We start from the raw sequence: 56,929 nt of genomic DNA on the forward strand, positions 1-56,929 counted from the left end.
TTTTTTGAAACATCAGATTTTCGGGAGGTGGGGCTTTTTTTTGCTCGTAACCACCATACCATCCATTATGCAGCATTTATTTTCGTATTAAACATTCATGACGCCGCTCCGTCACGAGCGTGCTCACCCATAGGAATGAATCGTCCCCGTAGGGCCGCCGAACGAGAGGCTGGCGAGCCGCACAAGATCCGGCGTCACGACAGAAGGGTCCTTGCCAATCGCATGCATCTCTGTGCGCAGGCTCCCCGGATTGTACAGATTGACGAGGATACCGTGCTCATGCTCCTCGTCGGCGAGAGACCGGGTGAGCGATTCGAGTCCCGCCTTGGCCGCCGCATAAGCCGCATAGCCGCCGGCGCCGTTACGGGATAAGCTGGATGTAATATTAATAATTCTGCCGTAGCGGTTGTCTCGCATGGAGGGCAGAACGGCCTTCGAAAGCAGGAAGGGACCGGTTAAGTTCGTAGCGATCTGATTGTTCCATACCTCGGCCGTTAATTCGCTTATGGAAGCCGTTTCGAGAACGGCGGCATTATTCAGCAGGACATCGATTCTGCCCCAATGCTTCAGAGCCGCTTCGACGGCGGCGATGGTCTGAGCTTCGTCGGCAACATCCGCTTGCAGGCAAAGCGCCAGTCTTCCCGTCTGATCGGCGATTTCATCTGCGGTTTGCTCCAGTCTGGACAAACGTCTGCCGAGCAAGACGACTTCGGCTCCCTCGGCAGAGAAAGCAAGCGCCGCCGCTCGGCCAAGTCCCGATCCGGCACCGCTGATCATAACGACGCGATGATCCAATGCACCCATTCTCATTCCCCCACTCAATTGGTGATGGGAATATCTTAGCAGAGCCGACTGAGCTTTGGAAGAGAACGAGCTATCAGAATTTTTTGGCTTTCCCGTCAGAAATTCTAATAGCTCCTATTCCCCCTTATTCGACGATAAGCTTTGCTTTCATGGTTGAATGTCCGCCTCCGCAAGGAACGTTGCAAATCATGTCATAGCTGCCCGGTTCGTCGAATTTTACTGGAATCGTGCCTTTCCCGGTAAGCTTGTAATCAGTGCCCACGATGCCAACGCCATGTACGCCGCCGACCGATTTCAACGTCAAGTTAACGGTCTCGCCGGCTTTGATCCGATATTCCTTCTTGTCGAATTCCCACGAGGACGCTTTCACGACCAACTCCGAATCGGCCGCAGCGGCGTCCAGGCTGGCTTCGCCGCTCGTTGCCTCGCTAGTGTTGTTCGCGTTAGCGCCGCATGCCGCCAGGGCGAAGGCGAAGCATGCGACGACAGCCAGCAGAATCCATTTTTTCATAAAAAGTTCCCCTTTCGATTTCGAATGCTTTTTCTTCCATATTGTAACGCAAATCAATAAAAAATGATGATGAGTTATGGACAACATCATGGCAAAGTGATGACAATCTGGAGAACGTGAATAGCCCTTACGGCCGGTGAAGGCAAGCAAGGGCTATCCGTCCGAAGAGAAGGGCGATTCACCGCGCTTCGCTAAGCTCAGTCGTCATGACGTCTTCCGGCTTCGTACGGCGTGCTGACCGGGATGAACAGGTCAATAATCCCGATAACAAGCGCAGCAAGAATGGCGCCGAGCCAAGTCACCTCGACATTGCCAACGACGAATTGGGCAACCCAGATGACCGCGGCGCTGGCGATGAAACCGACGATGCCGCGCCCGAACGGCGTAACCTTCTTGCCGAACACGCCTTCAACGATCCAGCCCAGCACGGCTATGACAAGGGCCAGGAACAATGCGCTCCAGAAGCCGCCGACGCTGAATTGCGGCACGATCCAGCCTACAACCATTAATACCAAAGCAGATACGATAAATCGAACGACATGGCCTAGAAAATTCATATGGCAGTCCTCCTTAAGATATGGTGGAACTTGTGTTGAAGCTTGATCATGGGAAGTGTAGCTTGATTCATATCTAGAATTGCCATATTGAAAAGCAATTATGTATGGGGCGACTTTGTTTAAAGTGGTCTTTTCGTGCATCGCGCCTGAAGCTAATGTTATAATATAAAATCGAGAGGGGTGCAGAGCGTTGGACGCCAAAATATTAACCACACTTGAATTTCCGAAAATTATACATAGATTGTCGCAGCATGCGGCGACGATAATGGGCAAGGCGCTTGTCGAGGAGCTGCGGCCGCATTCCGGACTGGAGGAAGTCAAGTCGCTGCTGCAAATTACGGACGAAGCTTATTCTGCTGATCGCTTGAAGGGAAGCGCGCCTTTCGCGGGCATCGCGGACATATCAGCCGCGATGCATCGCGCCAGAATCGGCGGCACGCTGAATCCGGCCGAGCTGCTCGAAATCGCGCTTTCTTCCAGAGGGGGCAGGCGCGTGAAGAAGCATATCGCCGATATCCACGACGAGCATCCGCTTCCCGCCTTGCATCGTCAGGCCGAGCTCATCAGCGAGCATAAATCGCTTGAGGACGCGATCTTCGCCTGCATCGACGATCAGGCTGAGGTACTCGACAGCGCGAGTCCCGAGCTAGCGGCGATACGCAGGGAGCTTCGCTCAGGCGAAGGCCGCATCCGGGAGAAGCTGGAGGGGATGATTCGTTCTTCCTCCGTTCAGAAGATGCTGCAGGACGCGATTATTACGCTGCGCAACGATCGCTACGTCATTCCCGTGAAGCAGGAGTACCGTTCGAGCTTCGGCGGCATCGTGCATGATCAATCCGGGTCGGGCGCCACGCTGTTCATCGAGCCCGAGGCGATCGTGGCGATGAACAATCGGCTGCGTGAGACGAAGGCGGCGGAGCAGCGCGAGATTGAGCGAATTTTGCAAAAGCTGACAGCAGCGGCCGCGGAGTTCGTTGAAGAGCTTCTATCGAATCAGGATATTCTCGGCGCGCTCGATTTCGCCTTTGCGAAAGCAAGGCTGGCCCATGAGATGAAGGCGACGCAGCCGAAGATGAACGATCGGGGCTTTCTGAAGCTGAAGCGGGGCAGGCATCCGCTCATTGCCCGTGATCAGGTCGTGCCGCTGGATGTAGAGCTGGGCAATTCGTTTACGGCCATTATCGTAACGGGGCCGAATACCGGCGGCAAGACGGTGTCGCTCAAGACGATCGGCTTGCTCAGTCTGATGGCGATGTCGGGGCTGTTCGTACCTGCAGAGGAAGGCAGCCAGTTATGCGTCTTCGACGCGCTCTATGCGGATATCGGCGATGAGCAGAGCATTGAACAGAGCCTCAGCACGTTCTCCAGCCATCTGACGAATATTATCCGCATACTCGGCACGATGACGGCGAAGAGTCTTGTCCTGCTCGACGAGCTTGGAGCGGGTACCGATCCCGCCGAGGGCTCCGCGCTTGCAATCGCCATTCTCGAGCATATGCATGCGAGAGGCTGCCGGATCGTGGCGACGACGCACTATAGCGAGCTCAAGGCTTATGCTTATAATCGCAAAGGCGTAATCAACGCAAGCATGGAATTCGACGTGGCAACGCTAAGTCCGACTTACCGCTTGCTGGTCGGCGTGCCGGGACGGAGCAACGCGTTCGCCATAGCGGAGCGTCTTGGCCTGGAACGGGCTATTATCGAGCATGCTCGCGGCGAGGTCAGCGCGGAGGATCTTCGCGTGGAGAATATGATCGCGTCTCTGGAAGAGAATCGGATCAGCGCGGAATCGGAGAGACAGACCGCCGAGACGCTGCGCAAGCAGATCGAGCAGCAACGCTTGAAATATGATGCGGATCGGGAACGGTTCGAAGAGCAGAAGGAGAAGCTGTTGAACAAGGCAAGAGAAGAAGCGAGGGAGACGGTCGCGAAGGCGAAGCGCGAAGCGGAGCAGATCATCGCCGATCTCAGAAAGCTGGCTTTGGAGGAAGGCGCCTCCGTGAAGGAGCATAAGCTTATTGAGGCGAAACGCAAGCTTGAGGAAGCTTCTCCCCAGCAGCAGCAAGCGAAAAGAAGTCGGACTGGAGCGGCGAAGAAGCCGGAAAAAATCGAACCCGGCGACGAGGTTATGGTGTACAGCCTGAATCAGAAAGGCTTGGTTGTGGAGCTGCACGGCTCCGATGCGACGGTTCAGTTAGGTATTATGAAGATGAAAGTCGCGCTTGCCGACTTGGAGCTGATCAAGGCGAATACGCCGTTGCCGAAGCAGCCGAAGCAAGCGGCTACCGTACAGCGCACGCGGGACGACAGCGTGCGGATGGAGCTGGATTTGCGCGGAGAGAGCCTGGAGGAAGCCATCATGGAGGTCGATCGCTTCCTCGACGAATCGTTCCTGTCCGGATTTGGCCAAGTTTATATCATTCACGGCAAGGGAACGGGTGTGCTTCGCACGGGCATTCAGCAATATTTGCGCAAGCATTCGCATGTGAAGAGCTATCGCAACGGCAATTACGGCGAAGGCGGCATCGGCGTAACGGTCGCCGAATTGAATTAAGAAGGGGAGGTGCGCGGCATGGATTCCGAAATTGACAAGCTGCTCGACAACGCCTATGCGTCTTCGCTCGTTTTCGTGTCGGTTACGGTATTGTCGCTGGTTGTATTCCTGTCGATCTTCGAGCTGGTTACGAAGTATCGTTGCTGGGATGAGATCAAGAAGGGGAATTTGGCGGTTGCGATGGCGACATGCGGCAAAATATTCGGAATATGCAACATATTCCGGTTTTCGGTGGAAGCGCATGATTCCATCTATCAAAGTCTTCTTTGGGGCGCATTCGGGTTCGTCGTGCTGCTGATCGCTTATTTTCTGTTTGAATTTCTTACGCCCGTCTTTCGAATTGATGATGAAATTGCGAAAGACAATCGTGCCGTCGGCATGATCGCGATGATTATTTCGGTATCCTTGTCTTATGTGATAGGCGCAACTGTAATAATGTAAGGCAGGAGGCAGAAGAGATGAAATATCTATGGAGTACGCTGCTCGTTATCGCGATTCTATTCATCGCAGTAGGCGTTGTCTATGTCATGAACACTTAATTTATAAATAAAAGGAGGAGCCTTCATGGAGGAAAGTCAAATTTGTCAATGGTGCTTCAATGAAATTATATGGGATGCAGAGATCGGACCGGAATCCCGTTGTCCGCATTGCGAGAATGAGCTTGGCGGCTATCGTACGCTGGAGATTGGACTGGATTCAGAGGATCAGAATGCGAAAACCGCTTCCACTGAGATCGGCAAAGCGCCTGCATGGGCTGAAGACAATGAGCAAGACAACTGGGACGAAGCAGAGGAAGAGGAGGAGGAAGAGGATCTGGGTTTTCGAGGCGCGAATCTAAGCATGCTTGCGGCCGAAAGCGTCATTCAGCGCATGATTGACAGTCAGGAGGAGGCTCCGGAATGTCCTTCATGCCGCGAATATATGCTCGAAGCCGGCTCGCAGAATGCTGTGGGAGAAAGCTTTCAAGCAAAAATTCACTCGGCAATAGGGAAGCCTCTCGTCGACCTTCCCGTTCGAACAACGCTGTACATCTGTCCTTCCTGCTTCCAAACCTCGTCCATCCTGAGCGCCAACGATCGCAAGGCGTTGATAGACCGGCTTGCATCCCAGGCTGAATAGAGAGCTTTTCCAATAATGGGCGGGCATGGGCTTCCGTATTTCTGGGTATGTTACAAAACATGTTTCTATGCTCCCTCGCGGAGCTTGATTGGGGGAATTGTTTTGGAACAGAAATCGGACAAGCTGGACAAGCAATCCATTCTACTCTTAATTGTTCAGGCTTTATTCGGCGTAGCCAATGCGCTGTCGGGCACCTTTCTGCCCGTTTATCTATGGAAGGCAAGCGGCTCTTACATGGTGATCGGCTGGTTTACGTTGTCTCAATACTTGCTTAGCGGTCTTACTTTCTGGATCGCGGGCAAGTGGGTCAAGGAACGCAACAAAATGAACGCCCTAAGAATCGGAATCGGGTTATCGGGCGTTTTCTATTGCTTTGTGCTGGCTCTCGGCGAGAATGCGCAAAGCTTTGCTGTGCCTCTGGGCATCCTGAACGGGATCGCCGGAGGCTTTTTCTGGATCGCCTTCAATGTGGTTTATTTCGAAATTACGGAACCGGAAACACGCGACAAATACAATGGCTGGGCAGGCTTGCTCGGGTCGGCGGCGGGAATATTCGCGCCGTGGATATCGGGCATACTCATTACGACGCTGAAGGGGCAGCACGGTTATCGATTGATTTTCACGCTCTCGCTTATCATCTTCGGAATCAGCGTCATTCTGAGCTTCTGGCTCAAGAAACGCAAGGGTCACGGCCATTACAACTGGAGTCATACGATATCTCAGCTTCGCAAGAAGCATGATCCCTGGCGCAGAATGTTCGGGGCGATTGTCGCTCAAGGCGTCAGGGAAGGCGTTTTTATGTTTCTTGTCGGATTGACGGTCTATATTGCGACCAGGGATGAGAATAAACTCGGCATGTTCTCGCTGATTACCTCGCTTGTCGCGCTAATCAGTTTCTGGGCGGCGGGCAAATGGATGAAGAAGAGCTTTCGCGGACCCGCCATGCTCATCGGGACCGTGATGATAGCTATTGTCATCTTGCCATTGTTCTGGGGCATTCATTACTCGACCTTGGTCATGTTCGGTATCGGAACTTCGTTGTTTCTGCCGCTCTACATCATTCCGATGACCTCCAGAGTATTCGATCTCATCGGACAGTCGAAGGAGAGCGCGGAGAAACGAGAAGAGTTCGTCGTCATGCGGGAGCTCGCCTTGACGACGGGTCGAACGATAGGCTTGGCTTCTTATCTCATCGTACTGCCCCGGCATGATTCTGCTCTTGCAATTACCTGGCTAATGCTCGTCGTAGGCGCAGTGCCGATCACGGGCTGGTGGCTCATGCGGCCATTTCTGGCCAAACAAGCATAAAATTCCTGTAAATCATGAATTTGGACAATCACTTCTGGGCAACCTTTGGTTGTGAGGAAGTGATTGTCTATGAAAATAAAGCCGTTTGGCATTTTTCCGGCTCTTGCAATGATGATTTTATCCGTCGGCTTGATTAATCATGTATTAATTGTGCCGATCGTTCTGGAATATGCGCATCGCGATGCATGGATTGCGGTTCTTGCCGCGTTAATCGTCGCTCTTCCCTGGACGGCAATTCCCTTATTCCAGCTCTTGAAGAAGCTCAATCACAAGAGGCTGGATCATTGGCTGAAGGAAAGAATTCATCCGTTGATCGTCAATGTAGTTATGTTCATTTTAATTACGATAACGCTGTTAATCGGTTCGGAAACGTTGATCATCACAACTTCCTGGACGGGCACGACTTATTTGCCGAACACTCCTGCTTTGCCCATTATAATCGTCTTCCTTGGTCTATGCGTATTTGCCGCCAGCAAAGGCTTGCGAACCATTGCCTATGTCAGCTGCCTCATTCTGCCGCCTGTTGTGCTGATGGGCGATTTTGTGCTTTCGGCGAATATGCCGCACAAGGATTACCGCTATTTGCTTCCTGTAATGGAGCACGGCTTATCGCCTGTCTTCACAGCGGTTACCAGCGCATTGACAGCCTTCAGCGAGCTCTTTGCGCTGTTGCTCATTCAACATCATCTGAAAAAGAGCTTCAAACGTTGGCATTTGATTGCGCTTGTATTATTCCTTGCGTTGCTTGCCATTAGTCCGATTATTGGAGCGATAACGCAGTTCGGAGTCGAAGAATCGGAGAAGATGGTTTATCCGGCTTTTGCGCAATGGAGGCTGGTCAACATCGGACGATATTTCGAGCATGTAGATTTTTTCGCCATCTATCAATGGTTATCCGGCGCGCTTATCCGATTGTCTCTGTCACTCTATATTGTAGTGGAATACACGCCCATACATCGACTGAAGCGCAAATGGATCGGCTACAGCATCCTCTCCGTCTTATTGGCGGCGCATGCGAATTACTTCAACCACGACATGTTCCATTACGGCAAAATATTGAAATACAGCTTTCAATATACGGGCGTCATCATGATGTTCATTATCGTTTTGCTGTACGGATCCAGCTTCTTGAAGAGGAGGGATGGAGGTGTCGGGTAATACGATCAAGCTGGATCAGGAGGTGCAGTCTGATAATTCGGACGCGTTGCATGAACGCCTGACTTTAGAGACATTCAAGGAGCGAATTCGCCATTGCGGCGATGTGCTGGAGCGCCATGTTGTCTTGGGCAACGAATCGGAGCAAGGGAAGGTCGCGCTATACTATTGCGACGGTCTTGTCGACAGCTCCATGTTTCATATGAATCTGATTCCCATGCTGGAGAACTGGACGATTGAACATCAGTCTCGCATCAGAGATCAAGAGGAAGGGGGGACGAATCGGGAAGAGAATCATGCGGACTCGCAGCTTGGCAACAGCTTTCTTCATTTAGACGCGGATAAGAGCGAACATATCTTCGCAAGGCTGTTCTCGGGAAGCGTTATTCTCGTATTCTCTAACGTTCAAGGATTCTATGAGTACAATATCGCCAATCAACCCGCAAGGAAACCCGAAGAGTCGACGATGGAGCTGTCGCTCAAAGGTCCCCGCGACGGCTTTATCGAGCAGTTGTCCGTCAATGTCGCGTTGGTCCGAAGAAGAATGCGATCCCCCAATCTGCATGTGGAATATTACAAGCTGGGCACCGACACGCAGACAGAGGTCGTGCTTATGCATATGCATGATCAGGCAAGGCCGGAGCTTGTGGAGGAAGCAAGAAGAAGGCTGCGCGGCATCCATGTTCCGTCATTGAACGGAGCGGGGGAGCTTGAGGAGCGATTGGCGGACCAGCCTGCGGCTTTATTTCCGTTAATTGATTATGTCGGCAGACCGGATTATGTGGTGCAATCGGTCATGAAAGGCAGGATCGCGATTTTGGTGGACGGCTCTCCAGCGGCGTTGATCGCTCCGGGAAACTTGTCGCTGCTCGTCAAATCGCCCGAGGATGCGCATTTGCCTTATTATTTTGTTACGCTGGAGAGAATTTTGCGCATACTGGGTCTCATGCTCGCCTTGTTTCTCCCGGGCTTCTGGATCGCGTTATGCTCCTATAACACGGATCAGATTCCATTCAATTTGCTTGCGACGATTACGATTTCCAGGATTGGACTGCCTCTGTCTGCGACGATGGAGATGATGATGATGATGGTTCTGTTCGAGGTGTTCCGCGAAGCGGGCGTTCGTCTGCCCAGACCGGTCGGTCAAACCGTATCCGTGGTTGGGGGTCTGATTATCGGAGAAGCTGCAATTGAGGCGGGCTTAACATCTCCGACCATGCTTGTGGTTGCGGCGGTTGCGGCTGTCGCTACCTTCACGCTGGTCAATCAATCTCTGGTGGGAGCCGTCAGCTTATTTCGGTTTGTCATTTTGCTTTGCTCGTCCATATTCGGAATGTACGGCTTCTTCGTCAGCATGTTCGGCTTGCTGATCTATCTCTGCTCGCTTGAATCGTTCGGCATGTCCTATATGGAGCCGCTCGCGCCGCTTCGGCCCAAGGATATCGTTGCCGCTCTCATGCAGAAGCCATGGATCAAGCACACGAGCAGGAGGAGAAAGCCATGAGGGAAGGGAGCAGAAGACGCCGAGGATTGTTTCTTCCGAGGCTGCGGGCCGGAAGATGGATCAGAGGAATTCTCTCTGTGGCATTATGCGCGGCACTCTCGGCTTGCTGGGATGAAGTGATCTTGCAGGATGTCGGCTATATCTCCGCGCTCGGCATTGATTTCAAGGACGACAAGTATGTGCTCTATGCCCAAATGATCAATTTCACGGAAATCGCGAAGACGGATTCGCCCTCCAAGCCGCAAGAGCTGTGGATCGGCAAGGGCGAGGGCAACTCGGTGCTTCTTGCTTACAGCGATTTGGGCAGAGCTTCTTATTCAACGTTGAATTTGGAGCATCTGAAGACTATCGTGATTCATAAAAGAGCGTTATCGAAAATCGGCGACGTATTGGATGGCTTGAATCGGCACCGGGCGTCGCGCTATACTGCGATGTTCTTTGGCACGACGGTGCCTATTGAGGAGTTGTTCACCACGGACAACTTCTTCGATCAATCGCCGCTTAACAGCGTTCTCTATCTTCCGTCTTCTCAGGAACGTCATAATTCGTTCGTGAAGTCGCTAAAGATGCAATCGGCCGTTCAATTGCTGAAGGAGCCGGCCATGACCACATTGCTGCCCGTAATCGGCATTACTTCGTCTTATTGGAAGAAAGTGAAGAAAACGATGAATACGGAAATCGTAAAAGGTTCATTTGTATTCAAGGATTTTCGTTTTCTGGGTCAGCTTCAATACGACGAAATCATCGGTCTTAGATGGTTAAATCGAGATTTTAAAGCAGCGATGATTGAGGCGTCGGAGGAAGGCAATAGCGCTACCGTTTCCATTACGAATGCCGATTATAAACTGCACGCATTACTGGAGGGAGAGGAATGCCGTTTTCGCTTGAAAGTGAAGGTTACCGGCCATATTATCGAGATGGGCAGCGCGATGGGGAAGGATAGGATCGTTGCGATCGTCGAGCGGAAGATTGCGGAAGAGATCATGTCGGCTTATGGGCTAGGCGTGGAGAAGGGGCTTGATTTGCTTAATCTGGAGCATCATATCTATCGCTACCATAACGGCTATTGGGGATCTAATATGTTGGATCGGAATTGGAAGCCAGAGGAAGGCATGCTTAAGGTCGAGACGAAATTGGATCTGACGAATTCCGGAAAATTGGAATTGAAGAATAATACATAATTTCAAATGAAATGCTCATAATAGAGGAGGCGTCACATCTATTGGTTGGAAGGAGAGATAGAAATGCAGCCTATGACAGCGAAGGAATTGGAGTATATCGTGGACTCGATGTCCAACGAGGATCTATTAATGAAGCAATGCGCTTCCCTGATTGCGATGTCAACGCATCCCGAAATCAAGAACTGCTGCAACAGCATGCTTCAAATGCATCAACAGCATTATGATTCACTCATGCATGCGGTAACGCATCATCAACAATTAGCGCCGATGCAGCCTCAGCAATAAGTCTGTTCACGAACCGTACGCAAGACAAAAGGCAAAACCATATTATTTTTTGGAGGGAATACGATGTATCAGCAGCAATCACAATCAATCCTTAGCGAGGAAGATTGGGCCACAACGGTTCTATGCGATCTGAAGCGCGTTGTGCGCGAATACGCTACGGCGGCAACGGAGTCGACTTGTCCGGATATCCGTCAGCTGTTCACGAAGCTTCTGAACAATTCGCTTGCGATGCAAGGTCAGTTGTTCCAAGCGATGCAGCAATGCAATATGTACCAGCCGGCTTCGCCGGCCTTGAAGCAAGAGCTGGAGAAGCAAGCGAAGCAGAATAAGCAGACGCAGCAGAAAACACAGCAAATGCTCCAGCAGAAGCTTGGTGGACAGCCGCAAACGATGTATACGCCGATGCATCAGCAACCGCAGCATGCACAGCCGAATCATCAGCCTTATTACATGTAAAGACCCTTCAAGGGTCTTTTTCTTTTTTTCTTTGCAGGAACGCCGTATATCTTGTAAAATATGCTTTATAACTGCAGGCGAGCTGGAAGGAGTCATAAGATGAGCGATTTGCAATGGAAGGTATTGGAGCTTCTGAAGGAAGACGCCCGGAGAGATGCCGAGCTGATTGCGACGATGCTTGGAGAAGACGTAGAGAAAGTCAAAGCAGCAATTGCCGAGCTGGAGCAAGAGCATATTATTGTGAAATACGCGACAGTCGTGAACTGGAGCAAGGTGGATGACGAGAAGGTTACCGCGCTTATCGAAGTTCAGATTACGCCGGAACGCGGCAGGGGCTTCGACGGCATTGCCGAACGAATCTATTTGTATCCCGAAGTGAAATCGGTCTATCTCATGTCCGGCGCTTACGATTTGCTTGTCGAGGTCGAAGGGAAAACCTTGAAGGAGGTCGCCTCCTTTGTGTCCAACCGTCTTTCCCCGATTGACGCGGTATTGTCGACGAAGACCTTTTTTATATTGAAAAAATACAAACAGGACGGCAACATCTTCGAGGAGCATGAAGGTGATCATCGCTTGATGGTATCGCCGTAAAACAAAGGGTGACGGTGATGATTAAAGAAACATCGAAAGAAATATCGACAGATTCGAAGCAGGTTTCGATGGCTGATTATTTGTCTCCGCTTGCCAGAGGCATCAAACCGTCGGGTATCCGTCGGTTTTTTGATTTGGTAAGCTCGCGCAAGGATGTTATTACGCTAGGCGTCGGCGAGCCGGATTTCGTGACGCCTTGGCATGTACGCGAGGCTGCGGTGTATGCTCTGGAGATGGGCAAGACGCAGTATACATCCAATTCGGGCATGCCGGAGCTGCGGGAAGCGATCGGCCAATATCTGAATGATTCGTTCCGTACCGAATATAATCCTGCGAATGAAATTCTTGTAACGGTAGGCGGCAGCGAAGCGATCGATCTGGCGCTGCGGGCGCTGATTATGCCGGGAGACGAGATTATGATCCCGGAGCCTTGTTATATCTCCTACTCGCCGATCACCTCGCTCAGCGGAGGCGTGGCCGTGGGCATCGAGACATTCGCAGCGGATCAATTCAAGCTGCGGGCGGATGCGCTGCAGGCGGCCATTACGCCGAAATCGAAGGTCCTCATTCTTTGTTATCCAAGCAATCCAACCGGAGGCATCATGACCTACGAGGATTGGCTGCCGATCGCGAAGGTCGTGGAAGAGAACGATCTCATCGTCATCTCCGACGAAATCTATGCCGAGCTGTCCTACGGCGGCAAGCATGTCAGCTTCGCGGCTATGCCGGGCATGAAGGACCGGACCATTCTTGTCAGCGGCTTCTCCAAGGCGTTCGCGATGACGGGCTGGCGCATGGGGTACGCATGCGGTCATTCGGATATTATCGGAGCGATGCTCAAAATTCATCAATACACGGTGATGTGCGCTCCGATCATGTCGCAGTACGCCGCTCTTGAAGCGCTGCAGAACGGCCTTGAAGAGAAGGATCGCATGGTCGAGTCTTATAACCAGCGACGCAGGCTGGTCGTGAAGGGCTTTCGCGATATCGGACTAGAATGCCATGAGCCGCAAGGCGCGTTCTATGCGTTCCCGTCCGTGGCTTCCACGGGGCTGAGCAGCGAAGAGTTCGCGCAGAGATTGCTCGAGGAGGCTGGCGTGGCGGCCGTGCCCGGCAATGTGTTCGGGCGTGGAGGCGAAGGCTACCTTCGCTGCTCCTACGCCACCTCGGTGACACAGCTTACGGAGGCGCTTGATCGAATTGGGGAGTTTGTTCATAAGGTGAAGATCGCGGAATAATATGCAGGGTGACAAAGGCACGGGAAATAATGTATGAAGCGCTCAGCAGGTCAGAAGAGATGATCTTCGGGCCTGCTGATTTTTGGTCTGGAAAGGAGAATAAGAATGCGATTATATACGAAATCAGGAGACAAGGGGCAAACGTCGCTGATTGGCGGCAGAGTCCGAAAGGATGATTCGCGGGTTGAGGCGTATGGAACGCTGGATGAGCTGAACAGCTTTGTCGGCCTTGCCGCTGCGGAGGCTGCCAAGCATGAGGCGCTTTCCGCGCTTGCTGAACAATTGATCGAGATTCAGCAGGAGCTGTTCGATTGCGGCTCCGATCTTGCCTATTCGCAGGAGGGAGCGCCGCTCAAGATTAATGCGGAACCCGCCCTGAGACTGGAGCGTTCCATGGATGAGTACACGAATGAAGCGCCTGAAATCACGAAATTTATTTTGCCGGGTGGAAGCTCCGTCTCGTCCATGCTTCATGTATGCCGTACGGTATGCCGGAGAGCGGAGAGAGCGATCGTGACCATGATGGATGAGCATGACAAAAATCCGGAGGTGCTCGTCTATGTGAACCGCTTGTCGGATTTCTTCTTCGCGGCGGCCAGATTGGCGAATGCCAGATTGAATGTTCCGGATACGGAATATATTCGAAGCGCGGAGGTGTTCCGGAAGCGGGACAAAGGATGATGATCGATGAGCATTATTATAAGCCCCTTGAAATAGTGGTGACGGAAGAGGATCATGGCAAAGAGACGAGAAAGGTGCTGCAGAAGCATTTGGGCGTATCGCGCAAGCTGCTCTCGCAGGTGAAGCTGACCGAGCATGGCTTAACGGTGAACGAGCGACGCGTCTACACGACTGCACCTGTCGCGACTGGCGACGTCATTCGATTGCGTATGCTGCGAGAAGAATCAGAGGATATTCTGCCGCAGCCAATGGAGCTTGAAATCATGTTCGAGGATGACGATCTCCTTATTGTGAATAAACCCGCCGGGATGATCGTGCATCCAACGCATGGGCATTACACGGGAACGCTCGCGAACGGGGTCGTGCGCCATTGGCAGGAGCGGGGAGAGCGCGTCCGGTTCAGGCCGATTCACCGGCTTGATGAGGAGACCTCGGGATTGGTGGCAATCGCGAAGACGAGCTATGTGCATCAACAGCTCTCCGAGCAACTGCAAGCGGGCGAGGTGACGAAGCTTTATCGGGCTTACGTGTACGAGAGGCCGGAGCCTGAGGCGGGTACAATTGACGCGAATATCGATCGGGACGAAATCAATCGCCATCTGCGCGTGGTGACGCCTGCAGGGTATCCGTCGGTTACGCATTATGAGACGTTATACTCACGCAAGGATGGAGCGGCGTCGATTGTCAAGCTGAAGCTGGAGACCGGCCGAACACATCAGATACGCGTTCATATGAGGCATATCGGTTGTCCGTTAATCGGTGACAAGCTGTACGGCAAGGAGGAAATTGCGCGCGCGGATTGGGAGCATGCGGCAGGCAGGCATGCGCTGCATGCGGAAACGCTCGGCTTCAGGCATCCCATAACGGGGAAGTCCGTTCAATGGCATGCGCCGCTGCCGCCCGAATTGCTCGAGCTCGAAAATGTCATTAGAGAAGAAAGCTGAGGAAGGGAAAGGAAGCGAAAAGCATGGCTAGACGAATAACGATCTACGAATATCCGAAATGCAGCACCTGCAAGGCGGCTGTGAAGTCGCTCAAGGCAAAAGGAAACGAGGTGACGCCGATTCACATCGTGGAGCAAACGCCAAGCGCGGAGACGTTGAAATCGCTGCTTCAGCGTGGGAACCTGGATATCAAGAAACTTTTCAACACCTCCGGCGAGGTATACCGCGAGCTTGGATTGAAGGACAAGCTGGCTTCAATGACGGAGGCGGAGAAGCTGGAATTGCTTTCAGCCCACGGCATGCTGATCAAGCGTCCGATTGCGACAGACGGGGAGAATGTCACGGTCGGGTATAAGGAAGAGCAGTATGAGCAAGTATGGGGCGGAGATCGATAGATGAATAAATCGAACAAGCCTTGGCGATCGAAGAGACTGGAATTGCTCGGATCATCGATTTTCTCCGAGGTTGCCGCATGGAAGCATGCGGCAATTTCCGAAGGAATCGACGTAATCGATCTTGGCATCGGAAGCCCCGATCAGCCTCCTTCTGAGCGGGTGCGCCATGTCTTGGCTGATGCTGCGCTGCGATCGGACAGCTACGCCTATCCGGCGATAAAGAGCGGACAGCCCTTCCGCGAGTCAGCGGCGGCTTGGATGCTGCATCGCTTCGGTGTGAAGGCGGATTCCGCAAGCGAGATTACGCCATTATTAGGCTCGCAGGATGGTCTGGCGCATCTGGCTCTTGCTTTATGCGATGAGGGAGATGTCGTGCTTCTGCCGAATCCAGGCTATCCCATCTATGCCGCTTCGCTTGCCTTGGCGGGGATCCAGCCGGTGCTTATGCCGCTTCGTGAAGAGAAGGGATACATGCCCGATCTGGAAGCCATACCGGAAGAAAGCTGGCAGAAGGCAAAGTTCATCTTGTTAAACTATCCCAACAACCCGTTATCCGCCGTTGCGGATTTGTCTTTCTTCGAGAGCTTGCTGGAGAAGGCGCGTCAATATCAGGTGCTCGTTGTTCATGATCTCGCTTATTCGGAAATGGGCTTCGACGGCTGCGAGCCTCCCAGCATCCTGCAAGTAAGCGGCGCTTTCGAGCAAGCTGTCGAATTTCATTCCCTGTCGAAGAGCTTTAATATGGCGGGTTGCCGAATCGGCTTCATGGTCGGCAATCGGAAAGCGGTCGGCGCAATGCGCGAGCTTAAGGCCAACATTGATTACGGCATTTTCGAACCGGTGCAGGAAGCCGGCATAGCTGCGCTGGAGGAAGCGATGAACGATGCCCGTTATGCGCGCGCGGGAGAGTTGTATGAGAGACGAAGAGATCGCTTCGTAGAAGCATTGCGAGGAGAAGGCTGGCAGGTCGAGCTTCCTCGTGCGACGATGTTCCTATGGGCCAAGCTCCCGACTATGACTTGGGACAGGGGGATGCCTTGGACATCAAGGCTTATTTCCCAGGAAATGTTGAAGGAGACTGGAGTCGCAGTGGTGCCAGGCGAGGCCTTTGGTTCAGAGGGCGAAGGCTATGTCCGCATCGCGCTGGTAGAATCCGAGGAGAGGCTTCTGGAAGCTGCGGCAAGAATCGGTAGGTTCATTCGCGGCGAGACTATGATAGGATAGAGAAAGATGACAATGAGATTGGAGCTGTTGATCAAATGAGTCAACCAAGGCTGTTGTTAGTAGATGGTATGGCCATTCTGTTCCGGGCGTATTTCGCTACCTCGTTCACGGGCTCGATACGACGGACAAGCACAGGCGTGCCGGTGAATGCGGTTCATGGCTTTGTCCGTTATTTCATGGATGCTGTCTCACGCTTTAATCCCACGCATGTGATTTGCTGCTGGGATATGGGGAGCAAAACCTTCCGCACCGAGCAATATGACGGCTACAAATCGAACAGACCGGAGGCGCCGCAGGATCTTATTCCGCAATTCGATCTGGTGAAGGAGGTTGTCGCCAGCTTCAATGTGCCGAATATCGGAATCGAAGGCTTCGAAGCCGATGATTGCATCGGCACCTTGGCTTCGATGTACAAGTCCGAAGCGGAAGTAGTTATCGTTACGGGCGATCATGATATGCTGCAGCTCGTTGATGATCGCGTTTCCGTCGCGATTATGAAGAAGGGAATCGGCAACTACATGGTGTATACTCCCGCAAGCCTGCTTCAAGAGAAGCAGCTGACGCCGCAGCAGATCATCGACATGAAGGGACTAATGGGCGACACGAGCGACAATTATCCCGGCGTAAAAGGCATTGGCGAGAAGACGGCGCTTAAGCTTATACTGGAGCATGGATCAATTGACGGACTATTAGCTAATTTGGAGCTTGTATCGAAGACGATTCGCGCGAAGATCGAAGCGGATCTGGATATGCTTCACCTGTCGCGCGAGCTGGCCACGATTCGCTGCGACGCGCCGCTTGAAATTGAAATCGAGAGCTGCAGCTGGTGTTATGATCGTCATAGCGTGCTTGGCAAATTCGAGGAATTGGAGTTTAGAAGCCTGATTGCTTTAATTGGATAAATAGCTGAGACTTCAAGGCCTAATTACGCTTGTCAATCGCGTAGTTAGGCCTTTTTTTGTCGGGCAGAAGAAGGAAGCTGGCGTTTAATTGTTCAATATAACGAATAAATGAGTGTTTTTTCATCGAACAAGACGGGGATCGGCCCTTGACCTGTTCTCTTTAAAGAACTAAAATAAAGATATTGTACGTTATAATGTTATGAGACGGGTTTTGGTTATCCTATTCACTCGCTGATAGATCTAAATTGACCGAAGGAGAATACTATGATCGGGGACCGGATAAAATCGCTAAGGGAAAAGAAAGGCTATTCGATTACGAAGCTTGCCGATTTGGCCGGCGTATCGAAATCTTATTTGAGCTACATTGAAAGAAATGTGCAGAATAATCCCTCTCTTCAAGTTCTCGCCAAAATCGCTTATCATTTGGATACGAATATCGAATTCTTGCTCGGCGAGGAACTGGCGCCAAAGACGAATATGGATGAAATTCTCGATGAGGAGTGGCATGCTATTATTCGCGATGCTGTCGATGAGGGAATGAGCAAGGGAGATTTCCGCGCGCTCAAGGAACTTGTGCGATCCAACAGGTGGAAGGCGGATCATAGAGATAAGACCATTACCCAGGATGGCAAGAATAAAACATCGAATATTATCATTCTGCATATTGATCATTAGCGTAAAAGAGAAAAAGATGGTCGAATTGTATTGACATGTTCTATATAAAGAACTAAACTTATGTTATTGTTCTTTATAACAAACAACGTTAGTAGGTGCGAAATGGAAAACAAACGATTCGGCGAAAGTGGAGAAAAACGGTTTAACGAAAAGTTAACGGTCATGGGCGAGAAAGAAATTAATGTGAAGGCCATCTTCCAAATTATTAAAAAGCGGCTATGGCTAATCCTGCTCATTACGGTGATCTTGACGATACTCGGAGATTTGTACAACTCCAGGCCGGAGCCGCAGGTCTACGCGGCATCAACGCGTATTATGATCGCCGTTAACAATGACATGATGGTAACCGCCAAAGCGATGGTCAGGGAGCCAATCGTCATTAATCAGGTTATCGACAATTTGAAGCTTAATTTATCCGTCGGACAGGTAAGAAGCATGATGCGGGTGGACAGCGTGGATACGTCTCTCATTACGGTCATCACGGTTATCGATTCTAATCCGAATCGAGCGGCGGATATCGCGAACGAGACGGTTAATGTGTATCGCAATGTGGCGGCGGATATGCTTAATATTCAAGGCATTCGGCTGTTGACCGCGGCGACGCCGGATCCGAATTCGATCAATACGACAAGCAATACGATCGTATATATCGCATTCGTGCTCGGTCTTATTATTGGCATTAGTCTCACTTTCCTGTTGGAGTCGCTGGACGATTCCATTCGCAACGAGCATGACGTGGAGCAGCTGCTGGGCATGAACATGCTCGGAGCTGTATCCAGAATGAAGAGAAGGCATATTACGCCGAAATTGAAAAAATCCAAAGCTGCAGTCATTAGGGGTGAATCCATTGGTTCGTGAACGAGCAAAAATCTCCAAGACAATCGTCAATAGAAGTCTTGTGTCTTATATGAATCCGTCTAATCCTATCGCGGAGCAATATCGAACCATTCGCAACAATATTCAATTCGCTGCCGATGGTCGAACGCTTCGTTCGCTCATCGTTACTTCTCCCGCGGAAGGAGACGGAAAATCTACGGCGGCAATCAATCTGGCGGTGAGCATGGCGCAGAGAGGAGAGAAGGTGCTTCTCATCGATATCAATATCCGCAATCCGATGCTTCACAAGATTTTCAATTCGCAAACTTCCCCGGGCTTGTCCAATGTGCTGGCGAACCAGCTCAGTCTGGTTGAAGCGATACAGCTTACCGAGGTTGAAGGTCTGGAGCTGCTGACGAGCGGACTGAGACAACAAAACACGACCGACTTGCTCGATTCCAAGGTTATGAAGGAATTAATCGAGCTTGCCGAGAGCCGATACGATCGCGTTGTGATGGATTGCCCGCCCGTGCTGACCGCGCCCGACACGAATGTGTTAGCTAACAAATGCGATGGCGTTGTACTCGTACTCAGCAGCGGCAAATCCACTCATGTTGAGGCGCTTGAAGCCAAGCAAGCACTTGCCTTCGCTGGAGCGAACATCATCGGCGCCTTGCTGAATAAGAAGAAACGTTAAATACGAGAATCTCACAGAAGAAACGATGGCGGCAATGCATCATGCGCTGAAGTCGTTTCTTCTCAATGAGTTGCCGTTCTTTATAAAGAACGTGTAAATCAACCTACAGAAGGGATGGTCTTAGAATGACGTTCAGACAGAGACTGTTCGTCCTCATCATGCTTGATTCCGTGATCGTATGCACGGCAGTCGGCGTGAGCGGATGGCTGTTGTCCGGCAATACCCCCATGTCGAATTCGCTTCTGTATGGAACCGCCTTACTATGGCTGATTCTGCATCATGCACTCTTCGTTCATTACAAGCTGTATAAAAAGGCGTGGGAATACGCGAGCATTGGCGAATTAACGATCATAGCCAAAGCAATCTTCTTAACGGCTGCAGCAACGGCTGCTTTGCAGCTTCTTTTCGCCCAGTCGGCGCCGATCAAGCTGCTGACGATTACGTTAATGCTGCATCTCTTATTAATCGGTGGATCAAGGCTAAGCTGGAGAATCATTCGCGGAGGCTTCAACAAACAAAGCGGCAAACGAAAGAGAACGTTAATCGTCGGAGCGGGTTCGGCAGGAACGATGCTCGCCAGACAACTGATGAGCAACTCCGATACGGAATTGCTGCCGGTGGCGTTCATTGACGATGATGCCTATAAGCAAATGCTTGACATTATGGGGCTACCTGTCGTTGGCAGCGTGTCGAATATTGTAACTAAAGTGCAAGAGCTGCAGATTGATTGCATCGTTATCGCGATCCCCTCATTGAGCAAACGACAATTGTACAAAATCTATACCGAATGCGCAAAGTCGACCGCAAGAACGCAAACGATTCCGATGCTTGAGGATTTGGCGACAGGGCGCATATCCGTTACGCAATTTCGGGACGTCAGGGTTGAAGATTTGCTTGGAAGAGAGCCTGTTGAGCTTAATATTGAGAGCATCTCCGAGTATGTGACCAAGAAGGTGGTTCTGGTGACGGGGGCAGGAGGCTCCATCGGCTCGGAGGTATGCCGTCAGATTGCTCGTTTTTTGCCGGATAAGCTGGTGTTGCTCGGTCATGGAGAGAACAGTATCTATGCCATCGAGATGGAGCTGAAGGAGCTGTTCAAGGACACCAGCATGACGTTCTATACGGAAATTGCCGACCTTCAGGATGCGGAGAAGATGCAGGCGATCATGCAGAAGCATAGGCCGAATGTCGTCTATCATGCGGCTGCGCATAAGCATGTTCCGCTCATGGAGCGGAACCCGGAAGAAGCGTTCAAGAACAATGTGCTCGGCACATTGAACGCGGCGAGGGCCGCAAGCAAAAGCAAAGTCGATACCTTTGTCATGATCTCCACCGACAAAGCGGTGAATCCGACGAGCGTCATGGGCGCGACGAAACGAATAGCAGAGATGATTATCCAGCATATGGATCAGCTCCACCCAACCCGGTTTGTCGCCGTCAGATTCGGCAACGTGCTCGGAAGCAGGGGCAGCGTCATTCCGCTGTTCCAGAAGCAGATTGCCAAGGGAGGCCCGGTCACTGTTACGCATCCGGAGATGGTTCGTTATTTCATGACCATTCCGGAGGCATCGCGACTGGTCATCCAGGCAGGGGCGCTCGCCAGAGGGGGAGAAATCTTCGTGCTGGATATGGGCGAGCCGGTAAAAATTATTGATCTTGCGCAGAACGTAATTCGCATGTCGGGTTATGCTGTCGAAGAAATCGGCATAGAATTTACAGGAATCAGACCGGGCGAGAAGCTGTTCGAGGAGATGCTCAAGGACAGCGAAATGATGGAGAAGCAGGTCTATCCGAAGATCTACATCGGCAAGGCCGGCCAAATTTATTACGAGGAAATCGAAAAGCTCATTCGCGAGTTCCCGGCCATGAATCATGCGGAGCTGAAAATCCGGTTGCTCGATCTTGCGAACCATGCTTGGCCTAGCGAGCAGTCCGACTATGTGACGGTAACGGGATAACGGAGAGGAGATGAATGGATGAAGGTAAGAAAGGCGATTATTCCAGCAGCCGGGCTCGGCACAAGATTTCTTCCTGCCACGAAAGCAATGCCGAAGGAAATGCTTCCCATCGTGGATAAACCAACTATTCAATATATTGTCGAAGAAGCGATCGAATCAGGAATCGAGGATATTATCATCGTGACAGGCAAGGGGAAACGGGCGATCGAGGATCATTTCGACAATTCCATGGAGCTGGAGCATAATCTTGCTTCCAAGCAGAAATACGAGCTGCTGCAAGAAGTTCGGAAATCGTCGGAAATGGTCGACATCCATTATATTCGCCAGAAGGACCCACGAGGCTTGGGACACGCAATCTGGTGCGCAAGAAAATTTATCGGGGATGAGCCGTTCGCCGTTCTGTTAGGCGATGATATTATCTCCGCATCCAAGCCGTGCCTGAAGCAAATGATGGAGAAATACGATCAATACGGTTCCTCCATTATCGGCGTTCAGCGCGTCGCCGAAGAGAATGTCTCACGATACGGCATTGTCGACGGCATGATGATGGAGCCTGGCTTCCATCGGATCAACCATTTGGTCGAGAAGCCGGCAAGAGAAGAAGCGCCGTCTACGATGGCCATTATGGGAAGATACATTCTGACACCGGAAATTTTCGATATTCTCGGTAACCAGGCGCCGGGCTCCGGCGGAGAGATTCAATTGACGGATGCAATCGCGTCTCTCAATCGCTCAAGAGCCGTATTCGCCTACGAATTCGACGGCAAACGCTATGATGTCGGAGAGAAGCTGGGGTTTATTCAGACAACAATCGAGTTTGCCATGCAGCGGGAGGATTTGCGCTTCGAGCTGCTGGATTATTTGTCCCGAATGGTGGAGAGAGAGGCCGCTGCGAAGTAAAGCGGGAAGGGGTCAAAGGAGGGAGCTGCCATGAAGAAAAAAATTTTGTTCTGCGCAACGGTCGACTATCACTTTCGCGCCTTTCATCTGCCCGTCATGCAATGGTTTCAAAGCCAGGGCTGGGAGGTTCACGTAGCGGCAAGAGGAGATCTTGAGCTTCCATACACCGACCGGAAATTCGATCTCCCGCTTGAACGCTCTCCTTTCAAAACCGGGAATATAGTGGCTTATCGAAAGCTTAAGGCATTGATTGATAACGAGCGGTATTCCATCATTCATTGCCATACGCCGGTAGGGGGGCTGCTCGCCCGCTTGGCGGCAAGAAAAGCAAGGATCGAAGGGACGAAGGTGATCTATACGGCGCATGGCTTTCACTTCTGCAAAGGGGCTCCGCTAAAAAATTGGCTGCTTTATTATCCCGTGGAGAAGCGGCTTGCCGCATTGACCGATTGCTTGATCACGATCAACCGCGAGGACTACGAACGGGCTTTGAAACGGCAATTCCGCGCCGGCTCGGTGTCGCATATTCATGGCGTGGGTCTTGCGATGGACCGGTATCATCCGATCAGCGTCTTGGAGAAAGAGCAGCGAAGGGAGCAATATGGCTATCGGAGGAATCAGCTTCTTATGATCTGCACGGCGGAGTTCAACGCGAATAAGAATCATCAGCTGCTGCTTCACGTTATGGAGAATTTGAAGGAAAAGCTGCCGGAGGCTAAGCTGCTGCTCGCCGGTCAAGGCGAGCTGCAGGAGGCATGCAAAGCGCAGGCTGAACAACTGGGTATCTCCCATATGGTGGATTTCCTGGGGTATCGGGATGATCTGGCGGAGCTGTTGCCGATATGCGATCTGGCTGTCTCGGCAAGTCTGAGGGAAGGACTGCCGGTTAATATTATGGAGGCCATGGCATCCGGTCTCCCGATTGTCGCGACGGAGAATCGGGGGCATTGCGAGCTCATTCGGGAAGGAAAGAACGGCTTCTTGCTTTCCCCCAGGGATATAGACGGCTTCGCGGTCAGAATTCAGCTGCTAGGCGCTTTTCAGGATTCGAGAGCGCATATGGGCCAAAGCAGCGTCGAGCTTGTGAAGCTGTATGCGCTGGATAAGGTTCTGGAGGAGTTGGAAGAGCTGTACAAGCCCTATATGGATGAGAGATTGAAAGGATTGGAGCAATTACAATGGCAAGCCCTTTAAGAGTACTGCATGCAGTCGTCAATATGAACAGAGGCGGCGCTGAGACGCTGCTCATGAATCTCTACCGGCATGTTGATCGAAAGCAGCTGCAGTTCGACTTTCTTACGAACAAGGAGGGCGTCTTCGATTCGGAAATCCTCTCGATGGGGGGACGCATTCATCGCATTCCCTATATCGACCAAGCCGGACATTTCGGATACAGACGGGAGCTTCGAGAGTTTTTCAAGGCAAATTCCAATTATCGCGTTATTCATTCGCATATGGATCGCATGAGCGGATTCGTTCTTCACGCGGCGAAGAAGGTTCGTACTCCGGTTCGGATCGCCCATAGTCACAATACGGAAAGCGAAGGCGGGATTGCGGGCAAGCTGTACAAACGGTATGCGGGCTCAAAGATTTTGTCCTCTGCTACGCATCAATTCGCTTGCTCGGAAGCGGCGGGCCATTGGTTGTTCCGCGGGGGAAGAAGAGGGACGGAGATTCTGAAGAACGGCGTGGATATTAAGAGATTCGCTTATTCGGAGCAGAGACGCTCCGAGATGCGAGACGAGCTTGGAATCTCGGGGAACACGTTAATAATGGGTCATGTCGGGAGATTCGCTCCTCAGAAGAATCATTCGATGCTGCTGGATATTTTCAAGCGATTGAATGAAGAGATGCCGGACAGCCGGCTCATGCTTGCCGGCGACGGCCCTTTAAGGAAGGAAATGGAGGAAAAGGCGGAGCGGCTGGGCATATCCCGTCATGTGAAATTTCTCGGAGTAAGATCCGATGTGGAGCATCTCCTGCTCGCTTTCGATGTGTTCGTGTTTCCTTCGCATCATGAAGGGCTGCCCGTAACGCTAATCGAAGCGCAGGCAAACGGACTTCCATGCGTAGTATCCGATGCGATTACGTATGAGGCGGATTTGCGCATGGGGCTTATGGGCTTTGCGTCGAACGCCAGAGTGGACGAATACGTCGAACTTATCCTGAATGCCGCGCGAACGCAAATCAAGCGGCGCACGGATGAAGAGGGAATACGAACCGCAGGTTACGACATCAGAGAAACGGCCGGTTGGCTGCAACGCTTCTATCAATCGGAATGCGAGGTAAAGGAGGCTCAGAATGAGGACATTAACCGTATTTACGCCAACCTATAATCGAAGCTACTGTCTGGGGCAACTCTATGAGAGCTTGAAGCGGCAAAAAAACGATGATTTCGAATGGCTCATTATCGATGACGGATCGACGGACAACACGGAGGAACTGGTGCAGGGCTGGTTAGCGGAAGCTCAGATTAGCATGACATACATAAAGCAAGAAAACCAGGGCATGCACGGCGCCCATAATACAGCTTACGAGAATATCCGGACCGAGCTTAATGTATGTATGGATTCCGATGATTATATGCCCCATGACGCCATAGACAAAATCATATCCTTCTGGAAAACGCACGGAAGCAACAAAGTAAGCGGATTTGTCGCGCTGGATGCCTATACGGACGGCCGGATCATCGGAACGAGGCTGCCCGATAAGCTTGAAGCCTCAACCTTATTCGATTTGTATGCCAAGCATGGCGTTACGGGCGACAAAAAGCTGGTGTATCGAACCGAGCTTGCCAAGCTGTACCCCTATCCGCTGTTTCAAGGCGAACGTTATGTCGGCTTGGCTTACAAATACTATAAGCTGGATGAGCATTATCCGTTGCTGCTTTGCAACGAGGTGTTATGCATTGTGGAATATATGGAGGATGGCTCTTCTCGCAATATGCTGAGGCAATACAGAATCAATCCAAGAGGCTTTGCCTTTTATCGGAAATCACTCATGGAATTATCGCTTGCCAGCGCAGGATTCAAGTACCGTCAAGCCGTTCATTATATCTCTAGCAGCTTATTCTCCCGCAACAGGAACTGGTTCAAGGAATCGCCGAAAAAAGGGTTGACCCTATTAGCCATTGTGCCGGGGCTGCTGCTCCACCTGTTCATCGTAAGCCGAATGAATCGGCTTAATAAACAGAGAGGAACTGCCAATGACTATTCTGTGGGTTAGCCTGGTTGCGGTAACGTACTTCGGATTCATGGCCAGATATTTCGCCGTCCCGGCGCGAGCAGGCGCGATGCCGATTCAGCCTAACAAGATTATGGCCGGCGCAGTTGCTGTCACGCTCGTTCTGGTGTCGGGCTTGCGCAATAATATCGGCGATACGTTCCTGTATATACACGCATACAATGTGACCGATTTCAACTGGAGCACCGTATGGCAAGGCAAAGACAAAGGCTTCTCGATTCTGCAAATGCTGCTGCAGCAGATTACGCAGGACCCGCAGCTGCTTCTATTCATAACGGCGTTCGTAACAAATGTTCTCATTGTGTGCGTTTTGTACAATTACGCGAGATTGTTTGAAATCAGCATCTACGTCTACATCACCTCGGGAGCGTTTATTGTCTCGATGAACGGCTTGAGGCAATACCTGGCGGCAGCCATCGTTTTCGCTGGAACAAAGTTTCTGCTTGAAGGGCGCTGGAAGCCCTATATGGCTCTTGTGTTGATCGCTTCCCTGTTTCATCAGAGCGCTCTAATCATGGTTCCTATTTATTTCCTCGCCAGACGAAAGGCCTGGACAACAACAACGACTCTGATGTTGACCTCCGCCATACTCATCGTTATCGGCTACAACTATGTATCGCAATGGCTGTTCTCGGCCATTTCAGGCACGCAATACGGCGAATATGAAAGCTTCAAAGAAGGCGGAGCCAATATTCTCCGGGTCATCGTAAATATCATACCGCTCGTTATCGCTTTTATGGGAAGAGAGAAGTTCAGAAGGCTGTTCCCTTCGGGAGATGTCATTATCAATCTTGCTATTATCGGATCCATTCTAATGATTATCGCCACCCAGAATTGGATATTCGCGAGGCTTAGCATTTATTTCAATCTCTATCAAATTCTTGTCATTGGGTGGATTATCAAGCTTTTTAGAGAGAAGGATCAGAGATTTATCTATATTTTGCTGGTCAGCTTCTATTTCCTTTATTTCTTCTACGAGAACGTCGTCATTCTGGATATTCGTTATGGAAGCGATTATATTAGCTGGCCATTCTAGAAAGGAGAGAAAGATGTGTCAGTGGATGAACAAATTCCCCGTATAATCCACTACTGCTGGTTCGGGAGAGGAGATAAGCCCAAAAAAATCGTGAAATGCATGCGGAGCTGGGCGAAGCAGTTGAACGGCTATCGGTTCGTGGAATGGAATGAGGACAACTTCGACGTCAATGCGGTGCCTTATGTCAAAGAAGCCTATGAGGCAAGGAAATTCGCGTTCGTGAGCGACTATGTAAGACTGCATGCGCTCTATCAGGTAGGCGGTATCTATTTGGACACCGATGTTGAAGTTATTCGACCGTTGGATGCATTTTTGGAAAATTCCGCTTTTTCCGGCTTCGAAGATGAGCATTTTCTGCAATCTGGCACGATGGGAGCCATACCAGGTCATCCATGGATTCAGAGGCTGCTTGACGATTACCAACAACGCTCCTTCCTGTTAGAGGATGAAACGTACGATATGACGACAAATACGGCGGTAATCTCCAGAATCTGCAAAGAAGAAGGACTGCAGCTGAATGGACAGCTTCAGGCCTTGCCTAATGGCGTCGTCTTCTATCCTAGAACCTATTTCAGTCCTTACGATTATATCAATGGCGGCAGCTACCTGACAGAGGACAGTCACACGATTCATCATTTTGCACAATCCTGGCTGCCGGCTCGAGTCAGAGCAAGAAGCAGCCTGAAAAGGATGTTGAGCAAGGTTGCAGGGCCGAGAATGGTTTCCATAGTGCGGAAAATGTTCACCGTTTAATTTTTTTCTAAATATAGAAATAGGAGAGAAACTGAAATGATGAAACGAAGCTTTGATTTGTTGACATCATGTATACTGGCGCTGCTCCTTATGCCTGTCGTTGTCCTTATCGCTTTTCTTGTTCGCGTGAAACTTGGCTCGCCGATTCTATTCAAGCAGCAAAGGCCGGGTCTGCACGGCAAACCGTTCTATCTCTACAAATTTCGAACGATGACCGGGGAAAGAGATTCTTACGGCAAGCTGCTGCCCGATCACCTCAGATTGACTCCATTCGGGCTGCTTCTCCGAAAGCTGAGCCTCGATGAACTGCCGCAGCTCTTCAATGTCATTCGCGGCGAGCTAAGCCTGGTTGGTCCCCGTCCGCTTCTCATGAATTATCTGACTCTGTATTCTGAAGAACAATCGAGACGCCATTTGGTGAGACCGGGTATCACGGGCTGGGCGCAAGTGAATGGGAGAAACGAATTGTCCTGGGAGCAGAAATTCAAGCTGGATGTGTGGTATGTGGAGAATGCAGGCTTGCGGCTGGATCTGAAAATCCTGCTGCTCACCTTGAAGAAGGTTATTCAGTCGGATGGAATCAGCAACGGCGCGCATGTCACGATGCCCGCATTCGAAGGTACGACTCAAAATCAGGAAGGATGAGAATATTGCCCGGCACAGCGATGGATAGAATCTATCTTTCTCCGCCCCATATGAGCGGCAAGGAGCAGCATTATATCGATGAAGCTTTTCGCAGCAATTGGATCGCTCCGGCTGGTCCTCATATTGCGGCTTTCGAGGAAGAATTGGCAAGATATATTCATATTGAAGGAGCCGCCGCGGTAAGCTCCGGGACAGCGGCCATTCATTTGGCGCTGAGGCTGCTCGGCGTGGAGCGGGGCGATATCGTGCTTTGCTCCAGCTTTACGTTCGTAGCGAGCGCCAATCCCATTCGGTATCTTGGAGCGGAGCCGGTCTTCATCGACTCAGAGCCCGATACCTGGAATATGTCGCCTATTGCGCTTGAACGTGCACTGGAGGCAAGCTTGCGGGAAGGCAAGCTGCCGAAGGCGGTTGTTGTGGTGCATCTCTACGGCGGGCTGGCCAAGATGGCAGAAATTATGGGCATATGCAATCGTTACGGAGTGCCAGTAATCGAGGATGCCGCGGAGTCGCTCGGTTCTACTTATTGCGAAAGACAGAGCGGAACGTTTGGTCATTTTGGTGTTTTCTCATTCAACGGGAACAAAATTATAACAACCTCCGGCGGAGGTATGCTCATCTCACATGATTCTGACGCATTAAATCGCGCGCGATTCCTCGCTACCCAAGCCAGAGACGAGGCGGCTCATTACGAGCATAGCTGCGCCGGCTACAATTATCGAATGAGCAATGTGCTTGCTGGTATTGGAAGAGCGCAGCTAGAGGCGCTGGATGAGCGGGTCGAAGCGCGCAGAGCTGTGTATCTTCGCTATTATGAAGCCTTCGGTCATCTCGAAGAGATAAGCTTTATGCCGGAATGGCGGGGAACAAGGTCCAATCGTTGGTTGACGGCGCTCACAATCGACGGCATGGGCTATGAGGGAGCGGCGTCGGCGATATTGACGGAGTTAGGCAAGAACAATATTGAGGCTCGTCCGTTGTGGAAGCCGCTGCATATGCAGCCGCTATTCCATGGAGTCGGGTTCTTCTCCCACTATGAATCGAATGAATGGTCTTATTGCGAGCAGCTTTTCCGTTCCGGCATCTGTTTGCCTTCGGGCTCGAATCTGGCTCCCGAGGATCAGTCGCGAGTCGTTGGCGTGGTTCATGATGTTCTGAATCGATACGGCATGGCAAGGAGCAGAGCGCTCTGAAGTCGATTCACAAATACTTCTCACCGGCTTCTCGCGTTCGAATGAGCTTGGCGGGAAGTCCATAGGCCAAGGCACGGTCGGGCAGCGAACGAACGAGAGTCGAGCCGGCTCCAATGACGCAGTGCTCGCCAATGGTGATATTATGAATAATATTCGCGCCTAATCCAATCGCCGTATAGGAGCCGATGCGAACGCTTCCGCCCGTTGCCGCTTTGGGGGCCAGGCTGACGAAGCTTCCTGCTTCCGAATCATGATCGATAGAAGCGCCGGGGTATAGAACGCAGTGCTCGCCGATTCGGGCGTCGCTGTTCATGATTGCTCCAGCCATAATGACGGAGCCTGCTCCTATGCAGGCTCCTCTTGCTATGTGAGCGGAAGGATGCACAGCGGTAATGAACGGAGGCAGAGGGTCGCAATTCGCCTTCAATCTAGCCGCAATTTCCGCTCTCACCCAATTGTCTCCGACAGCAATGAACAGGCCGTCGACGGATTGTCCATATTGTCTCAGCCAGTCTTCGTTGCCAAGCACCTTGTATCCATAGACGATATCTCCAATGGATCGTCCAGAGTCGATCAAGCCGATAATATGATATTTCGCAGTGGATTCAATGACATGAATGGCCGCTTTGGCATGACCGCCCGCCCCGATTACAACAATATTGATCATAATAGACACTCCCTTGATTGTCCGGAATAAGAGTAGTTTAACATAATCGAAACCATTTCTGACCGAAAAAAACAAGAATGGGACGAGGGGGCAATTGACAGATAAGCAAGAGGGTGATAATCTTATCTTGTGTTCGTTTTATAGAACAAAATCATGTCATTTGTTCGTTGATAGCTAAAATGGCTCGAAGGAGAAATTCATGATTAATGCAGTCGATATTTCAATGAATCAATTTTCCCAGGAGCTCCGATTAATTCTCGCGCTTCTGGAGGTGGATAAAAACAGTGAGCTCGATTTTTTTCAGCAGGAGCTCTTGCAAAACACGGATTGGCATGCGTTCATCTCGCTTGCGAGACATCATCGGGTGTTTCCGACAATAAGCAGGAAGCTTCAAGAGTGGAATACGGAGGACATTCCGGCATTCGTAACGCAATTGTTTCAACGCGATTATTATCGTAATACCATTCAGATGCTTGCTCTGAGCGGAGAAATGGAGATGCTGTCCGGCATATTTTCGGAGCTGGACATCAGGGCGTTATTTCTGAAGGGGCCTGTCATAGCAGCGGATTTGTATGGCGATGTATCGCTGCGCACCTCCTGCGATTTGGATATATTGGTACCGATTCATGAACTCGAGAGAACGGAGAAGCTTTTGAAGGCGCAGGGCTATGAGAAGGATGATTATATTCATTCCGTGCTTGGCGACTGGAAGTGGAGGCATCACCATCATACCTTCCATCATCCCGGTAAGAAAATCAAGGTTGAAGTTCACTGGCGGCTTAATCCTTCGCCCTCCAGCGAGCCTGACTTTGATGAATTATGGAGCAGGAAGAGGCAAAGCTCGCTCATTAATCGGCCGATCTATTATTTGGGCAGAGAGGATCTGTTCCTCTTTCTCGCATCGCATGGAGCCAGACATGGTTGGTCGAGACTGCGCTGGCTGCTCGATATTAAGCAATTGATGGCGCAGCGGCTTGACTGGTCGAAATTAACGATGCTGCTGAAGAAATACCACTATACGCATATCGGAGGCCAAGCGCTGACTCTGGCGGCAAGACTGCTGGCAGCGCCGCTTCGCGAAGAGATGCGCCCGCTGCTTTCGTCCAGAAAGGCGGGATGGCTGGCCGAGGATACGATGTTCTATATTGAAAGAGAGGTGAATTTGCACACGCCTCCCGTTCCGAAGGATGTGGAGAAATATCATCAACGCTATCTGTTCTCTCTTATGAGCAACCGACAGAAGCTGATTTATATGGCAAGCATTATGCTTCCAATTCCGGAGGATGCGGAAACGCTGCCTTTGCCGAAAAAATGGCATTTCATGTATATTCCATTGAGGCCGATATTGTGGGCGTGGAGAAAGGCTAAGGATCGGGAGGAGGTTCGGAGATGATTGTCGTCAAGATTGCACGCGAAATGAGGAAGCAGGCTCGAAGCAGAGGGCTGCTCATCACGATAATCATGAATATGGCCCATTTGATCGCTTGCCTGCGAGCGCTTCGATATCGAGTGCTTTATCCGAGTAATCTGAAGGCCTCCCTATTTGCCATGCAAGCGGGGAGTTCAATAGAAATCAACAACCGAAATGCCCGAATGGCAATAGGTCGATTCGTGTTTATTCGCAAGAATACAAGCATAAGACTTGATGACGAAGCAAGGCTGACGCTCGGAGACAAGGTGTTCATCAATGATAATTGCACGATTAATTGCGCCAATGACATTCAGATTGGAGCCTATACGAAGATTGCGCCCAATGTGTGCATGAATGATCATGATCATAATTTCAAGCATGAGGAGGAAGGGCATCTCTTGAAGGGCAAGGTAAGCATTGGCGAGCATGTGTGGATTGGAGCGAATTGCGTCATTCTGCGCGATACGATCATTGGCGATCATGCTGTCATTGGAGCGGGCTCCGTCGTGAAGGGCGTAGTTCCCGCTTATACCTTATTTGTAAACAAGAGAGAGAAGAGTTACTCCAGCTTGAAGGAGCACCAATCCCAAATTGCAGTTGGGAGAGCGAGGGAGACGGTATGAAGAAGAGCCTGTTAATAGTCTTGTACGATATGGAGATAGGCGGCGTAGAGAGAAGCCTGGTCAATATGCTGAACAGCTTCGATTACGAGCGTTTCGAGGTCGATTTGCTTGTATTCAGGCATACGGGTGAATTCCTGAAGCTGATACCGAAGGAGGTTCGCTTGTTGCCGGAGGTCGGAAGGCTCACCGTATTTCGCAAATCGCTGAAGCAATGCGCGAAGGAAGGCTACTATTTCGCTGTTCTCCAGCGCATTCGATCCAAGGCCGTCGCATATGTGGCGGCGAAAAGAATGAAAGCTTCAGAAGGTCCGGGGTACATTCAGATGCAGCTTGATTCCAAATATTTCACAGCGGCAATGCCCAGGCCCGATAAGCAATATGATGTATCGATCAGCTACGCATGGCCGCATGATTATACAGCCGGCAGAGTAACTGCGAAACAGAAGTTAGCCTGGATACACACCGACTTCAGCAAGCTTGAAGTCGATCATGCATTGGATCGAAAAATGTGGGAGCAATACGACGAGATCATCGCGGTTTCGGAAACCTGTAAAGCTTCCTTCCTGGAGAAGTATGCGAGTCTGCACGAAAGGGTGTTCGTTATTGAGAATATCACTTCTCCGGCAACCATTCGCAGTCTCGCTGAGGAGATTCCGGAGGAGAAGGCCATGCTTGAGGACAATCGTTTCAAGCTCCTCACCGTTGCCAGGCTTTCCCATGCCAAAGGAATAGATAACGCGGTAAAAGCGCTAAAAAAGCTCATTCAAGGGGGGCATCGCGAGTTCGTCTGGTTTATTGTCGGTTATGGCGGCGACGAGGAGCAAATCCGGACATTAATCGCCCAAGAAGGCATGCAAGAGCATTTCATTCTGTTAGGCAAGCAGACGAATCCTTATCCCTATATGAAGGCATGCAATCTCTATGTGCAGCCTTCGCGATACGAAGGCAAGGCGGTTACGGTTACCGAAGCGCAAATCCTGGGCAAGCCTGTCTTGATTACGAATTATGCCACCGCGCCGAGCCAGGTGAGGCACATGGAGAACGGCTATATTGCGGAGCTTTCGGTGGATGGCATTGCGGAAGGGATACTGAAGCTGTACGAGAATTGCTCTTTGCGGGAGCAATTGGCCGACACATGCCGGCGAACGGATTTCGGCAATCGAGAGGAATTGGAGAAGCTTTACGAGCTCCTCCGCGCAGAGAGGAGGGCGCCTGTTTGCGTATAAAGGTGAGTGTCATCGTCCCGGTCTATAATGCCGAGCTTTATTTGCCCAGATGCATAGAATCCTTACTCAATCAGACACTTCGGGAATGCGAGTTTATCTTCGTGAACGACGGTTCTGCGGATGGAAGCGCGGCTATGATTGCCGGCTATGCGGTAAGGGACAAGCGCATTCGCCTGCTCGAGCAGCAAAATGGCGGCGTCAGCGCTGCCAGAAACAGTGGATTGGATGCGGCAGGCGGAGAGTATATCGGCTTTGTAGACGCGGATGATTATGTGGCCAAAGCGATGTTCGAATCGCTGTACGATGCGGCAGTCAAAGATCATTGCGATATTGTCGTCTCGAACATCGAGAGCGAGCAGGATGGCGGCTTAGTGGTCAGCAAGCATCCGTTTCCCACCAATATCGTTCTTGACGATCGCTTTATCAGGGAGCGGGTACTGCCCTTGTATGTAAAAAGCGAGGAAATGAATGCCGTCTGGAACAAGCTTTATCGCAAGTCGATTTTAGAAAACGGCAAGATACGCTTCCCGCATAAGGTAGCGTTGGGCGAGGATGGCCAATTTAATATGCATGCGTTCGGAGCGGCTTGTACGATGAAATATTTGGATTATGCAGGCTATCGCTATTGCGAGACCGCGGGCAGCGCGACTAGAGATTTAATGGGCAAGGACTATTTTGGAAGAGCGGTGGAGGTCTATCATTCGGCACTTCCTCCGCTTTATTCGGAGTTAATGGATAAGGAAGAGATGATGAGATTGAAATCCATTAAGCTCATTCAGAGCTTATTGTCATATATCCATGTCTACTTTGATTCCAAGACATTGACCCTGCATGACAAACGCCAATCTGTCAAGAGAATGCTGGAGAAGCGTGAAGTAGCGGCGGCTTTACCGCTATACGAGCAGGAACGCCAGTTAACCGCAGGGCCGTATCAAAAAATGATTATGCGGCTTATTCATCGAAGATCCTTGTGGGGATTATATGTTCTAACAAGTTATAGCAGATTGCGAAACTCGAAAAAACGGGGGAATAGAGCATGAAGATATTAATGTTCGCGCACAGCGGAAGCTTGAACAGAGGCTGCGAAGCCATTGTAAGGTCTTCTACCGCAATGTTGAAGGAAGGATTGGAAGGCATAGAAGTTTATCTGGCATCCGACCAGCCGGAAACGGATCGCATTATTTCGCAATTGGACGGCATTTATGACGGCGCAGCCGTTCCTATCAAACGTTATTCCTATGATTGGCTCATGTCTTCGATCCGATACAAGCTGTTTCAAGACGAAACTTACGCTTTAGGGAAGATTCACAAAAAAATTATTCATCGAATCAAGGACATCGACGTGCTTCTGTCGATTGGCGGGGATAATTATTGCTACGGCGAACAGCCCGGCTGGTATGAAATTGATCGCATTGCCAAGGCGCAGGGGAAAAAGCTTGTCTTATGGGGCTGCTCCATTGGCGAGGAGGACTTGTCGGAGCGCAAGCTTGCGGATTTGTCGCTTTTCGATCTTATTTTAACCCGCGAAACCCTATCGTTTAATCTCCTGCGCAACAAAGGACTCCATAATGTTCGTTTGGTGGCAGACCCTGCCTTCACGATGGAGAAGGAAGAGCTTCAGTTGCCCCAAGGCTGGCAAGATGGCAATACAATCGGATTTAATTACAGCCCGTTGGTCAACAAGCGCAATCCGGAATCAAAAACGGCTGCGAGTCGCCTCATTCAGCATATATTGGATACAACCGACATGACAATTGCTATGACGCCGCATGTTATCGCTGCCGGAAATAATGATTATGAGGTGCTGAACGAATTTTATCAACAATTTAAAGCAACCGGAAGAGTTATTCTGCTGCCGGAGCATTTGTCTGCGATTCAATATAAAGGATATATCGCCAGAATGCGTTTCTTCATCGGCGCGAGAACGCATGCGACAATCGCGGCTTATTCCAATTGCGTACCGACGATGGTGCTTGGCTACAGTGTGAAGTCGAAGGGCATCGCCAAGGATTTGTTCGGTGAGGAGAAGCTGGTGCTCGGCATAGACGAGCTGTCCGATCTGACAAAGCTGAAGGCCGGCTTCGAGACGCTTCTTCGCGAGGAAGAGAGCCTCAGAACGAAGCTCATGTCGGTCGTTCCCCATATCCAGTCCAGATCCCGTCACGCAGTGGATTATCTGCAAGAGATCATTTGAGGCGGCTATGAAGAAAAATCTATTATTCGTTATGCCCAGCTTATCCGCCGGAGGAGGAGAGCGAAGTCTCATTAATCTGCTCTCCCAACTGGATTATCGGCAATATAATGTCGATTTGTATTTGCTCAGCCATGAGGGATTATTCATGGAGTTGATTCCTGAGGGAGTAACGCTTCTTCCCTTGCCGGAATCCTATCACCGTTTCTCGCTGCAGATGAAATCGTCGCTTGTTCAATTGCTTAGAAGGCGCAAGCTCAAGCAAGCGTTCAATCGCCTTATGTATACGGTGACCAACCAGACGATTGCGAATGTTGGCGTAAGAGAACAGACGAGCTGGAAATATCTTTCGCCCTCGCTAGGGAAGCTTTCGAAATCCTATCATGCCGCGATAGGTTTTCTCGAGAAGACGGCAATCTACTTTTGCGTGGACAAAGTGAATGCTCCCATTAAACTGGGCTGGATTCACAATGATTACGACAAGCTCGGGATGGATCCTACTTTCGACCGTTCTTATTTCGATAAACTGAATCATATTGTGACGGTTTCCGAAGAATGTGCGAATGTGCTGCGTGAGCGATTTCCGGAGCAGCGGGAGAAGGTTCACATTATTTATAATATCGTCTCTCCCCTGTTAATCAGAAGAATGGCAGAGCTTGACGCCAATGATTTGTATGGGCGCGACCAGAATGAATTCGTCATTCTATCCATCGGCAGGCTTCATGAGCAGAAAGGTTTTGAGCTTGCGATCCTGGCATGCAGAGCATTAATCGATAGAGGGTATAAGGTGCGGTGGCATGTCATCGGCGAAGGCGACGAGAGGGAACGATTAAGGGATATGATCGCCAAGAACAGACTCGAGCGGCATTTCAAATTGCTAGGCTTGAAATCCAATCCCTATCCTTATTTGCAGCAAGCCGACATCTATGTGCAAACCTCCAGGTTTGAAGGCAAGTCGATCGCTATCGATGAGGCAAAAATTTTGAACAAACCTATCGTCATTACGAACTTCAGTACGGCCAAGGATCAGATTGACCATGGTCTTGAAGGGTATATCGTAGATATGACAGCGGATGCGATCGCTTCGGCGATCGGGGAGTTGCTGGAAAGTCAGTCATTAAGAGAGCGGCTCAGTCGATATCTCTCGTCATTGGAGCTAGGCACGGAGACGGAAATCAATAAGCTCTATCAGCTATTGGATTAGGCGGTGTTAGGGTGAAGAAGCTATTATTTGTCATGAATCATCTGCATTGCGGAGGTGCGGAGAAGGCGTTGATCTCGCTGCTGCAAACGATTGATTATTCAAGCTTTGAGGTTGATCTCCTGCTGTTCAAGAAGGAGGGCATGTTCATGAATCAGCTTCCATCGCAGGTTCGATTGCTCGAATCGCCGTCCGATTACCTGATTTTCGATATGCCTATCCGCCAAGCCATTACGAGTTGCTTGAAGAGGGGGAAGCTGAAGCTTGCATGGGCAAGAATACGCGCAGGCTTGATCTTCAAATCCGAGAAAAACCCGGCTAGATGCGAGCAGCTCGTTTGGAAGCATCTTTCGAGGGCGATGCCGGCTCTTCCTGTAAGGTATGATGCCGCCATCGGTTATTTGGAGAAAAATCCGGTCTATTACTGCATTGAAAAAGTAAAGGCGGAAAAGAAGCTTGGTTTTATCCATACCGAATATTCAAAGCTGGGCATGGATCCGGCTCTGGATCAAAAGCATTTCGCGCAGCTTGATTATATAGTGACAGTATCAAAATCATGCGGGGATGTATTGAAGCGGTCGTTTCCAGCCTTTGAAAAAAAGATTGAAATTATGCATAATATTGTTTCTCCCTCGCTTGTTCTTCAATTATCGCAAAAAGGAAATCCCTATTCTCATCCTTATGCCGGATGCCGAATTGTATCAATGGGGCGTCTGCACAGCTTGAAGGGCTTCGATATGGCGATTGAAGCTTGCCGAATGATGATCGACAAGGGCATACCTGTACAATGGTACATCATTGGCGAGGGCGAGGAGCGGGAACGGTTGAAGCGCAGCATTGAACAGCACAAGCTGCAAGAGCATTTCCATCTGCTCGGCTTACAGGAGAATCCCTATCCCTTCATCAAGCATGCGGATATTTATGTGCAGCCTTCCCGTTTCGAGGGGAAATCGATTGCCGTCGATGAAGCGAAAATATTGGCAAAGCCAATCGTGGTCACCAACTTCTCTACGGCAAACGACGCCGTTGCTTCCATGGTCAACGGACTTATTGTGGATATGAATGCAGCAGCAATAGCGGCTGGAATTGAACGGTTATGGAATGATCCTGCTCTTCGCGACAGGTTGATTAAGCGATTGGAATTAGAAGAACCGGGAACGGAAGCGGAAATTTCTGCTTTGTATCGATTCATTTCATAGGCTTTGCATTTTTGATTGAAGAAAGGAGCAGTGCTTTGCATGTTAGTCCTCCCATTATGCATGGTGCTCATGATCGTTGTCGTTATTGCGTTATTCGATATTATCCCTATCGCGAAGGAATGGTTCGGGCGCATTCATATCGGCAGATACAGCAGCCGGGAACAATGGAGAGACGCGATTTCCCGTGTCGGCTTCAAATGGTTGAATGCTGCGCCAAAGCTGAAGATAACGGATAATACAAGATTGATCGCCCTGGATGTTGTGCGAGGGAAGTATTCGAAAAGCACGATACAGCAGTGGCAGGAAGCGGCCATTCTGCTTGGTTTGTCGGAGATGGCGAAAAACGGATTGAAACCCGCGATCAAGAAGCAAGTTGATATTTATTTGCATGCCAGACTGGATGAAGACGGAGGCTGGCGGGAGCCTCCCCGACATGTCGACATTGGTATATTGGCATATGGTCTAATGAAGCTGCCGGGAGGCGCCGATCGCAGATGCAAATTAGCGCTGGACCAGGTTTGGGAGCTTATACAAGCTCATATCGGTTCAGATGGAACTGTACAGTATCGGACGTTCATGCCGAATTACCGTTACGTTGATACGATTGGCTTTATCTGTCCTTTTCTAATCGCTTACGGGCTGCGTTATGACAAACAAGAATGCATAGAACTCGCCGTCAAGCAATTGGAGCATTATGATCGTTTCGGCATGCTGAACAAAAGCTATATTCCCAGCCACGCCTATCATATCGAGTCGGGGCTGCCGGCAGGGCTGTATGGGTGGGGCAGAGGTCTTGGATGGTTTGCGATAGGCTTGATTGACGCTTGGCTGGAGCTGCCGAATACGCATGCTTACAAACAAACGCTTGAGGGAATGGTCAGAAAGTTTGCCGTCTCTTCCCTATCCTTCCAGAACGAGAACGGAAGCTGGAGCTGGTCTGTGAATCGAAGCGAAGCCAGAGCCGATTCGTCTACGACCGCAGCCTTGGGATGGTTTCTCAAGCAAGCCTCAGCACTTCCGAGTCTCCAGGAGTCCTGCTCGGAAGGGGCAAGCAAAGCGCAGAGCTACTTGATGAAGGTGACCCGAAGGAATGGCGCCATAGATTTTTCGCAAGGCGATACGAAGGATATTGGCGTATATTCCATGTTGTTTTCCATAATGCCTTTCACGCAAGGATTTTCCATGCGAATGTCGCATGCAAATCTTCCTTTGGAGGAGTTGGCATGATGATCACGAAAATCTTTCGTTTTGCAGCAGCAAGAATAAGAAAGATTTTATTGCAGCAAATTTGGCTGGATGATTATATCAAAAAAGGAATGGTCGTAGGGAAAAATTGCTCCATTCAGGGAGGCGTCGTGTTCGACTATTCGCATTGCTGGCTGATTGCCATCGGCGACCGGGTAACCATCGCGCCGGAAGCGTATATTCTTGCTCATGACGCAAGCAGCAAAGCACTAATAGGTTATACAAAAATTGCGCGTGTAGTCATTGAAGATGATTGCTTTATCGGAGCAAGGGCGATTATCATGCCTGGTGTACGCGTAGGAAAAGGATCGATCGTTGCGGCCGGAAGCGTAGTCACGCAATCCGTTCCTCCCTATACGGTAGTCGGGGGAAATCCTGCGCGTGTAATCAGCACATTGGATGACTATGAGAAGAAGGTAAAGGCTTTATTTGAAATCAATCCCCGTTTTGACTCGACATACACAATCAGGGGAAATATTGATTATGATCAAAAAGAAACGATGCTGCAAAGCTTAAACGGAAATGTCGGATTTGTCAGATAGGAGAGCAAGATGAGAATAAAGAGCTCGTTGTTAAATATAGCAGCAGGAATTGGCAATCAATTGATTATTGCTGTGCTGAGTTTTATATCGAGGACGGTATTCATTCAAAGTCTCGGCATTGACTATTTGGGGATTAACGCTTTGTTCACAAGCATCCTTGCCATGCTCTCTTTGGCGGAAGCAGGTATTGGCTCCAGCATTGTTTACAATCTGTACAAGCCTGTCGCCGACAAGGATGAGCCTCGAATACTGGCGTGGATGAGGCTCTATCGAACGGCGTATCTCTATATTGCCGGAGTCATCATGCTTGTCGGTCTTGCGGTGCTTCCTTTCCTGACTCATTTTATTAAAGACACGAACGTTCAGCATCTTCATCTGATCTATTTGTTGTTTCTTCTGAATACAGCGGTTCCCTATTTGTTCGTATACAAGCAATCCTTCCTTAACGTGAACCAGAAAAATTACATCATCACCGTTGTCTACTCCGTCACCTTTATTGTTTCCTCAATCCTGAAAATAGCGATTCTTCATTATACGCAAAACTACCTTTTGTTCTTGTTGCTCGACAGTTCGTTGACAATAATGGCATCTCTGCTGTTAACCATAGTTGTCAATCGCAAATATCCGTTCTTGAAGAAAAAAGCGTCATACAAGCTGGAGCCGCATTTGAAGCGGAGTTTCGTGAAGAATATGAAGGCAATCATGCTCCAAAATGTTGGGAATTATTTCATCTTCGGCGTTGACAGCATTCTTATTTCTTCCTTTATCAGCATTGCCGCAGTAGGGCTGTATTCCAATTACAAAATGCTTATTGATCTCTGCAGGACCTTCGTTAATCAGGTGTTTACGAATTTATATCACAGCGTTGGGAATTTAATTGCCGAAGAGAGCAAAGAGAAGGTATACAGCATTTATAAGGTGACCACTTTGTTGAATTTTTGGCTGTACGCCTTCCTCTCCATCGAATTGTATATTCTGCTCGATCCCTTTATTCGCATATGGCTGGGCGAGCCGTTCTTAATGGGCAAAGCTGCCGTTATTCTACTCGTTCTGACCTTCTTTGAACGCGGCATGCGCAATACGATTACAACGGTCAAAACAACGTCGGGCATCTTCCATCAGGACCGCTACGTTCCAATCGCGCAAGCCGCCATAAATCTGGGAGTGTCTCTGCTGCTGGTTCATGCCATGGGCATTGCGGGCATCTTCGCAGGCACGCTCATTAGCTCTGTGGCGATGCCCTTCTGGACAACTCCGTTGCTTGTATACAAAAACGTATTTCATTTGCCGATTCGTCATTATTTCTTTCGATATTTGTATTTCCTGGGGCTTGGTGTCATTGCGTATCTGTTAAGCGCTGCGGCGATGCTCTATTTGCCATCCAATCATTTATCGGGCATTGTCATCCAAGGCAGTATCGCGGCTGTCGTTATCAACCTGGTGTTTGTATGCGCCTTTTGGAGAACGGCAGAATTTCGCTATCTGATGCGAATTGCGAACGGGCTGTTCGCGAAGTTGCCGACGCTCAAAAGAGTGGGCCGCAAATCGACTTCGGCCTGATCTCGCTTATGCATCGACGATGAGCCCATAGGGCTTGAATACGGCAATAACGCCAAGCTCCTTCCATGTTACACTGCCGTCCAATACGGTTGATCCATAGGTTAATGGCCAATCGGGTTCAGAGCCTCCGCTTATGCCGCCGGATATGGCTTCATAGACATGGCCGTTCGCCTGTATTTGCTGGTTCAGGGAATAGGAAGCGGAGGGAGCCCAGTCTAAGCCGTTCGCAATGCCGGATTGCACGCAGACCCAGCCAACATAATCTCCTGCCGCGGGAGCGGCGTTCTTGAATATATTCCCAGCAAACCAGGTGCCGGATTGCGGGGGGAGTATCCCTTCCTCGTCTGGATCATAGTCCAGATAAATGCCAGAGTCCCCTGCTGGAAAGATGATGCCATGGAGCGTATTTCTAATATTAGCGAAGCTTTGAACGGCGTTCTTGCTCGAGCTTTCATAATAAGGCACGGTAAGAGCTCCGGTCCCTGTATAGATTAGGCGCGACTCTTTCAGAAGCACATTTGTCGTGCGAGGGACAACCGTATAGGTTGCTTTCATTAAATATTGAAAACTTTCATTGTTAATTGTGATATCGCTGTTTATGACCTCGATTTTTCCCGTCCCCGTGTTCAACTCGCTTTGAATGAGATAACTGATGGAGTCGGCTTCAATCATGCAGTCTGTTAATAGGGTGATGGGAGATTCGCTTGGCGTATTGATATTGCCAATCTTGATAATCGTATCCTCGAGTTCGCAGCTATCGAATTTTGCAGTCCGCTGCTTGACTGAGGTAATAGTGTTGGCTAAAATGCAGTCTGCAAAAACGCAGTTCACAAACTCGGCGGCCTCGGCCTTCGTCTGTTGATTTCTTGTTTCAATCCGCAGATTCACATTCGACATATCGGTGGATTCTATCCTGTAAACGCGGAATTGAATTTCACGTTGTACGACGACGCCTTCAAATGTGCAATGCTCGAGTACATTTGCCGTAATGGAAGGGTTTCCGTCGAAGGCATCCGTCCAAACGAACCGATTTTCCTGGCAGCTTACCGTCCGATCATCCGGCAAGAAGAAATTTACGGAATTGATGAGCGTATTTCGCAAATACGACAGATGATAACCGGAACCGCTTGCGCCGGTGTTATTGGAATAGACAATAGTATTATTTTCAAAGAATACATGCGCGCCGGTCGTATAGGAAGTCATAAGTCCGAATGCCGTCTGACAGCGATAAAAGTAATTTTCTTTCACACTGGCGGCATGCAGTGCGTATAGATTCACGCCTATTCCGCTAAGGTTGTACATATGATTATTATGGATCTCCAAGGTCCAGCAGCCTGCCAATATTCCGTGAAACAGATTGTAGAACTGATTGTTGCGGACGATGTTATTATCTCCGTAGCTGTCCTCTTGATTAATGCCATAACGCGTAGGGTCGCTGAAAAAAGGCTTTCCGTCCAGCTTGCCCGTTCCGTCATGAATCATGTTATCCGCAATAATATTATAATTGCCTCCAAGCTGGATTCCGCCTCGATGAATATTGTATATCTCACAATTTTCGATGCGGTTATGATGGGGCGTCAATCCGTATTTCAACGTAATTTGCATATTTTTGGATGTAGAGGATTCATTGTAGAACAAGAGACGGAATTTCGCGGCATTAGCAATGATTCCAATAGGGATATATATTTTTTTATGATCGTAATAGCCAAGAAAATGGCCTGAGCTGTCGTAGTAGTAGACGCCAATCTCTTTCACATTCATTGCGGTTAGACGGGTATAGCCCGCGCCGGACAGCAAGAAACAATTATAATTCTTTTCAGGAAGATTTATGAATTGCGAAACGAGTGTTTGCTTGGTCGACGAGATTAAGGTTCCGCTTACCGTGTCAATGTCGTTAACGGTCAATCCAAGCGCGAACTCTGCGTAATCATAGTCGGAGCTGTTCACAACTGCAATTCCGTCGGCCATAAAGCTGCTGATTGTGCAGTTCTGCAGCGTGCAATAAGAGGAGCTTTTCGTTATTTTTACACCGTAGGTGTATTCAACGGCGGCTTCGGCGGCGTTATGAAAGCTGCGTTCGGCTTTATCACCGATCAGAATCAGGTTCTTGATATGGGAATTGAATGCCCCTCGCATTTCGATGCAAACCCCATTGGCGGCCTGCGTTGGAAAGTTATAATAATCTTCCGCATCGGGCCGGGTGTCGAAGGGAGATTTATTGTCCGAATCGTACATCACCTTCAAGATGGAATTATTGAAATCTATTGTAATATTGCTTTGCGAGATGATAATACTGTCAGGGTAGCATATGGAGTAGGAATCGCCTGGTAAGATGATTGAGCTGAAATTTCGGCTTGCCGCCCATCTTATCGCATCGTTCAAACCTTTCACGTTAGCGGCTGCCCGGATGTAATCCTCCTCCGTATACGGTTTTGAAGGCAAGGAAGCTTTAATGCCCCATTGTTCTATATCTACGAAATAAGCGTTTCCCGCACTGGCAACGCCTTCATCCGTCAAGTCGGTCCACTCCGCCTTGTCAGAATATTGATTGTTGATTGAGAACATGCTGATCCTCCCGACTGTCATTATACCTATTTCAACTAGTATATGAAGGTATACTCTATTCGGAAGTGCTATTGTCCATTTCCGGAAGGCTGCATCTGCTTTTATTTCGTAGATTCACATTGCGTCAAGAATTGGTGCGGCTTTGACCCGCATAAAAGGGAGAGGGATTTTCTGCGTGAGTTCGCAGCTTATGCCAAATATATTGCAAATTTCGCTTGCGACGCCATCCCTTTCTTCTGACTCCGCCGCAAGGAATGCTCCAATGCCCGATTCTCAGAATGGGAATCGGGATTCGGCAATCCATCCCAGGATGAAGAAGGTGCCTTTGGCTCCATGCTCGTCCATCATATCGAGCAGTCTGTGCGTAGGCGCCTCCATTCTTATGGAATGCCGCGTCCATTCAGAAAGCGAGTGATTAGGGTTGCAAAACCAGTCTTCCAAATCGACGGTAAAAAGCATCTAGTAGACACCTCCATTTGAAATCAAAGAACAAAATCGTTCTTAATAAGAAATGATATATCATCAATATCGTTCTTTGTATAGTATAAACAATCATACTCGGGAACTAATGGGAGAGTCTGATTTTGACAGCGAATTCGTTCTGTAAAATTGTTCGTTATTACAGACAATGTGGATGTTATATGATACAATGTTCTTTATAAAGAACTTTAATGTTCTCGTTAAAGGTATTGGAGGAGGCGAACTCATGGCAATTCTAGTTACTGGAGGAGCGGGCTACATTGGAAGCCATACATGCGTGGAGCTGATTCAGGCAGGTTATGATATCGTAGTCGTGGATAATTTGTGCAACAGCCACAAGGAGGCGATTCATCGGGTATCCGAGCTTACGAATCAATCGTTCACAACCTATCATATTGATTTGATGGATCGGGAGCTGCTCGAGCTTGTCTTCGCGAAGCATGATATTGAGGCCGTCATTCATTTTGCGGGATTGAAGGCGGTCGGAGAGTCGGTGGAGCGACCGATGAAGTATTATCGTCAGAATCTGTACAGCACGATCGTTCTCTGCGAGGTGATGGAGAAGTTCGGCGTCTATCAGCTCATCTTCAGCTCATCTGCGACGGTATACGGCATACCGAAGCAGATGCCGATCGACGAAGACGCTCCGCTCGGGGCGATTAATCCGTATGGACGCACGAAGCAAATGATCGAGCAGATGCTGCAGGATCTGGCCCATGCCAATCCGCATTGGCGCATTTCGCTGCTGCGCTATTTCAACCCGGTGGGAGCGCATGAGAGCGGACGCATCGGAGAGGATCCCGGGGGTGTGCCCAATAATCTACTTCCATTCATTGCGCAGGTTGCTATAGGAAGGCGGAAGGAAGTTGCCGTGTTCGGCAATGATTATGACACAATCGACGGCACCGGGGTCAGGGATTATATCCATGTCGTGGATTTGGCGTTAGGGCATCTGAAGGCGCTCAGCAAGCTGAGTGAATCGTCGAATTTGCAAGTTTACAACCTGGGAACCGGCCGAGGTTACAGCGTGCTGGAGATGATAGCCGCTTACGAGAAGGCTTCGGGAAGGAAGATTCCGTATCGCATTGCGAGCAGACGTCCTGGAGATATCGGCTTATGCTACGCGAATACCGCAAAAGCGAATGCGGAGCTGGGATGGCGAACCGAGAGAGGCATCGACGAGATGTGCCGGGATTCGTGGCGCTGGCAATCGATGAATCCGAACGGCTATAAGCAAGAGGAAGTTTTCGCAGAGCAAGTCTAACTTACATAGATCATCTCGGATGAGGTGAAAGGGATGTCACAGGTAGCCATTATTGTTCCGATCTATAATGCCGGGGAAAAGCTGCATACATGTATCGCTTCGATTCGAGGGCAGACCTTCGCGGATTGGACGCTCATTCTCGTCAATGACGGATCGACGGATCACAGCCTTGAAGTGGCACGTTCCTATGAGCTTCTGGATGCGCGCATACAGCTTGTCAGCCAGGATAATAAGGGCAGCATAGGCGCGAGGATGAGAGGACTGGCGCTTGCGTCATCTCCTTATGTCATGTTCGTGGATGCGGATGATTGGCTGGAGAGAAGCGCCGTTGAGACGCTGCTGCGGGCCGCCTTGAGCCGCAATGCAGATATTGCGGTCGGACGCTCCTATCGCGTGTGGAGCGATGCGGCCTTGCTCCGGAGCAGTCGCAAGAGTCATTATTTTAGAGAAGAGCGCCTCTATCATAATGATGAAGTCAGGAAGCAGCTTGTACCGGCTTTCCTGCACGGTCATCCTTTTCCCGCATCGCTGCACGGGAAGCTTTACAGGAAGGAACTGCTGGAGGGGAGCGGCTCGTTTTTGCAGCATATCGTCTTTTTCGGGGATGATCTGTATTTCAATTTGGAGCTGTTCCTGAAGGCCGGGAGGGTGATGGTCATTCCCGCTGCTCTGTATTATTATCGGGCTGGCGGCATGACCAGCCGCTATATGCCGAATCTGTTCCAGGATATGATTAACGGCTATCGCATCCAGAAGGAGGTTATCGGCCGCTATTATGAATCGGAGCGGGAGCTGCATGATGCTGGCATTGCCGTTATGCTGCTCAATACGCTCAGAACATGCTTGAAGAATATTCTGCTATCGGATCTCGGCAGAGCAGAGTTGCTTGAGCGAATATCGGCGTATTGCAGGCATGCCGAAGTGTTGGAAAGCGCGTATCATCCATCTGCGCTTCGCCATTGCTCTCCCCGATTCGTACAAGCGGTCCGTACAGGCGACGCAGCATATCTGTACAAATCCGGCAAATTCGGCGTTCGAATCGGCTTGCCAAGATCCATGTTGCTCGGAGCGATCGGGAAATTTCCCGGAGCGTGGTTAAATCGACAAATCTAATTCAAATACTTGCATGTGACCGGACATGAACCGACAGCAATTGTATAGCTTGACCCCTATAATAAGGATATCGGAAGATGATCCAAAATGGAGGATAAGAGGGATGGAGCGAATCGTATCGGACAACCTGAGGGAGCTTGATGCTGAATGGGTAACTATTATGGCGGATGTGCGTTCAAGAGGGCATTCCATCGAGGAAGTCGGCAGAGCGCTGCGTCTTCTTCGTGAAAAAAATGCGATGACTGATCTTAAAACGTTATCCTTCGAGAAGAGAAAGAAATAGCGAATTGAAACGTGAAACGGTATCCTTCATGCATTTAGTATGAAGGATACCGTTTTTTATTGGAGAAATATCGCACGACGGCAGCGTGCTATGCTCCGATTACGCCTTGCTTCTGAAGCAGCTGTCCGAACTTGCTGCCAGGATCGGCGGCAAGACGGCTAAATTCGCCTTGCTCGGCCACGCGGCCTTGATCAAGTACGATAACCTTATCCGCATTGCGAATGGTCGATAAGCGATGGGCCACTACAATAATCGTCATGTGTCCTTTCAATCGGTCAATCGCTTCCTGAATGTTGGTTTCATTCTCCGAGTCAAGGGAGCTCGTAGCCTCATCAAGCACCAGGATAGACGGCTTTCTAATGACCGCTCTTGCGAGCACAAGACGCTGCCGCTCGCCGCCGGAAAGCTTCACACCGCGATCTCCGATTACCGTGTCCAAGCCTTCAGGGAGCTTTCTGACGAAGTCGGAGGAAGAAGCGAATTCCAACGCCTCCCAGATCTGCTCGTCAGACGCATCGGGTCGGAGCATCTGGATATTCTCTCGAATGCTCGCGTGGAAGAGGAAGGGCTCCTGCGGCACATAGCTGATCGATTGTCGGTACGCGAACAGATTGGCTCTGGTTATCGGCACTCCGTCTACTTTGATTTGACCTTCATCCGGCTGCAGCAAGCCCATAACGAGATCGATGAGCGTGCTTTTGCCCGCGCCGGAAGCTCCTGCAATGGCAGTCATGCCGTTAGCTGGAATGCGAATATGAACCTGTTGCAGCGTATCGCGATTTGCATCCTTGTGATAGCGGAAGCTCAAGTTGCTGCATTCAATGCCGTGCTCAATGCGTATCGGCTCGCTTGCCGCCGATTCGACGGTAAGCTCCTCTGCAGCTTGCCGACTCGCATTCTGCAGCTCGAGGATGGCTTTGCATGCCGGAATGAAGGAAGCGAGCTGCTCCAGATTGGATTGAATACTCGTGAATCGCGGCCATAATCTCGCGAAGATGACTGTTATCGCAAGCAATTGAACGCCCTGTGTTTGGAACAGGGCGAAGCATGCCAGAATGAACCCCGAGATGAGAATGGCCGATGCCGATTTATAGAGGAGCTGCGAATTCATGCGAAGTCTGATATAAGAGAGCTGCTCTTGCATCATTTTGTCGGTTAATCGGTCCAGCCAGCGCAATCTCGATTGCTCAAGCGTATTGCTCTTGATATCCTTCATTCCGTTAATTTGATCGGTTATGCCGGCCATATAGTCCTTGGCGTGAAGGGAGGTTTGCTCGCCAAGCTTTTTGGATTTGCGAATGAATTTGCCCGAGAATATGGCGAGCAGAACGCCGCATAGAAGCACGAACAGCGTCAAGGCGGGAGAGAGACAGATGGCGATAGCAATCTGAATCATCGTGAAGATGACAGAAGCGAGCAATTGCAGGAACAGGCTCAGTGCGCCGATGACGCGGGCTTGCTCGGTGGACAACAAGTGAATGAGATCAGAGCTTCTTCTATTCAGGAAGAACATCCAGTTCGCATGCAAGAGATCATGGTAAGTATCGACTCGCAGCCTTTTTGAGAATTTCTGCTGAAAGGCTACATTATTGATCATTACTTTCCGGTTAATGAGATTCTGTACAATGGAAGTCGAGATATAGATGGAGAGAACCAGGGACAAGGCAACGATTGGCGAGAATTCATGGAGAAGAGAGGCAGTCCAGGAGAAGAATCCGCCTCCAAGCTCCAGGTTAATGATGCCAATCAATCCCAGAAGCGGCACCAACAAGAGCATGCTTACGCTCTCCAGAAAGCTGTTGGCTGCCATGGCGGCAATGTTCACGTAGAAGGAAATGCCCGAATAGGTCCGCATTTTTTTGACAAAATGGAAAATGTAATTCATCACGTTCTCCTCTCAGCAGAGCCTATGGCTCTAGTACGCAGAGATCTTCGAGCTTCTTAAGTCCCGCGGCTTCCGTTACGAATTCTGTAAGCTGTTGAACGGTTGAGCCTTTGGCTGGACGTTGCAATCGATACAGCTCGATTTGATTAACAAACGAAGTCAGCATGCGGAAATGCCAGTCGAGCAAACCAAGCGGTCTTAACAAGAAGCCGCGAAATGTATGTTGAAGCAGCAGTTGTAATCGGTCAAGGCCGACTACAGGCATAATCGCTGCGTTTTCTTCCGATTTAACAAGCTCGAATACGCCGGCAAGCGGCAGCGGCTGATGGCAGAATTGCTCCTGCACGCCGACCGCGAATTTTGTCTCCCGGTCGAATAACGGGGACAAACCGGCGGAGCTTCTCCCGAGCATGTCCAATGTTTCTTGCCATATTTTCTGCTGGGGGTAGGCGGGCATGACTTGAGGAACGCCATGGGCATTGACGGCAACCGCAATGAGATCATCGCTTAACAACGAATGGCCTTGCCGCAGCAGGAAGGAGGACAAGGTCGATTTGCCCGCGCCGGAATCTCCCACGATTGCATAGCACGCGCCGTCTATTTCCAGGGCGCTTCCATGAAGCGGCAAAATCTTCCTTTGCATTAGAACGACAGCCATGCAGGTACCCAGAATATAGAGTCTGATTTTATCGAGCTCTGTTGCGCCGTTGGGAGAATAATAGATTCTTTCTCCAGCCTGCATGCCGAATAATCCGGTTTTCGGAATATGCAAGAGCAGCATATCTTTGTGCATGGCAATGTGGCTTTGAACAGGAGAGGCTTCCAGCCAAAACGCGGATAAATCCATCTCTTGTACGGTTACCGGAGAGGTAAGCGCTTCTTCCCGATGCAAATCCAGCAGGGGCAGCTCGGGCAGCGGCATGTCGCTTTCAATACACAATCCGAAGGACCGATAGAGATAGCTTTGATTACGAATGTGCATGTGAAATCACTCCAAATCTTCATTGCTTTAGAATGGGGCGATGCCCTTATACTTTTATATAAGGGCATCCGTCTCTGATCAAGGAGATTATTCCGCATAGAACTAGCTGTAGTTAACAACATCATGCTCGTTCGCATCCGGGTCCGGTTGAACATCATCCGGATGAGCGATACCAGGGCCGGCCATTGTCAAATTCACGTTCAGAACTTCTAAAGCTGGTTGCTGCCATGCTTTTTTCATTTGCGTATTCATGCAATCACCTCCCTTCAAGCGTATTTTTGGATAAAACGATGGAAAATCAAGCTCCTCATCAGCATTCTGAACTCGGTCTGAAAGATAAGATTCGGCTCGGGAGCTTTCTTTATCACGGTCAGCGCAGATTTCAATTGCTGCATATTGAGAAATTCGGACAGTGCCGAATCGCCGACAACCGTTTCAAGCTCTTCAATCAGTTGATTCCAAGCGGGCAGCATCCGATGCAAACCGTCCGCGCCTTGGATGCCCCGGTACTTCTGGTTCAGCCGAATCGCATCCGGCAAATAATGCTCGGTTGCGCGTCTAATCAAGGAACGGCCATAGCCGTTCTGAACGAATTGTTCCTCAGGCAGAGACAGACAGAAGCGTATCACTCTCAGATCATTCGTAGCGTCTCTCTCCCATAGGGAGTGGCGCAGCGACTGTTTGCAGCCGGCCGTCCCCGTCACCGACCAATAATAGAGCTTCTCGAATTGCTTGTCGCGCACCTCGTACACATTCTGATTGGAATTGCCCCAGAAATCATAGCCGTGCTGCTCCAGACGCTCGTATACCTTGGTTCGATCGGCGAAAGCCGGATTGATCAAGTCGGGCAATTCAGCTTCCGAGCCTTTGGAGAAGCGCTGCGCCAAGGAGGGGAACGCCTTCTTGCCGATTACGCGATAGAGCCTCGCTTTGTTGCCATTCACATTGGCGCAATATTGATTGACTTCGTTATAAAGCTTCTTCCATCGCATATGCCTCAGCAAGTAGGCTTGATAATCGATGGTGGGTCCCCATGAGACCGTCCAATTGCCTCTGCTGCCCGTTAGCAGAGAACCGACGCCCTGCTTCTGGGCTTGCTCGTAGATGCCTTTCTTCCAGTAGGAATTCTCATAAAATTTATACGGAGTCTCCATCATGTCCAGCCAGTCATCGACAACCGAGAGCGGATTCTTATCGGCAAAATCGAAATACTGGTCATGGATATTCCCGACATGATTAACCGTTTGTTTGATGCTTTCTTTCTCGTTCGCATTTCGTCCCCTCGGCGTCCAATCTTGAAAATCCTTGACAGGCACATAGCTGAAGGTGTGCAGTTTCTTATTCTCCTTATGAAGTGCTCTGGCGGCGAAGCTGACCACGGAGCCCGAATCGAGGCCGCCGCTTAAATTCGCCCCTACCTCCTTGTAGGTGCGAAGCTTCGATGAAATCGCCGTCTGGAACACTTCGCGGAAGGCTTCTTCATATTCGGCGTTAGACTTCAATTTAAGCTTCTTTTCCGGTCTGATCGTCAGGTATCTCTTGAATGCGATTCTTCCGTCGCGTACGGTGAAAGAGTGCGACGGAGGCACCTGTTCAATTTGCCGATAGACGGTAGAGAATAGATCTACGGCTTCCGTTGTGATGGGAATTGCCAGAAATTCCGACAGCCATTCTTCATTCAGCGATTTGCCGATTCCAGGCAATGTGAAGAGCGGGCGAATTAAGGTAGAGAAAGCGATATGCTCATCGGTCCTGGCAAAATATAAGGTGCGCGACCCGGAGAAGTCTCTGGCTCCGAATAAAGAGCGATCGCGTCCGTCCCATATAATGAAGGAGAAATCCCCGATGAGATGCTTAGGCGCTTCTTCCCCCCATTTCAAGTAAGAGAGCAGAATAATCATCGCATCTGTCATATTATCGCGTTCGGAAGGCGCTGCGCCAAGCTGTTCGAGCAGCTCGGCGCGATTGTCGATAATCGCGTCCGCGGTTAAAGCCAGTCTGCTCTCCGCATGATAGATGGGCAATCTCTCCAGCAAAGATTGAGCTGTAATCCATTGTCCGTGACAGCCGAGGAATATCTCGTCTTGCCGCATCGCATGTATGTAATTGGAAGGAAAGCCTCCAAGCGCATCCATTAACCTGGGGCCAAGCTCAGGCTGCAGGGATTGTCGCTTCAAATGATAGATACAACTGATTGCGCTCATGCTGCCTCCTAAAGAGAAAGAATAGATGATAGCGTTCTTATTATCGAACATTAGCCGCAATTGCTCCGTTCATCGAAGATTCTTTATAATTCAGCAACTATAAAGAACAAAAGGGAGGCTCGTGATCGATGATTTGTTCTTAATAAAGAACTCTGTCCTAGGTTAACATCTCGCGTTGCGGTTGTCAACCTCTTCTTTGAATCGTTTTTGCCTGAAGCGCTTGTATTGTATGTATGCGATTACAAAAATAATATCTATAAATATTCGACAAATTGAGTAACAATCTCTTATTTTTTGAAGACAGGAAGCGACAACATATTCATTCGAGATAAGCTAATATAGGAACTGCAAGAATAAAAAAATGGGTGACGTGGAAGTGCGTTTAGTATCTGGGCACCTTAAACGCATGGAGTCAGTGGTGCAACCGCCCCGTTCAAATGGGGGAATTAACGATGAAGACAATGGCAAACGACAATAGCTTTGAACTGGATGCGGAATGGGTGGAATTAATTTTGCTTGCTCGTTCGAAAGGGCTCACGAAGGAAGAGGTGAGCAAGGTTCTGGGCATCCTCCAGGAACAGCGAAATAACGATTATGAAGAAAGCGCTGTGTAAATGACAGCGCTACTCGCGGTTGAATTTCCATTTGTTGAACTCGAGAAACTCTTTGAATTGTTCCTTGCTCACTCCTGAAGCCATCGCTTCGCGAACAAGCTCCTCCCAGTCGCGGTCCAAGTGCTTGGATTGCTCAAAGTCGTCTTGATTGACGAACTCTTCCACAGGCACATTCAATACCTCGCCAATTTTCTCCAGGAATTGTATGGAAGGATTTTGCTGCAATCCTCTTTCTATGGAACTAAGATAAGACTTTGCAACGCCGGCTCGTTGGGACAACTCCGTCAGGGACAATCCCTTTCGCTTGCGCAACATTTGTATGCGTTCTCCAATCATGGCAGTATCCTCCGTTCATGCTGAGAGCATTACTCAATATGGATATTGAATTTATTCTATTATAACGAACTTTTTCAGAGAGCGGAAGTAACTATTAACCCTCTTTCCTTTATAATTATGGGCATTTTTTCTCAAATCAAATCATTTGATATACAAATATTGTTCCTTATAGCGTACATCGCTTTCGAAAAACAGTTTTATGACGGGGGTTAACATGCTAATAAATCTCGTTGACATCAAATTTAGCACATGATAACATACAAGTATGTTCTTTATAAAGAACAATTGAGCAAATATAAGATCTAAACTGTCTATCCATCATTATTTACATGGAGGAATCTATATGAACTTAAAACAAGAGGTTTTATTTCAAGAAAAAGGAAGAAACACTCTATCATTATACTTGAATGTAACGCAAAGCAAGGATATTATCGTTAGCGATATGGGTGACGAGAAAGTAATTCTGAGTATCGAGAACGGGAAATATTATAATCTTGGTGCAATGGGAGGACGTATCTGGGAGTTGGCGAATGAGCCAATCATGGTAGGTCAAATCATCAACACGCTGTTGGATGAATATGATATCGATCGCGCAACCTGTGAATCTCAGGTGTTCAACTTCTTCGCCCAGTTGTCCGAGGAAAGATTGATCGTTTTCAGCGTCTAATGAAAGCAAGGAGAATTGCTTGATGATACTGCATAGAATGAAGCTGTTGTTTTCCCTTAAACCCAAATCGTTTTTACTGCTGATCGAAGCGGCATTATTTATAGCATGGGCCAGATTTTCATTGCTCTACAAACCTTTTTCGGTGCTTGCTGCGAAGCTTGGCGCCTCAATGGAAGAGACGGATTTCGTCGGGAGAGATTTGCCTGATTGCCGCAGAAGGCTCGCCGAGATTCGGGGTGCAGTCGAATTAATGAGCAAGTATACCTTCTGGGAAAGCAAATGCCTCGTACGAGCCGTTGCGGCGATGAAGATGCTCGAGCGGCGCGGAATCGAGAGCACCTTGTATCTTGGCACCTCGAAGGATCAAGACGGCAAGCTGATCGCGCATGCATGGCTCCGAAGCGGCTCCTACTACATCACTGGAGCCAGTGAGAGGAAGGGGTTTGCCGTTACGGGCAAATTCGCGAAATACATCAAATAGCAGGTGTCCGAAATATGGGCGACCGCGACGCCAAGAGGCCGGAGAGCATTCGTTCCCGTCTCTTTTTTTGTTGACTTCGCGATGGAAGGGAATTCGCTTTTTGAGATCCCGGCATAAGTCAGTATAATAGAAGAAATCGGCTGTATTCGGAGGAAGGGGAGGATTACGATTTCATTGCAAGCTTGGATTACGCTCGCCGCCGCCGCTGTGCTTGGATTAGCTCTCATCTATTTGCTGTTTATCGTTCCTTCGAAATGGCTAAAAATTGAGCATGTGCACCATTCACTCGGGCTGGGCGTCCGCATTCTGCAAATCAGCGATCTTCATGTCGATATGCTGCGAATAACACCGCTTCGTATTCAGGAAATTATCGCGCGTTGCCAGCCGGACTTTATTTTGCTGACTGGCGATTATACTTACAAAGCCAGCTATCTGCCTCGCCTGAATACTTATTTGTCCGCCATGCACTCCAGCCTTATTCCGACTTATGCCGTTCTCGGCAATCATGATCATGATCTGCCAAGCTTGAAGCAGCTCCGCAATCTATTCAAGGAGCATCATGTTGCCCTGCTGCAGAATGCGGCGGTAGAGCTCGAGAGTTTCTGGCTTGTCGGAATCGACAATTTCAGCACAGGACATAGCCGAGTAGAGAAAGCGTTCCGCAGATTGCCCCGCGAACCGGGCAAAAAGGTGATTGTCATGACGCATGATCCGAATATTGTATTATCAATGAAGCGTCCTTACAGCTATCTTATGGCGGGACATCTTCATGGCAAGCAGCTCAATATCCCATACTTCTATAAACTGAAGCCGAAAGGGCCGCTGCCGGCCCTGGGTATCTATAAGGGTTTGCATCATCATAAATGGGGAACGTATTATATCTCGAAGGGAATCGGCCAAGCAGGCGTAAATGCCAGGTTCATGGTGAGAAGCGAGGTAACGGTGCATGATCTGTAATAGGGAATCGCCCGCGCCGCTGCTGCGGAAGCGGGCGTAATTGCCGTGAGCGCGCCAAGCCGCGATCTACGGCTCGTCCTGCACCTCGGGCGTCAGGCTGTCTGAATGGTCTTCGCCAGGATAATCCCGATCGATGCCTTCATGCAGGGCGTGATTTTCGTAATCGAATGCTGTTGTCGGCTTTTGGTCCATCCTCCAAGGGGAGCTCTTCCCGAGCGATTCGCTAAGTAAATCGGAGCCGTACGGGCCTTCAGGAAATTCCTCTGGAATGTATTCGTTTCGCTGCGATTCCGTGGTCGACACGTCTTGATACGGCTGACGATCCTCGTCGGCAAACTTAACCATCCTTCAATCTCCTCTCGGATTATAGTGGACTGCCTGTTTAGGGTAACCTTGTTTAATCTGTAAAATGCACGGTGCCGATGACAAAATATAAAAATTGCTTTAATTCCTCGGCTTCTTCTTCGGATATTTTGTAGGCATAGGCCAAATAACCTTCTTCGTCAAGATCATCCGGACCGAGAATCGCCGTTTTGCCGGATTGGAGATCCGTGACGAGCTTCTTCCCGTAGAAACGCCCCGTAGTTGTAATGGCAAGATCAAAGCGTTTGAGACCGGGTGTAATAAAGGTTACGAAGCGAGTCGTCGTTTCTTCCGTTGAATCGGACATAAAGTCATAATCGGGCAACTGCATAAGAGTACCTCCGTATCGTTATTGCCTCTATTATACATGAGACAGAGGCAAGGAAGACAAACGCAGAACAATTTCTTGTCAATTGCAGTGGTTTGTGATAGCATGAAAACAACCGAATACATGGACGTTCGAGGAAGCACCTCTTTTGCTATTTTTAGCGGAAGAGGTGCTTTTTTGTTTTGCTCCGTATTCGCAATTTAGGAATAGAAGGGTGAGTGCACGCATGCAAATCGTATTTCTGAACACGTTCGAGAAGGTAGTGGAGGAGTCGGCGGTCGTAACCGCGCAGTTGTCCATCTGCGAGGAGCAAGGACAATGGTCGATTCACTGGGTGGAGCAGGACGGCATGGATGAAGACGGTGCGACCGAGGTTTGGTTCGAGGGAACATCCTGGGAGGAGATGTTGACCGCCTTTCGTTATGGAGCGGCCAAAATGATGGGAACCGGATATCGACCGGTTATCGACAGTATGCTGGAGAATAGAGGCTCGGGCGGGAATCCGCAATTAACCATGCTGCATTGCTACGGAGAGCTTTACAAGAAGGAAGACTTATTCGGGGAGCTGCGCTCCTGGCGCCGCAACGCCGCGGCTCAGGAGAAGAAGTCGGCATACCTCGTCGCGACCAATCGCATGCTGTGGATGATTAGCGCGTTCGTACCCCAAACCGAGGAAGAGCTGCTTCAAATTCCAGGCTGGGGCAAGAACAAGCTTGCCGCCTATGGACGCGACGTTCTTGCTTTCACGACAAAGGCGGAGAGAGGTAAGGGCTTCCCTCTCGATTGGGTCAAAGACGAGCTGGATCCGGAGAGCTATAAGGAATGGTTGTACAAGCAGCATGAGAACAAATATCGGAATCAAATGGAAAGACAGCAGGAGAAAAAGAAGCTGCTGGGCCTGCTGCAGAAACCGTACAATTTAAAGCAGTTGGAAGAGGAAATGTCTCTATCGCGAAGAGAGCTGCTCATTCGTATCGAAGAGTTGGAGCAGGAAGGCTATCAAGCCGACGCATTGGTAGATCTCGAGCTGAGCGAGGTGCCGGCGGAGGAGCAGCAGCAAATCTGGGACGCGATGACATTGATCGGAGACCGGTATTTGAAGCCTGTTATAAAGCAGGTTTACGGTGAGACAGAAACGAGCAACGAGTCCAACCATGTCAATCAACTCTACGAGCGAGTGCGTCTCATGCGTATTCGATTCCGCCGCAAGGTCGCGG

At 49.8% G+C, this 56,929-nt stretch carries 59 protein-coding genes and 1 riboswitch (1 of these 60 cut by a window edge); of the genes, 46 read left to right on the forward strand and 13 right to left on the reverse strand.

Translation table 11 applies throughout. The features are described from left to right. Positions 1-123: 123 nt before the first annotated feature. The 3 genes from HFP08_RS21695 to HFP08_RS21705 form a co-directional block, all read right to left on the reverse strand. Positions 124-804: an SDR family NAD(P)-dependent oxidoreductase gene (locus HFP08_RS21695; RefSeq protein ID WP_168122716.1), complete on the reverse strand. Its 681-nt coding sequence runs from the start codon at positions 802-804 to the stop codon at positions 124-126. A gap of 124 nt (positions 805-928) precedes the next feature. Beyond that, on the reverse strand, positions 929-1,315 hold the full coding sequence (locus HFP08_RS21700; protein WP_168122717.1) for a cupredoxin domain-containing protein: 387 nt from the start codon (positions 1,313-1,315) through the stop codon (positions 929-931). A gap of 197 nt (positions 1,316-1,512) precedes the next feature. After that, positions 1,513-1,872 carry a phage holin family protein gene (locus tag HFP08_RS21705; RefSeq protein WP_168122718.1) on the reverse strand — a complete coding sequence of 120 codons (360 nt, stop codon included), beginning with the start codon at positions 1,870-1,872 and terminating at the stop codon, positions 1,513-1,515. A gap of 190 nt (positions 1,873-2,062) precedes the next feature. Between HFP08_RS21705 and HFP08_RS21710 the strand changes: the two genes are divergently transcribed. The 28 genes from HFP08_RS21710 to HFP08_RS21845 all read left to right on the forward strand — a co-directional run bounded on the left by HFP08_RS21710 (position 2,063) and on the right by HFP08_RS21845 (position 29,325). Continuing rightward, complete coding sequence (locus HFP08_RS21710; protein WP_168122719.1) at positions 2,063-4,426, forward strand: endonuclease MutS2; 2,364 nt, start codon at positions 2,063-2,065, stop codon at positions 4,424-4,426. An 18-nt stretch (positions 4,427-4,444) separates the two neighbouring features. Continuing rightward, positions 4,445-4,867: a DUF350 domain-containing protein gene (locus HFP08_RS21715; RefSeq protein ID WP_168122720.1), complete on the forward strand. Its 423-nt coding sequence runs from the start codon at positions 4,445-4,447 to the stop codon at positions 4,865-4,867. Positions 4,868-4,990: 123 nt separating this feature from the next. Further along, entirely contained in the window at positions 4,991-5,545 is a 555-nt protein-coding gene (locus HFP08_RS21720) for a hypothetical protein (RefSeq protein WP_168122721.1), read from the forward strand. Between the two features lie 102 nt (positions 5,546-5,647). Further along, complete coding sequence (locus tag HFP08_RS21725; protein WP_240941710.1) at positions 5,648-6,853, forward strand: MFS transporter; 1,206 nt, start codon at positions 5,648-5,650, stop codon at positions 6,851-6,853. Positions 6,854-6,922: 69 nt separating this feature from the next. Further along, on the forward strand, positions 6,923-8,011 hold the full coding sequence (locus HFP08_RS21730) for a GerAB/ArcD/ProY family transporter (RefSeq protein ID WP_168122723.1): 1,089 nt from the start codon (positions 6,923-6,925) through the stop codon (positions 8,009-8,011). Beyond that, complete coding sequence (locus tag HFP08_RS21735) at positions 7,995-9,512, forward strand: spore germination protein (RefSeq protein ID WP_168122724.1); 1,518 nt, start codon at positions 7,995-7,997, stop codon at positions 9,510-9,512. Before HFP08_RS21730 ends, HFP08_RS21735 begins: the two co-directional genes overlap by 17 nt. Next, complete coding sequence (locus tag HFP08_RS21740; protein ID WP_168122725.1) at positions 9,509-10,693, forward strand: Ger(x)C family spore germination protein; 1,185 nt, start codon at positions 9,509-9,511, stop codon at positions 10,691-10,693. Before HFP08_RS21735 ends, HFP08_RS21740 begins: the two co-directional genes overlap by 4 nt. A 63-nt stretch (positions 10,694-10,756) precedes the next feature. Beyond that, on the forward strand, positions 10,757-10,978 hold the full coding sequence (locus tag HFP08_RS21745) for a hypothetical protein (protein WP_168122726.1): 222 nt from the start codon (positions 10,757-10,759) through the stop codon (positions 10,976-10,978). A gap of 63 nt (positions 10,979-11,041) precedes the next feature. Then, positions 11,042-11,434, forward strand: a complete 393-nt coding sequence (locus HFP08_RS21750; RefSeq protein WP_168122727.1) for a spore coat protein — start codon at positions 11,042-11,044, stop codon at positions 11,432-11,434. Between the two features lie 99 nt (positions 11,435-11,533). Beyond that, entirely contained in the window at positions 11,534-12,025 is a 492-nt protein-coding gene (locus HFP08_RS21755) for an Lrp/AsnC family transcriptional regulator (RefSeq protein WP_168122728.1), read from the forward strand. A gap of 17 nt (positions 12,026-12,042) precedes the next feature. After that, complete coding sequence (locus HFP08_RS21760; RefSeq protein WP_168122729.1) at positions 12,043-13,263, forward strand: aminotransferase class I/II-fold pyridoxal phosphate-dependent enzyme; 1,221 nt, start codon at positions 12,043-12,045, stop codon at positions 13,261-13,263. 105 nt (positions 13,264-13,368) lie between these two features. Continuing rightward, positions 13,369-13,944, forward strand: coding sequence for a cob(I)yrinic acid a,c-diamide adenosyltransferase (locus HFP08_RS21765; RefSeq protein ID WP_168122730.1), 576 nt, complete (start codon positions 13,369-13,371; stop codon positions 13,942-13,944). Next, complete coding sequence (locus HFP08_RS21770; RefSeq protein WP_240941712.1) at positions 13,941-14,888, forward strand: RluA family pseudouridine synthase; 948 nt, start codon at positions 13,941-13,943, stop codon at positions 14,886-14,888. Before HFP08_RS21765 ends, HFP08_RS21770 begins: the two co-directional genes overlap by 4 nt. A 23-nt stretch (positions 14,889-14,911) precedes the next feature. Continuing rightward, entirely contained in the window at positions 14,912-15,283 is a 372-nt protein-coding gene (locus HFP08_RS21775) for an arsenate reductase family protein (protein WP_168122731.1), read from the forward strand. Next, positions 15,284-16,507, forward strand: coding sequence for an aminotransferase class I/II-fold pyridoxal phosphate-dependent enzyme (locus HFP08_RS21780; RefSeq protein ID WP_168122732.1), 1,224 nt, complete (start codon positions 15,284-15,286; stop codon positions 16,505-16,507). Between the two features lie 35 nt (positions 16,508-16,542). After that, complete coding sequence (locus HFP08_RS21785) at positions 16,543-17,409, forward strand: 5'-3' exonuclease (protein WP_168122733.1); 867 nt, start codon at positions 16,543-16,545, stop codon at positions 17,407-17,409. Between the two features lie 264 nt (positions 17,410-17,673). Further along, positions 17,674-18,084 carry a helix-turn-helix domain-containing protein gene (locus HFP08_RS21790; RefSeq protein ID WP_168122734.1) on the forward strand — a complete coding sequence of 137 codons (411 nt, stop codon included), beginning with the start codon at positions 17,674-17,676 and terminating at the stop codon, positions 18,082-18,084. Between the two features lie 102 nt (positions 18,085-18,186). Beyond that, complete coding sequence (locus tag HFP08_RS21795) at positions 18,187-18,942, forward strand: YveK family protein (protein ID WP_168122735.1); 756 nt, start codon at positions 18,187-18,189, stop codon at positions 18,940-18,942. Continuing rightward, the gene (locus HFP08_RS21800) at positions 18,932-19,597 is read left to right on the forward strand and encodes a CpsD/CapB family tyrosine-protein kinase (protein WP_168122736.1); all 666 of its coding nucleotides are present in this window, start codon (positions 18,932-18,934) and stop codon (positions 19,595-19,597) included. Before HFP08_RS21795 ends, HFP08_RS21800 begins: the two co-directional genes overlap by 11 nt. A gap of 125 nt (positions 19,598-19,722) precedes the next feature. Next, positions 19,723-21,555: a polysaccharide biosynthesis protein gene (locus tag HFP08_RS21805; RefSeq protein WP_168122737.1), complete on the forward strand. Its 1,833-nt coding sequence runs from the start codon at positions 19,723-19,725 to the stop codon at positions 21,553-21,555. Between the two features lie 18 nt (positions 21,556-21,573). Then, positions 21,574-22,455: a UTP--glucose-1-phosphate uridylyltransferase GalU gene (galU, locus tag HFP08_RS21810; protein WP_168122738.1), complete on the forward strand. Its 882-nt coding sequence runs from the start codon at positions 21,574-21,576 to the stop codon at positions 22,453-22,455. 30 nt (positions 22,456-22,485) lie between these two features. Then, entirely contained in the window at positions 22,486-23,649 is a 1,164-nt protein-coding gene (locus HFP08_RS21815) for a glycosyltransferase family 4 protein (protein ID WP_168122739.1), read from the forward strand. After that, a complete protein-coding gene (locus HFP08_RS21820; RefSeq protein ID WP_168122740.1) occupies positions 23,634-24,791 on the forward strand; it encodes a glycosyltransferase family 1 protein in 1,158 nt (385 codons plus the stop codon). The genes HFP08_RS21815 and HFP08_RS21820 overlap by 16 nt, the downstream gene beginning before the upstream one ends. Next, positions 24,757-25,680 carry a glycosyltransferase family 2 protein gene (locus tag HFP08_RS21825; RefSeq protein ID WP_168122741.1) on the forward strand — a complete coding sequence of 308 codons (924 nt, stop codon included), beginning with the start codon at positions 24,757-24,759 and terminating at the stop codon, positions 25,678-25,680. Before HFP08_RS21820 ends, HFP08_RS21825 begins: the two co-directional genes overlap by 35 nt. After that, a complete protein-coding gene (locus tag HFP08_RS21830; RefSeq protein ID WP_168122742.1) occupies positions 25,661-26,734 on the forward strand; it encodes an EpsG family protein in 1,074 nt (357 codons plus the stop codon). The genes HFP08_RS21825 and HFP08_RS21830 overlap by 20 nt, the downstream gene beginning before the upstream one ends. Before the next feature lie 15 nt (positions 26,735-26,749). Further along, positions 26,750-27,487 carry a glycosyltransferase family 32 protein gene (locus HFP08_RS21835; RefSeq protein ID WP_168122743.1) on the forward strand — a complete coding sequence of 246 codons (738 nt, stop codon included), beginning with the start codon at positions 26,750-26,752 and terminating at the stop codon, positions 27,485-27,487. Positions 27,488-27,526: 39 nt separating this feature from the next. Further along, complete coding sequence (locus HFP08_RS21840) at positions 27,527-28,132, forward strand: sugar transferase (RefSeq protein WP_168122815.1); 606 nt, start codon at positions 27,527-27,529, stop codon at positions 28,130-28,132. Further along, the gene (locus HFP08_RS21845; protein WP_277345876.1) at positions 28,129-29,325 is read left to right on the forward strand and encodes a DegT/DnrJ/EryC1/StrS family aminotransferase; all 1,197 of its coding nucleotides are present in this window, start codon (positions 28,129-28,131) and stop codon (positions 29,323-29,325) included. The genes HFP08_RS21840 and HFP08_RS21845 overlap by 4 nt, the downstream gene beginning before the upstream one ends. A gap of 7 nt (positions 29,326-29,332) precedes the next feature. Here HFP08_RS21845 and HFP08_RS21850 read toward each other — a convergent pair whose 3' ends face one another. Further along, positions 29,333-29,992: an acetyltransferase gene (locus HFP08_RS21850; RefSeq protein WP_168122744.1), complete on the reverse strand. Its 660-nt coding sequence runs from the start codon at positions 29,990-29,992 to the stop codon at positions 29,333-29,335. 199 nt (positions 29,993-30,191) lie between these two features. On the opposite strand from HFP08_RS21850, the gene HFP08_RS21855 reads away from it, so the two are divergent. Genes HFP08_RS21855 through HFP08_RS21900 form a run of 10 tightly spaced genes read left to right on the forward strand, consistent with a single transcriptional unit; the run spans position 30,192 to position 41,190 of the window. Then, positions 30,192-31,385 (forward strand): nucleotidyltransferase domain-containing protein, encoded by a 1,194-nt coding sequence (locus tag HFP08_RS21855; RefSeq protein WP_168122745.1) that lies wholly within the window; start codon positions 30,192-30,194, stop codon positions 31,383-31,385. Beyond that, complete coding sequence (locus tag HFP08_RS21860) at positions 31,382-32,026, forward strand: acyltransferase (RefSeq protein WP_168122746.1); 645 nt, start codon at positions 31,382-31,384, stop codon at positions 32,024-32,026. Before HFP08_RS21855 ends, HFP08_RS21860 begins: the two co-directional genes overlap by 4 nt. Beyond that, positions 32,023-33,252 carry a glycosyltransferase gene (locus tag HFP08_RS21865; protein WP_168122747.1) on the forward strand — a complete coding sequence of 410 codons (1,230 nt, stop codon included), beginning with the start codon at positions 32,023-32,025 and terminating at the stop codon, positions 33,250-33,252. The genes HFP08_RS21860 and HFP08_RS21865 overlap by 4 nt, the downstream gene beginning before the upstream one ends. Continuing rightward, positions 33,243-34,292, forward strand: a complete 1,050-nt coding sequence (locus tag HFP08_RS21870; RefSeq protein ID WP_168122748.1) for a glycosyltransferase — start codon at positions 33,243-33,245, stop codon at positions 34,290-34,292. Before HFP08_RS21865 ends, HFP08_RS21870 begins: the two co-directional genes overlap by 10 nt. After that, entirely contained in the window at positions 34,289-35,446 is a 1,158-nt protein-coding gene (locus tag HFP08_RS21875; protein WP_168122749.1) for a polysaccharide pyruvyl transferase family protein, read from the forward strand. Before HFP08_RS21870 ends, HFP08_RS21875 begins: the two co-directional genes overlap by 4 nt. Before the next feature lie 7 nt (positions 35,447-35,453). Beyond that, entirely contained in the window at positions 35,454-36,647 is a 1,194-nt protein-coding gene (locus HFP08_RS21880; RefSeq protein WP_168122750.1) for a glycosyltransferase, read from the forward strand. Positions 36,648-36,658: 11 nt separating this feature from the next. Further along, a complete protein-coding gene (locus HFP08_RS21885; protein ID WP_346768754.1) occupies positions 36,659-37,843 on the forward strand; it encodes a glycosyltransferase in 1,185 nt (394 codons plus the stop codon). A gap of 39 nt (positions 37,844-37,882) precedes the next feature. After that, on the forward strand, positions 37,883-39,070 hold the full coding sequence (locus HFP08_RS21890) for a glycoside hydrolase family 88 protein (RefSeq protein WP_168122751.1): 1,188 nt from the start codon (positions 37,883-37,885) through the stop codon (positions 39,068-39,070). Continuing rightward, positions 39,067-39,630 (forward strand): acyltransferase, encoded by a 564-nt coding sequence (locus HFP08_RS29775; RefSeq protein ID WP_168122752.1) that lies wholly within the window; start codon positions 39,067-39,069, stop codon positions 39,628-39,630. Before HFP08_RS21890 ends, HFP08_RS29775 begins: the two co-directional genes overlap by 4 nt. Positions 39,631-39,639: 9 nt before the next feature. Further along, a complete protein-coding gene (locus tag HFP08_RS21900; RefSeq protein WP_168122753.1) occupies positions 39,640-41,190 on the forward strand; it encodes a lipopolysaccharide biosynthesis protein in 1,551 nt (516 codons plus the stop codon). Between the two features lie 6 nt (positions 41,191-41,196). On the opposite strand, the gene HFP08_RS21905 is transcribed toward HFP08_RS21900, so the two are convergent. Further along, a complete protein-coding gene (locus HFP08_RS21905; protein WP_168122754.1) occupies positions 41,197-43,755 on the reverse strand; it encodes a right-handed parallel beta-helix repeat-containing protein in 2,559 nt (852 codons plus the stop codon). A gap of 273 nt (positions 43,756-44,028) precedes the next feature. Further along, complete coding sequence (locus HFP08_RS21910; RefSeq protein ID WP_168122755.1) at positions 44,029-44,214, reverse strand: hypothetical protein; 186 nt, start codon at positions 44,212-44,214, stop codon at positions 44,029-44,031. A gap of 247 nt (positions 44,215-44,461) precedes the next feature. Between HFP08_RS21910 and galE the strand changes: the two genes are divergently transcribed. From galE to HFP08_RS21925, 3 genes are all read left to right on the forward strand, one after another. Further along, a complete protein-coding gene (galE, locus tag HFP08_RS21915) occupies positions 44,462-45,499 on the forward strand; it encodes a UDP-glucose 4-epimerase GalE (protein ID WP_168122756.1) in 1,038 nt (345 codons plus the stop codon). A gap of 33 nt (positions 45,500-45,532) precedes the next feature. Beyond that, positions 45,533-46,612, forward strand: coding sequence for a glycosyltransferase family 2 protein (locus HFP08_RS21920; RefSeq protein WP_168122757.1), 1,080 nt, complete (start codon positions 45,533-45,535; stop codon positions 46,610-46,612). 103 nt (positions 46,613-46,715) lie between these two features. Further along, entirely contained in the window at positions 46,716-46,895 is a 180-nt protein-coding gene (locus tag HFP08_RS21925) for a hypothetical protein (RefSeq protein WP_168122758.1), read from the forward strand. An 88-nt stretch (positions 46,896-46,983) separates the two neighbouring features. On the opposite strand, the gene HFP08_RS21930 is transcribed toward HFP08_RS21925, so the two are convergent. The 4 genes from HFP08_RS21930 to HFP08_RS21945 all read right to left on the reverse strand — a co-directional run bounded on the left by HFP08_RS21930 (position 46,984) and on the right by HFP08_RS21945 (position 51,966). Beyond that, positions 46,984-48,780 carry an ABC transporter ATP-binding protein gene (locus tag HFP08_RS21930; protein WP_168122759.1) on the reverse strand — a complete coding sequence of 599 codons (1,797 nt, stop codon included), beginning with the start codon at positions 48,778-48,780 and terminating at the stop codon, positions 46,984-46,986. A 22-nt stretch (positions 48,781-48,802) separates the two neighbouring features. Further along, positions 48,803-49,762, reverse strand: coding sequence for a phosphoenolpyruvate carboxykinase (ATP) (locus HFP08_RS21935; protein WP_168122760.1), 960 nt, complete (start codon positions 49,760-49,762; stop codon positions 48,803-48,805). Between the two features lie 102 nt (positions 49,763-49,864). Next, complete coding sequence (locus tag HFP08_RS21940; protein WP_168122818.1) at positions 49,865-50,002, reverse strand: paeninodin family lasso peptide; 138 nt, start codon at positions 50,000-50,002, stop codon at positions 49,865-49,867. 26 nt (positions 50,003-50,028) lie between these two features. Then, positions 50,029-51,966: an asparagine synthase-related protein gene (locus tag HFP08_RS21945; protein ID WP_168122761.1), complete on the reverse strand. Its 1,938-nt coding sequence runs from the start codon at positions 51,964-51,966 to the stop codon at positions 50,029-50,031. A gap of 355 nt (positions 51,967-52,321) precedes the next feature. Then, positions 52,322-52,405, forward strand: a riboswitch (cyclic di-GMP riboswitch). Positions 52,406-52,418: 13 nt separating this feature from the next. Here HFP08_RS21945 and sinI point away from each other — a divergent pair. Beyond that, positions 52,419-52,580, forward strand: a complete 162-nt coding sequence (gene sinI / locus HFP08_RS21950; protein ID WP_240941714.1) for a DNA-binding anti-repressor SinI — start codon at positions 52,419-52,421, stop codon at positions 52,578-52,580. Between the two features lie 9 nt (positions 52,581-52,589). Here sinI and HFP08_RS21955 read toward each other — a convergent pair whose 3' ends face one another. Next, positions 52,590-52,916: a helix-turn-helix domain-containing protein gene (locus HFP08_RS21955; protein WP_168122762.1), complete on the reverse strand. Its 327-nt coding sequence runs from the start codon at positions 52,914-52,916 to the stop codon at positions 52,590-52,592. A 343-nt stretch (positions 52,917-53,259) separates the two neighbouring features. Here HFP08_RS21955 and HFP08_RS21960 point away from each other — a divergent pair, with 343 nt between their 5' ends. The 3 genes from HFP08_RS21960 to HFP08_RS21970 all read left to right on the forward strand — a co-directional run bounded on the left by HFP08_RS21960 (position 53,260) and on the right by HFP08_RS21970 (position 55,021). Beyond that, positions 53,260-53,583 (forward strand): lasso peptide biosynthesis PqqD family chaperone, encoded by a 324-nt coding sequence (locus HFP08_RS21960; RefSeq protein ID WP_168122763.1) that lies wholly within the window; start codon positions 53,260-53,262, stop codon positions 53,581-53,583. Between the two features lie 19 nt (positions 53,584-53,602). Next, positions 53,603-54,064, forward strand: coding sequence for a lasso peptide biosynthesis B2 protein (locus HFP08_RS21965; RefSeq protein ID WP_481856594.1), 462 nt, complete (start codon positions 53,603-53,605; stop codon positions 54,062-54,064). 174 nt (positions 54,065-54,238) lie between these two features. Further along, a complete protein-coding gene (locus tag HFP08_RS21970) occupies positions 54,239-55,021 on the forward strand; it encodes a metallophosphoesterase (protein ID WP_240941716.1) in 783 nt (260 codons plus the stop codon). Between the two features lie 66 nt (positions 55,022-55,087). Here the strand turns inward: HFP08_RS21970 and HFP08_RS21975 are convergent, their stop codons facing one another. Then, a complete protein-coding gene (locus HFP08_RS21975; protein WP_168122765.1) occupies positions 55,088-55,366 on the reverse strand; it encodes a hypothetical protein in 279 nt (92 codons plus the stop codon). Positions 55,367-55,418: 52 nt separating this feature from the next. Next, positions 55,419-55,715: a DUF3055 domain-containing protein gene (locus tag HFP08_RS21980; protein ID WP_206109303.1), complete on the reverse strand. Its 297-nt coding sequence runs from the start codon at positions 55,713-55,715 to the stop codon at positions 55,419-55,421. 223 nt (positions 55,716-55,938) lie between these two features. Between HFP08_RS21980 and HFP08_RS21985 the strand changes: the two genes are divergently transcribed. Then, positions 55,939-56,929: the 5' portion of an HRDC domain-containing protein gene (locus HFP08_RS21985; RefSeq protein ID WP_168122766.1), read on the forward strand. 14 nt of this gene lie beyond the right edge of the window; 991 of the gene's 1,005 nt are visible here — the first part of the coding sequence; the start codon lies at positions 55,939-55,941; the stop codon falls past the right edge of the window.

It is taken from the genome of Paenibacillus sp. HB172176, from assembly GCF_011947265.1.
In the GTDB taxonomy this organism is placed as follows: domain Bacteria; phylum Bacillota; class Bacilli; order Paenibacillales; family Paenibacillaceae; genus Pristimantibacillus.

Coding starts and splice junctions, on each gene's coding strand:
- galE (WP_168122756.1), top strand. CDS start 44,462: ATGGCAATTCTAGTTACTGGAGGAGCGGGCTACATTGGAAGCCATACA.
- HFP08_RS21785 (WP_168122733.1), top strand. CDS start 16,543: ATGAGTCAACCAAGGCTGTTGTTAGTAGATGGTATGGCCATTCTGTTC.
- HFP08_RS21720 (WP_168122721.1), top strand. CDS start 4,991: ATGGAGGAAAGTCAAATTTGTCAATGGTGCTTCAATGAAATTATATGG.
- HFP08_RS21740 (WP_168122725.1), top strand. CDS start 9,509: ATGAGGGAAGGGAGCAGAAGACGCCGAGGATTGTTTCTTCCGAGGCTG.
- HFP08_RS21765 (WP_168122730.1), top strand. CDS start 13,369: ATGCGATTATATACGAAATCAGGAGACAAGGGGCAAACGTCGCTGATT.
- HFP08_RS21890 (WP_168122751.1), top strand. CDS start 37,883: ATGTTAGTCCTCCCATTATGCATGGTGCTCATGATCGTTGTCGTTATT.
- HFP08_RS21805 (WP_168122737.1), top strand. CDS start 19,723: ATGACGTTCAGACAGAGACTGTTCGTCCTCATCATGCTTGATTCCGTG.
- HFP08_RS21960 (WP_168122763.1), top strand. CDS start 53,260: ATGAACTTAAAACAAGAGGTTTTATTTCAAGAAAAAGGAAGAAACACT.
- HFP08_RS21760 (WP_168122729.1), top strand. CDS start 12,043: ATGATTAAAGAAACATCGAAAGAAATATCGACAGATTCGAAGCAGGTT.
- HFP08_RS21925 (WP_168122758.1), top strand. CDS start 46,716: ATGGAGCGAATCGTATCGGACAACCTGAGGGAGCTTGATGCTGAATGG.
- HFP08_RS21880 (WP_168122750.1), top strand. CDS start 35,454: ATGAAGAAAAATCTATTATTCGTTATGCCCAGCTTATCCGCCGGAGGA.
- HFP08_RS21705 (WP_168122718.1), bottom strand. CDS start 1,872: ATGAATTTTCTAGGCCATGTCGTTCGATTTATCGTATCTGCTTTGGTA.
- HFP08_RS21770 (WP_240941712.1), top strand. CDS start 13,941: ATGATGATCGATGAGCATTATTATAAGCCCCTTGAAATAGTGGTGACG.
- HFP08_RS21840 (WP_168122815.1), top strand. CDS start 27,527: ATGAAACGAAGCTTTGATTTGTTGACATCATGTATACTGGCGCTGCTC.
- HFP08_RS21755 (WP_168122728.1), top strand. CDS start 11,534: ATGAGCGATTTGCAATGGAAGGTATTGGAGCTTCTGAAGGAAGACGCC.
- HFP08_RS21790 (WP_168122734.1), top strand. CDS start 17,674: ATGATCGGGGACCGGATAAAATCGCTAAGGGAAAAGAAAGGCTATTCG.
- HFP08_RS21815 (WP_168122739.1), top strand. CDS start 22,486: ATGAAGAAAAAAATTTTGTTCTGCGCAACGGTCGACTATCACTTTCGC.
- HFP08_RS29775 (WP_168122752.1), top strand. CDS start 39,067: ATGATGATCACGAAAATCTTTCGTTTTGCAGCAGCAAGAATAAGAAAG.
- HFP08_RS21820 (WP_168122740.1), top strand. CDS start 23,634: ATGGCAAGCCCTTTAAGAGTACTGCATGCAGTCGTCAATATGAACAGA.
- HFP08_RS21715 (WP_168122720.1), top strand. CDS start 4,445: ATGGATTCCGAAATTGACAAGCTGCTCGACAACGCCTATGCGTCTTCG.
- HFP08_RS21935 (WP_168122760.1), bottom strand. CDS start 49,762: ATGCACATTCGTAATCAAAGCTATCTCTATCGGTCCTTCGGATTGTGT.
- HFP08_RS21745 (WP_168122726.1), top strand. CDS start 10,757: ATGCAGCCTATGACAGCGAAGGAATTGGAGTATATCGTGGACTCGATG.
- HFP08_RS21795 (WP_168122735.1), top strand. CDS start 18,187: ATGGAAAACAAACGATTCGGCGAAAGTGGAGAAAAACGGTTTAACGAA.
- sinI (WP_240941714.1), top strand. CDS start 52,419: ATGAAGACAATGGCAAACGACAATAGCTTTGAACTGGATGCGGAATGG.
- HFP08_RS21980 (WP_206109303.1), bottom strand. CDS start 55,715: ATGCAGTTGCCCGATTATGACTTTATGTCCGATTCAACGGAAGAAACG.
- HFP08_RS21780 (WP_168122732.1), top strand. CDS start 15,284: ATGAATAAATCGAACAAGCCTTGGCGATCGAAGAGACTGGAATTGCTC.
- HFP08_RS21955 (WP_168122762.1), bottom strand. CDS start 52,916: ATGATTGGAGAACGCATACAAATGTTGCGCAAGCGAAAGGGATTGTCC.
- HFP08_RS21730 (WP_168122723.1), top strand. CDS start 6,923: ATGAAAATAAAGCCGTTTGGCATTTTTCCGGCTCTTGCAATGATGATT.
- HFP08_RS21860 (WP_168122746.1), top strand. CDS start 31,382: ATGATTGTCGTCAAGATTGCACGCGAAATGAGGAAGCAGGCTCGAAGC.
- HFP08_RS21945 (WP_168122761.1), bottom strand. CDS start 51,966: ATGAGCGCAATCAGTTGTATCTATCATTTGAAGCGACAATCCCTGCAG.
- HFP08_RS21735 (WP_168122724.1), top strand. CDS start 7,995: ATGGAGGTGTCGGGTAATACGATCAAGCTGGATCAGGAGGTGCAGTCT.
- HFP08_RS21855 (WP_168122745.1), top strand. CDS start 30,192: ATGATTAATGCAGTCGATATTTCAATGAATCAATTTTCCCAGGAGCTC.
- HFP08_RS21695 (WP_168122716.1), bottom strand. CDS start 804: ATGGGTGCATTGGATCATCGCGTCGTTATGATCAGCGGTGCCGGATCG.
- HFP08_RS21700 (WP_168122717.1), bottom strand. CDS start 1,315: ATGAAAAAATGGATTCTGCTGGCTGTCGTCGCATGCTTCGCCTTCGCC.
- HFP08_RS21875 (WP_168122749.1), top strand. CDS start 34,289: ATGAAGATATTAATGTTCGCGCACAGCGGAAGCTTGAACAGAGGCTGC.
- HFP08_RS21930 (WP_168122759.1), bottom strand. CDS start 48,780: ATGAATTACATTTTCCATTTTGTCAAAAAAATGCGGACCTATTCGGGC.
- HFP08_RS21775 (WP_168122731.1), top strand. CDS start 14,912: ATGGCTAGACGAATAACGATCTACGAATATCCGAAATGCAGCACCTGC.
- HFP08_RS21825 (WP_168122741.1), top strand. CDS start 24,757: ATGAGGACATTAACCGTATTTACGCCAACCTATAATCGAAGCTACTGT.
- HFP08_RS21940 (WP_168122818.1), bottom strand. CDS start 50,002: ATGAAAAAAGCATGGCAGCAACCAGCTTTAGAAGTTCTGAACGTGAAT.
- HFP08_RS21905 (WP_168122754.1), bottom strand. CDS start 43,755: ATGTTCTCAATCAACAATCAATATTCTGACAAGGCGGAGTGGACCGAC.
- galU (WP_168122738.1), top strand. CDS start 21,574: ATGAAGGTAAGAAAGGCGATTATTCCAGCAGCCGGGCTCGGCACAAGA.
- HFP08_RS21830 (WP_168122742.1), top strand. CDS start 25,661: ATGACTATTCTGTGGGTTAGCCTGGTTGCGGTAACGTACTTCGGATTC.
- HFP08_RS21910 (WP_168122755.1), bottom strand. CDS start 44,214: ATGCTTTTTACCGTCGATTTGGAAGACTGGTTTTGCAACCCTAATCAC.
- HFP08_RS21845 (WP_277345876.1), top strand. CDS start 28,129: ATGAGAATATTGCCCGGCACAGCGATGGATAGAATCTATCTTTCTCCG.
- HFP08_RS21750 (WP_168122727.1), top strand. CDS start 11,042: ATGTATCAGCAGCAATCACAATCAATCCTTAGCGAGGAAGATTGGGCC.
- HFP08_RS21900 (WP_168122753.1), top strand. CDS start 39,640: ATGAGAATAAAGAGCTCGTTGTTAAATATAGCAGCAGGAATTGGCAAT.
- HFP08_RS21920 (WP_168122757.1), top strand. CDS start 45,533: ATGTCACAGGTAGCCATTATTGTTCCGATCTATAATGCCGGGGAAAAG.
- HFP08_RS21975 (WP_168122765.1), bottom strand. CDS start 55,366: ATGGTTAAGTTTGCCGACGAGGATCGTCAGCCGTATCAAGACGTGTCG.
- HFP08_RS21850 (WP_168122744.1), bottom strand. CDS start 29,992: ATGATCAATATTGTTGTAATCGGGGCGGGCGGTCATGCCAAAGCGGCC.
- HFP08_RS21865 (WP_168122747.1), top strand. CDS start 32,023: ATGAAGAAGAGCCTGTTAATAGTCTTGTACGATATGGAGATAGGCGGC.